Raw genomic sequence first — 56409 nt, 5'->3', positions numbered from 1 at the left:
GATCGCGAGCGTCAGCAGGAACAGCCGCGCCGCCGACGGGATCCGTCGCCCGAGCACGCCGAGCACGCCCACCGCGAATGCGATGTCGGTGGCCATCGGGATGCCCCAGCCGGCGTTGCCGGCGGCGCCGGGCGGGTTGAGCGCGAAGTAGATGCCCGCCGGCACGGCCATCCCGCCGACGGCCGCGAGGATCGGCAGGGCCGCGGTGCGCGGGTCGCGCAGGTCGCCGTTGACCAGCTCGTACTTGATCTCGAGGCCGACGACGAAGAAGAAGATCACCATCAGGGCGTCGTTGACCCAGTGCTGCAGCGTCTCGTCGAGGTGCAGCGGCCCGACGTCGATGGCGAGCCGGGTGTGCCAGAGCGCGTCGTACGACGACGCCCACGCGCTGTTGGCCCAGATCAGCGCCGCGGCCGCGGAGAGCAGCAGCAGGATCGAGCCGGCCGCCTCGACGCGGAGGAACTCGCGCACCGGGCGGGCGACGAGGCGGGCCAGCGGCTTGTCGCTGGCGATGTAGACCGGACCGGACTTCCACAACCTGTCGTGGGTTCCGGGCTCGGCGTGTCTGCGGTGTGAGGCCATGCGTCGGCGCATCCTTCAGGGGTCGGCGGGGCACTGTGACCGCGGATATCCACCACGGGCCGACCAGACTTCCCGGCTCACCTGTGGCCCACTGTAGTCGGGGCGCTGCCGCGCGCGGCCCGTTGGTAGGGTCGCAGCACCCAGCCCCGGCGTACACCGAAGGACAGCTCCCCATGGCAAACGAACCGGTCAAGGACACCGATCCGACGCTCGGAAAGCTCGTCATGGACGCGCAGCGGGACGTCTCGACGCTGATCTCCAAGGAGATCCAGCTCGCCAAGAGCGAGCTCAAGGTGAGCGTCAAGCACGGCGGCGTCGGCATCGGTCTCTTCGCCGGCGCGGCCTTCCTCGCCGTGCTCGCGATCATCATGCTGTCGGTGGCGATCGCCTACTTCATCCACTGGAACGGCGCGGGCCTCGACCTGCACTGGGCGTTCCTGATCGTCTTCGGCTTCTACGTCCTCGTCGCCGCGGTCCTCGCGATGATCGGGCTCAAGCAGGTCAAGCAGGTCAAGGCGCCTGAGCGGGCGATCGAGCAGGGCCGCCAGATCCCCCAGGCGCTCAAGGGACAGCCCTGATCTAGCGCACGCAGGTGCCGGTGTCGACCGGTGCCTCCCGGGTCAGACCGGCCGCCGCTGAGTCGGCGAGCTGGTCGGCCGTCAGGGCGTAGCCCGTGTCGGGGTCGCTGACCGATGCCGCGAACACCATGCCCGCGACGTCGCCCGCCGACGTCACGATCGGCCCGCCGGAGTTGCCCGGCTGGATGAGCGCCCGCAGCGAGAAGACCTGCCGGATCACGGTGCCCTCGCCGTAGATGTCGGGCGAGCGGAGCCGCTGCTCGGCGCGGATGCGGCCCGACTCCACGGCGTACGGACCGTCCTGCGGGTAGCCGAGGACCGCGACCGGGTCGCGGGGCTCGGCCTGGGTGTCGAAGGCGAGCGGCGACGAGCCGGTGTCGGGGAGCGCGAGCACGGCGACGTCGAGGTCGGCGTCGTAGAGCACGACCGAGGCGGTGAGCGTCGAGCCGGCGACCTCGACCTCCGGGCGGGTCACGCCGGCGACGACGTGGGCGTTGGTCATCAGCCGGGTGGGGGCGTAGAAGAAGGCGGTGCCCTCGACGCCGCTGCCGCAGCCGTTGGTGCCGCGGACCTTGACCACGCTCGGCTCGGCGGCCAGCACGTCGGGGTCGGCGAGCATCCGCGGGTCGCCCGCTCGGACCGCGACGATCCGCTCGGGCGCGAACGGCTCGAGGTAGCGCGGGAAGAACGTCGTGCCGACCACGTTGTTGAACGCCTGGAGGACCCGGCCGGAGTCGGTCGGCAGCACGGCGTCGACCTTGGCGAGCACCGTCGAGTCGCGCACCAACGGCGTGATCGCCCCGATGCGGGTGCCGGAGACGGCGACGCCGAGGGCCCAGGCGACCAGCAGCACCGCGACGGCGCTCAGCGCCGACCCGCCGATGGCGTCGACCGCGCGGATGGGTTGCCACGTGATGCGGTCGCGCGCCCGCGCCCCGACGTACTGGAAGAGGGCCTGGCCCAGCGACGCGCAGATGATCACGATGAACAGCGCGCCCAGCGAGACCCACAGCGACGGGGCGGCGTCGCCCAGCGCCAGCGGCGCCACCCAGATGCCGACGAGGCCGCCGAGCAGCAGCCCGGCGGTGGCGCTCGCGCCGGTGATGAAGCCCTGCCAGTAGCCCGAGAGGGCGTAGATCCCCACGAGTGCGAGCAGGCACCAGTCGAGGACATTCATTGGCGCTACTCCTCGAGCCGGGTGTTCTGCGGGGTGTTGGGGGCCAGGTCGGTGCCCCGGGGGACACCCTGCAGCATGTGGTCGGGCAGGTCACGCACCCGCGCCCGGTCCCAGTCGTCGGCCCACCCGAGATGGCTGAAGAGGCGCGCGACGATGCCGGCGGTGAAGCCCCACAGGATGACGTCGCGCTCGGGCCCGATGAGGAACCCCGGGCCGAGCCAGCCGCTGGGGTGGCGCACCGTGATGCGGTTGTCGGCGTCGAGCAGGTCGGCGATCGCGACGTGGTGGATCTCGTGGACCTCGTCGGGGCTCGCGATCCGCACCTCGCCGCGGTCGCGCCAGTAGCCGAGGACCGGCGTGACGGCGAAGTTGCTCGGGGGCAGCCAGAGCTCGGGCAGCTCGCCGAAGACCTCGACCTCCGCCGGCTGCAGGCCGATCTCCTCGTAGGCCTCGCGCAGCGCCCCCTCCACCGGCGTCTCGCCGGCGTCGAGCGACCCGCCCGGGAACGACACCTGCCCGGGGTGGGAGCGCATGTGGTGGTTGCGCTCGGTGAGCAGCAGCTCGCCGCGGTGCGCGAGGTCGTCGGGCGACGAGGGGTCGGCGTCGCGGTCGGCGAAGACCATCAGGACGGCGCCGCGCCGCGGGTCGCTGTCCTCCGGCGGCATGAACCGGGTGAGCTCGTGGACGGTGATCGTCGACGCCGCCTCGACGACCGGCGCCAGCCAGCCCGGGAGCGAGCCGCTCGTGCCGCTGGGCGGGGTCGCGCTCACAGGTCGATCTCGAGGTGCTCGGCGACCAGCTCGCGCACGTCGTCGACCGAGTCGACGCCGCCGGAGTCCTGGCCCACGACGACGCCGTCCTCGTCGACGAAGACGAACGCCGGCAGGCCGCGCCGGGCCACGGCGAAGGTGTCCTCGGTCATCAGCTCGCCACCCGGGTCGGCGACCGAGGGGTAGGTCGCCCCGGTCTCCTCGGCCAGCGTGAGGGCCGCGGCGGGGTGCACGTCGTTGAAGTCGACGCCGAGCACCGGCACCCGGTCGCCGTGCTGCTGGTGGAACGCCTCCAGCGCGGGCATCTCCTCGCGGCACGGACCACAGTTGGCCTGCCACACGTTGATCACGACCGGACCGCGCAGGGTCGAGAGGTCGACGTCGGGCCCGCCGCCCAGGCACGGCAGGGTCAGCTCGGGCAGCCCGCCCTCGACGGGGGCGCCGGTGCCCGGCTCGCACGCCTCCATGCCGATGCGCGCCTTGGTCTCGCGCAGCGCGGGGGTGTCGACCTCGACGTCGGGCGGGCGTACGTCGACGGGTCCGCCGTCGGCCGAGCACGCCGAGAGCACGGCTGCGACCAGCAGCCCCAGGACGACCTTCTTCATGCGGGCCTCATGCGGGTCCCTGGGTCGTGACCAGCTTCTCCGCCTCGACGGGGTCGGTCGGGCCGATGCCGTAGGACGGGCACAGGCCGGCCACCGGGCAGGCGCCGCAGGCGGGCTTCTTGGCGTGGCAGCGACGGCGCCCGTGCCAGATGAGGTGGTGCGACAGCATCGTCCAGTCGCGCTTGGGGAAGAGCGCGCCGACGGCGTGCTCGACCTTGACCGGGTCGGTCTCCTCGGTCCAGCCCAGGCGCCGCGCCAGCCGGCCGAAGTGGGTGTCGACGGTGATGCCGGACTTGCCGAAGGCGTTGCCGAGCACGACGTTGGCGGTCTTGCGCCCCACGCCGGGCAGGGTGACGAGGTCGTCGAGGCGGTCGGGCACCTGGCCGTCGTAGCGCTCGACCAGCGCCTGGCTCAGCTTGAGCAGCGCGTCGGTCTTCTGCCGGAAGAAGCCCAGCGGGCCGAGCAGCTGCTCGAGGTGCTCGCGCGGCGCGGCCGCCATCGCCTGGGGCGTGGGATAGGCCGCGAAGAGGGCCGGACTGGCGGCGTTGACCCGGCGGTCGGTGGTCTGCGCGGAGACCACGGTGACGACGAGGCACTCGAAGGGAGTGGTGAAGTCGAGCTCGGCGCGGGCGTCGGGATAGGTCTGCGCCAGGATCCGGTCGACCTTGCGGGCCCGGCGCACCAACGCGGTGTCGGGCTTGGGGATGACGACCGGGACGGCCTTGCGGGCGGGGGCGGGCACGCGCTCAGCCTACGGTCCGGCCCCGACACCGCCGAAGCCGGCGAAGAGTCCGCCGCACCGACCGGTGTGGCGCCTGTGAGCCGGACCACGGCTAGGATCGGAGGTGATCCCGAGCGTGACCCGTCGGGACACATCCGACCGGGAGGAATGACGTGGACAACGACGTGCTTCGGCAGGCACCGCTGTTCAGCTCGCTCGACGACGAGGCAGCGACTGCACTGGGCGGATCGATGGCCGAGACCCGGCTCCGTCGCGGTGATGTCCTCTTCCACGAGGGCGACTCCGGCGACAAGCTCTACATCGTCACCGAGGGCAAGGTGAAGCTCGGCCGGTCGTCCTCCGACGGCCGGGAGAACCTGCTCGCGATCATGGGCCCCGGACAGATGTTCGGCGAGCTCTCCCTCTTCGACCCGGGCCCGCGGTCGGCGACGGTCACCGCCGTCACCGACGCCTCGTTCGGCTCGCTCTCCCACGACGACCTGCTGCGCTGGCTCGACGGCCGCCCGCAGGTGGCGCGGGGCCTGCTGTCGCAGCTCGCGTCCCGCCTGCGCAAGTCCAACGATGTCGTCGCCGACCTGGTCTTCTCCGACGTGCCGGGCCGCGTGGCCAAGGCGCTGCTCGACCTGGCCGACCGCTTCGGGCGCACCGCCGACGACGGCGTCCACGTGCACCACGACCTCACCCAGGAGGAGCTCGCCCAGCTGGTCGGCGCCTCCCGCGAGACGGTCAACAAGGCGCTCGCCGACTTCGCCTCGCGCGGCTGGCTGCGCCTGGAGCCCCGCTCCGTCGTGATCATGGACATCGAGCGCTTGGGCCGCCGCGCCCGCTGAGCCTCGCCGTCGCCTGACCCCGCAGCCGGGCTACCGCGGGTCGCGGCCGGCGAAGGCGGCCAACCGGTCGTAGGGCGACGCGTCGTCGGGCGCGTCGACCGGCGACCCGAAGGCGTCGCCGCGGTTGTCGGCGGTCAGCGCCTGCTGCACGAACGCCAGTCCGCGCTCGGCCACCTCGTCGTCGAGCGGCGTCAGCAGTGGCCGCCCGAGCGCCCGGACGAGGTCCCAGGTGTGCACGGCGAGCTCGGCGCTCTGCCAGTCGGCCTGGCCGACCTGCTCGTCGGGCTGGGTGTGCCAGTGGTGGAGCAGGTCGTCGGCGTGCGTGCGGAAGTGGGCGGCCAGCTGGGAGGCGTCGACACCGGTGCCGGCACTCCAGTCGACCTCCTCCCCACGCCCCAGCTGCAGGAAGTGCTCCGGCGCGGCGGCCAGGTGGTCGGCGAGCTCCCGCACGGTCCACCCCTCGCACGGCGTCGGCCGGTCGAGGTCGTCGTGGTGGACGGCGGCGAGGGCATCGCCCGCCTGGTCGAGGGCGTGCGAGAGGACGGCGACGGGCTGGCGCGGGTTGTCCATGTGCCCACCTCACTCCTCACGCCCACCGGGCGCAAGGGCTCACGCGTCGTCGAGGTAGGCCAGCTGGGCCCGCACCGACAGCTCGGCCGCGCCCCACAGCACGGGGTCGACGTCGGCGTAGACGATCTCGACGATCGCGCGCGGCAGCGTCTCGTGCGGGAAGGACGCGCCCTCGCGCTCCACCGCGTGGAGGTCGCGCAGCGCGTCGCGCACCTGGTCGAGCCGCTGGCGGCGGTGGGCGAGGTAGTGGTCGAGAGCGCCGAGGGCGTCGTCGATGACCGGGCCGTGCCCGGGCCACACGGTCGTGATGCCCTGCTCGCCGCACAGGGCGTGCAGCCGCTCGAGCGACGACAGGTAGGCCCCGAGCCGGCCGTCGGGGTGCGCCACCACGGTCGTGCCGCGCCCCAGCACGGTGTCGCCGGTGAGCACGGCGCGGTCCTGCGGCACGACGAACGACAGCGAGTCGGACGTGTGCCCGGGCGTCGCCACGACGTGCACCTCCAGCCCGCCGACGGACACCACGTCGCCCTCGCCGAGCCCCTCCGAGCCCAGCCGGTGCGCCGGGTCGAGCGCGCGTACGCCGCACCCGTGCCGCTCGGCGTACTCACGAGCCGCCTCGCTGTGGTCGGCGTGGTGGTGGGTCAGCAGCACCACCGCGACGTCGCCGGCCGCCGCGTCGATGGCGTCGAGGTGCGCGGCGATCGAGGGCCCGGGGTCGACGACGACCGAGCGCGACGAGCCGGGGTCGCGCAGCACCCACGTGTTGGTGCCGTCGAGGGTCATCACGTCGGCGTTGGGCGCCAGCACGCAGGTGCCGGTGTCGCCGAAGCTCCCGCCGGTCCAGACCCCGTCGGTCATCGCGCGGCCATCAGCGCGACGTAGGCCGGCGGCGTCGAGAGGATGAAGTCGTCGCCGTCGGCGACCACCTCGGGGGTGAACATCTCGACCCGGCGCTCGCGCGACTGCGCCAGCACGGCGTCGGGGTCGGCCTGCTGGCCCACCTCGAGGCAGGTCAGCCAGGTCGGGGGAAGCATCGCGATGTCCTCGCGCTCCACCTGGTCGACGGCGTCGAGGGCGGGGAGCCACATCACCGACGACGACTCGCTCGACACGTCGCGGGTCACCTGACCCTCGGGCAGCCGTGCGACGAAGAACCAGGTGCGGTAGCGGCGGGGCTCGAAGACCGGGGTCAGCCACCCCGACCAGGCGCCGAGCAGGTCGGTGCGCAGCACCAGCGAGCGCTCCTCGAGGAACGACGTCATCGAGACCTCGCGCGACTCCAGGGCGACGCGGTCGGCCTCCCAGTCGTCGCCGGTCGTGTCGGCCACCACCGAGTCGGCACCGGCGCCGGCGAGCAGGACGCCCGACTCCTCGAACGTCTCGCGCACCGCGGCGCACACGAGCGCGATGGCCTTCGGCTCGTCGCAGTCGAGCCGGGAGGCCCACTCGGCCGGCGACGGCCCCGCCCAGAGGCCGCGGTCGACCAGCTCGTCGTCGAAGTCGCGAGGGTCGACGCCGCCGCCGGGGAAGACGCACATGCCGCCGGCGAAGGCCATCGAGGTCTGGCGGCGCAGCAGGTAGACGTCCGGCCCCCGGCCGGACGCGGACGGGCGCAGCAGCACCACGGTGGCCGCGTCGCGCGGCTCGGCCGGCGTCGCGTCACCCGCGGCGTACGACCTGGCCTGGGCGACGAGGGCCTCGGGGAGCGGGAGTCGCTCCATGCTCAGACTTCGACGACGATCTCGACCTCGACGGGCACGTCGAGCGGGAGCACCGAGACGCCGACGGCGGAGCGGGCGTGCTTGCCCGCGTCGCCGAAGACCTCGCCGAGCAGCTCGGAGGCACCGTTGGCGACCTTCGGCTGGCCGGTGAAGTCGGGCGTCGAGGCGACGAAGACGACGACCTTGACCACGCGCTTGACCGCGTCGAGCGAGCCGACCTCGGCCTTGACCGCGGCGAGGGCGTTGAGGGCGCACTGGCGCGCGCACTCGTAGCCGACCTCCTCGCTGACGTCGGCACCGAGCTTGCCGACGGCGATCATCTCGCCGTCGCGGGCGGGGAGCTGGCCGGAGGTGAAGACGAGGTCACCGCTGCGGGACGTCGGCTGGTAGGCCGCGACCGGCGGGACGACCTCGGGGACGGTGATCCCCAGCTCGGCCAGGCGTGCCTCGGCTCCCACGTCAGGCCCCCGGCTTGGCGCGCTTGAGGAACGCCACCAGGCCGCCCTGGGCGTTGGTGTGGATGGCCACCAGCTCCCAGCCGTCCTGGCCGAAGTTGTTGAGCATCAGGGCCTCGTTGTGGAGCGGAATCGGCGCCACCTGGTATTCCCACTGGGTCATGGCTCGCACCCTACTCGGGACGGACGAGCGCGGACCCGGGGTCCTCCCGTGGGCTGACGCGACGCCACCGCGGGCTGGTTAGGGTCCGAGTCATGGACCAGCACCCGTGGCGCCTGGGACCGCGCGCACGGCGGTGGCTCGACCTGTCGGTCATCGGCGGCCTGGTCGTGCTCGGGACCTTCGGCCACCTCGCCTCCGGCGAGCCCGTGGCCGCGATCTTCACCGCCGCCGAGCTGGTCCCGCTGCTCTGGCGCCGGAGCCACGCCTGGGGCGTGTTCCTCGCGGTGGCCACGGCGTCCGCGCTGCAGGCCGTGGCCTACCACGAGCCGGTCGTCGGCCAGCTCGCCTTCCCCGTCGCCGTCTACGCCGTGGCTCGCTGGTCGCCGCGCTGGCAAGGAGTGGCGGCGCTGCTCGTCGGCTACGCCGCCTCGCTGGTCGCGGCGATCCGCTGGACCCTGGGCTTCGGCGGCGACATCACCGCCGGCACCATCGTCCCCTACGCCGTGACCATCGGCGCTCTCGTCACGACCGCCTGGGCGCTGGGCTTCGCGGCCCAGGAGCGGGAGAACTACGTCGCCTCGCTGGTCGCGCGCGCCGAGCAGGCCGAGCGGATGGCCGAGCGCGAGGTCGAGCTCGCCGCCCGCGACGAGCGCTCGCGCATCGCCCGCGAGATGCACGACGTCGTCGCCCACGGGCTGTCGGTGATCGTCGTGCAGGCCGACGGCGCGCGCTACGCCGCGGCGAAGGACCCCGCCGTGGCGGTCGGCACCCTGGAGACGATCTCCGCCGCGGGCCGCGAGGCGCTGACCGAGATGCGCCGCCTGCTCGGACTGCTGCGCGAGGGCGACACCGGCGTGGCGCCGCAGCCCGGGCTGGGCGACGTACGCCACCTGGTCGAGGAGGCGCGCACCGCCGGCATGCGGGTCACGGCCGACCTCCCGGACCCCGCGCCCGAGGTGCCCGACGGCGTCGCGCTGGCGGCCTACCGGATCGTGCAGGAGGCGCTCACCAACGTGCGCAAGCACGCCGGACCGGACGCGAGCGTGGACGTGCGGGTCACCGCCGGCCGCGCGATCACCATCGACGTGCGCGACGACGGGCGAGGTGCGGCGGCGGGTGCCGACGGACGCGGGCTGGGCCTGGTCGGCATGCGCGAGCGCGCCGCCGTCCACGGCGGCACCCTCGAGGCCGGCCCGGCGCCCGGTGGCGGCTTCGCGGTGTCTGCGAGGCTGCCGCTGTGAGCGAGCACCCCACGACCGACCGGATCCGGGTCTTCCTCGTCGACGACCAGCAGATGGTGCGCGCCGGCTTCCGGATGCTGGTCGAGAGCCAGGACGACATGGAGGTCGTCGGCGAGGCCGGCGACGGCGCCGAGGCGCTGGAGCGACTCTCGGTCACTGCCGCCGACGTGGTGCTGATGGACGTCCGGATGCCCCGCGTCGACGGGGTCGAGGCCACCCGCCGGCTGCTGGCGACGGCCGAGCCGCCGCGGGTGATCGTGCTGACCACCTTCGACCTCGACGAGTACGCCTTCGCCGCGATCCGCGCCGGGGCCTCCGCCTTCCTGCTCAAGGACGCCGCCCCGCCGGACCTTCTCGGCGCGATCCGGGCCGTGCAGGCCGGCGACGCCGTCGTCGCGCCGAGCACCACCCGCCGGCTGCTCGACCACTTCGCCGCGCTGCCCGACCCCGCCACGACGGGGCACACCGACGAGCGCCTCGCGCAGCTGACCGACCGCGAGCTCGAGGTGCTGACCCTCGTCGCCCGCGGCCTCAGCAACACCGAGATCGCCGCCGACCTCGTCGTCGCCGAGACGACCGTGAAGACCCACGTCGGCCGGGTGCTGGCCAAGACCGGGTCGCGCGACCGCGTCCAGCTCGTGGTGCTCGGCTACGAGTCGGGCCTGGTCACCCCCTAGCCCGCACGGCGCGTACGGGGGTTGACCTTCGAGTTGGTCGAGGCCCGACGATGGTCGGGTGAGTGACCCGGAGCTGATGTCGATCGGCGCGTTCGCCAGGCTCGCCGGGCTGACCGCGAGCGCGTTGCGGTTCTACGACGACGCCGGTCTGCTCGAGCCCGAGCTGGTCGACCCGGCGACGGGCTATCGGCTCTACAGCGAGGCGCAGCTCGTGCGTGCCTCACAGCTGCGGCAGCTGCGCGCGGTCGGGATGCCGCTGCCCGTGATCGGCAGGTTCTTCACCGCAGGCGCCGCGGAACGGGCCCGCCTGATCGGCGACCAGGTCGCCAAGGTCACAGCAGACGCCGCGGGCGCCCGCCACGCCGCCGCCACGCTCGAGGCATCCCTCGACGAGGAGGCTCCCCTCGTCCTCTGCGAGCTCCCCGGTCCGGTGCTCGCTGCTGCCGTCGACCAGGTCCTGGCGACCACGGTCCACGACCCGGAGATCCCGGTCCTGCGTGGTGTGCGACTGGAGGTCGAGCCCGACGCCGTCGCGCTGACTGCGACCGATCGCTACCGCCTCGCCACGCGGACGCTGGTGCCCGACGACCCGGCCGCCAGTCCCTGGGCAGGAACGCTGGCGGGCGAGGATCTCCAGGCGGCAACCTCGCTGATCCGTCGAAGCCCCCGCGTGGTCCTGGAGGCGGGCGAGCGGACCCTGGGCCTCCGCCTGGGCGACGGCACCGTCGCGCACTGCCGCCTCCTGACCCAGGCCTTCCCCGACCACCGACTCCTGGTTGGCTCCCTCGCGCCGGTGACGCACCGGGTCACCGTCGGGACGCAGCAGATCCTCCGGGCGCTGGAGCGGCTGGCTCCGGAGACGGTCGGTCTCCGGGTCGCCGACGGCCGGCCGAGCCTGCTGCTGGCCGACACCGCCCTGGGCCTCGACGGATCGGCGACCGGGCCCGATCTCACCATCTGCTTCGAGCTCACCACCCTCTACCCGGCGTTGAGCCACGCGCTCGGCGGCGACGTGATGCTCGACCTCCGCGGGCCCGACCAGCCAGCCACCATCCGGTCGGCCGACGACGGCGACCTCACCACGCTCGTGATGCCCAGCCGTCGGACCCCTGCCCCGTCCGGCAGCACCACCGCCTGAGAACGACCGCCAGAGAACGACGACGAGGACGGAACCACTCCCATGACCGCACCCGCTGCCACACCCGACCCCACGATGGAGGCCATCGGCGCCGCCGTCGTCCTCGGCCACGAGGGCGACACCGAGTCCGCGCGACGCGACCTGCTGGCCATCTGGTCCCGGGTCGGCGCGGCCGGCGACCCGTACCACCGCTGCACCCTCGCCCACTACCTGGCCGACCTCTACGAGAGCCCGGCCGAGGCACTGGTCTGGGACGTCCGCGCGCTCGACGCGGCCGACGCGCTCACCGACGAGCGCGCCCAGCAACATCACGCACACCTCCAGGTGGCCGGCTTCTACCCCAGCCTGCACCTCAACATCGCCGACAACCTGCGCCGACTGGGCGCGTTCGGCGCGGCCGCCGAGCACGTCGACGACGCTGCCCGGCACGCCCCCGCGCTGGCCGAGGACGCCTACGGCGACATGCTCCGCACGGCCATCAGCGAGGTCCGGCAGGCCATCGAGGACCGCGACACCGAGCGCCGCGCATCGGCCCCCGGTGCAGCGCCCTGACGCACAGCAACGCGCCGTTGTGGCGGCTGCCCGCGACCAGCCCTGGCCTCCTTGCCCCCAGCCCGCACCACTCCCCCGTCCTACCCCGGTCGTACGCCGACCCGCGGGGTGCGACCGCAGGGGGACGGGAGGTCCGTGCCGGGGACCGACGACCCGGGGGCCGCGAACGACGAGCGTTGTCCCCATGACGACGACACCCGACCTGACCACCCGCACGGCGGCGAGCGCCCGCGGGCTGACCCGCACCTACGGCGCCGGCGACAGCGCCGTGCACGCCCTGCGCGGCGTCGACCTCGACCTGCCCGCCGGGCGCTTCACCGCGATCATGGGCCCGAGCGGCTCCGGCAAGTCGACCCTGATGCACTGCCTGGCCGGCCTCGACGCCGCGACGAGCGGCACGGTGAGCGTCGCGGGACGCGACCTCGCCGGGCTCGACGACACGGCCCTGACCCTCTTCCGCCGCGAGCACATCGGCTTCGTCTTCCAGGCGTTCAACCTGCTCCCGATGCTCACCGCCGGGCAGAACATCGTGCTCCCGCTCGAGCTCGCCGGACGCGACGTCGACCGGGAGCGCTACGACCAGGTCGTCGGCGTCCTCGGGCTCGCCGACCGCCTCGGGCACCTGCCCAGCCAGCTCTCCGGCGGCCAGCAGCAGCGCGTCGCGATCGCCCGCGCGCTGGTCACCCAGCCCGACATCGTCTTCGCCGACGAGCCCACCGGCAACCTCGACAGCGAGGCCAGCGCCGAGGTGCTCGGGCACCTGCGCCGATCGGTGCGCGAGCTCGGCATGACCGTCGTCATGGTGACCCACGAGCTCGCCGCGGCGGCGTACGCCGACGACGTGGTGGTCATCCACGACGGCGCGGTCACCGCTCACCTCACCGACCCCGGCCAGGACGAGCTCGTCGCGGCGCTGCGCGGGAAGGGCGCCTGATGCGCACCGTGCTCCTGGCGTCGATGCGCCACCACACCCGTAGGTACGTCGCCGCGTCGATCGCCGTGGTCATCGGCGTCGCCTTCATCGTCGTCATCGGCGTGCTCACCGCCGCCACCCGGTCCGGGCTGACCGAGGACACCGGCGCGCCCGTCGCGGGCGTCGACCGGGTCGTGTCGACCTACGACACCGACGAGATCACCCGGCTCGTGGACGCCGCGGCCGAGGGCGGCTTCGCGGCGCTCACCCTCGGCTACGCCATGGAGCCGGTCTCGCGTGACGGCGTCCAGCTCGCCGAGTCGACCAACGTCGCCGAGGTCGCCCTCGACCCGCGCGTGCAGTGGCAGCCGCTCGAGGAGGGGCGCTACCCCACCGCCGCCGGCGAGGCCCTCGCGGACGTCAACGCGGCCAAGGTCACCGACGTCGGCATCGGCGACGTGCTGCGCGTCGGCAGCGGGGCGGCCGCGACGGACGTCGAGGTGGTCGGGCTGGTGGACAGCCCGGCTTCGTTCAACGCCGCGCTCTACGTGCCGTGGGACGACCTGCGCCGCTTCGAGGACACCCTCTGGGTGGACGCGGTCGCGTGGGGCGGGCCGGAGGCCGTGGCCCGCGAGGCGGCGCCCGAGGCCACGGCCGAGTCCTCGGCCGAGTGGGTGGCCGAGCGTCAGGCGCAGATCACGCGCGGGGTGGACGTCATCGCCATCATGGCCCTGCTGTTCGTCGCGATCGCGCTGTTCGTCGGCGCCCTGGTCATCACCAACACCTTCGCCATCCTCTTCGCCCAGCGCATGCGCGACTTCGCGCTGCTGCGCTGCGTCGGCGTCACCCGCCGGCAGCTGCGACGCGCCATCCGGCTCGAGGCCCTCGTCCTGGGCCTGGCCGCCTCGGCGGCCGGCGTCGCCCTCGGGGCCGCCGCCGGGGCGGGGCTCGTCGTGCTGGTGCGCAACTGGTTCGCCGACATCGGCGCGCCCGCGCTCGACCCCGTGTGGACCGCCGCGGCCTTCGCCGTGGGGACCCTGGTGACGCTGGGCGCCGCCTGGCTGCCGACGCGCGCCGCCACGCGGGTGGCCCCGCTGGCCGCGCTGCGGCCCGACACCGGCGTGGACGTGCGCTCGGCCGCCGGACGCTGGCGCCTGGTGCTCGCAGCGCTCGGCCTCGCGGCGGGCGGAGCGCTGCTCGCCGTGGCCGTCGTGTCCAACTCGGTGGCCGCGATGCTCGCCGGCGGCATGCTCGCCTTCGTCGGCGTGCTGCTCCTCGGCCCGGTGCTGGTGCCGCGGCTGATCCGCCTCACCGGCGCCCTGCCGGGCGGGGGCCCGGTGCGCCGGCTCGCCACCGGCAACGCGGTGCGCAACCCGCGGCGTACGGCGACCACGGCCGCCTCGCTGCTCGTCGGGGTGACCCTGACGACGGCCATCCTCACGGGGCTGGCGTCCTCGCGGACCGCGATCGACCGCGACATGGACGACTCGCACCCCCTCGACGCCGGCATCGTCGCCGTCGACGAGCCCCTGGCCGACTCCCTGGTCGACCGGGTAGCGGCCACCGACGGCATCGCCCGCGCCGCCGGCCTGGACGGCACCACGGCCAGCCTCGGAGGCGCGGCGATCACCCTGCTCGCGGCCGACGACGGCGCCGCGGTCGTGCGCGGGTCCACCGACCTGGTGCCCGACGACGGCGTGCTGCTGCTGCCGCACAACGTCGTCGCGACCCTCCCGGCCCGGGCGGGCGACCTGGCCCGCGACGGGGAGGCGACCGTCACCGTCGCGGGTCGCGAGCACACCCTCGAGGTGCGCACCGACAGCGGCTGGGGGGACGCCGGCCTGGTGTCCGCGACCACGCTCGCGGCGCTCGACCCCGACCCGCAGCCGATGGCGGTGTGGGCCAGGGCCGCCGACGGCGCCGACGCGGAGGACCTCTCCGGCGACATGGCGGCGCTGGCCGGGGCGGCGGGCGCCGACCTGACCGGCGGCTGGACCGAGCGCAGCTGGGTCTACCTCCAGGTCGACATCCTGACCGGTGCGGTCGTCGGCCTGATGGCCGTCGCGATCCTCATCGCGCTGGTCGGCATCGCCAACACCCTGGGGCTCTCGGTGCTCGAGCGCGGCCGCGAGAACGCGCTGCTGCGGGCGATGGGTCTCACCCGCGAGCAGCTGCGCCGGGCGATGGCGGCCGAGGGCCTGCTCCTGTCGTCGGTGGCGACGCTGATGGGCATCGCGATCGGCCTCGCCTTCGCCTGGGTCGGGGTGCAGGTCATGGTGGGCGCGGTGGTCGACGGCGCCGGCTTCACCGTCCCGGTCCTGCAGCTCGCGGCCGTCGCGATCGTGGCCGGCCTCGCCGGGCTGGCCGCCTGCATCGTCCCCGCGCGCCGTGCCGCGCGGGTGACCCCTGCCGCGGGTCTCGCGCTCGACTGAGCGCGAGCCCGCGGGCAGGACGAAGGCCCCGGACCTCCTCGGGGGAGGGGTCCGGGGCCTGCTGCGCGCTGGGGGCGGTCAGCCCACGAGCAGGCGCAGCGTGTCCTCGCGCGCCGGCGAGGTGCGTACGTCGGTGCCGGCCGCGGCGCCCGCCACCGGGTGCACCATCACCTCGTCGACGCCGAACTCCTGCGCGAGCTCCTCGATGCGGGCACGCGCCTGCTCGGGCGCGCCGACGATCCAGCGCCGCTCCATCGCCTCGGCGAGTGCGCGCTGGTCGCGGGTCAGCTCGATCGCCTCGGCCTCCTCGACGAGCCGCTGGGCGTGCAGCGGGGCGCCGGTGCGCAGCGCGATCATCTGGTGCACGTTGGGCAGGGCGCGGCGGCGCGCTTCCTCCTCGGTCTCGGCCACGACGGCGTTGACGGTGAGGAACGTGCGGGGCTCGGGATACTCCGGCGACGGGCGGTAGGACGAGCGGTAGAGCTCGAGCGCGACGCCCGTGCCCTCGCCCGAGAAGTGGTGCGCGAAGACGTAGGGCAGGCCCTTCTCGGCGGCCAGGCGGGCGGAGTAGTCGCTCGAGCCGAGCAGCCACATGTCGGCGAGCGTGCGGGCCGCGGGGGTCGCGCGCAGCGGCTGGCGGCGCGGGCCCACCTGGAGCTCGACGCCCTCGGTCGTCATCAGGGTGCGGATGTCCTCGACGTAGTCGGGGAACTTCGTCACCGCCTCGTCGGCGGACTCCGCGCTGCCGCCGCGCAGGACGTAGCGGGTGAGCGGGTCGGTGCCGGGCGCCCGGCCGATGCCGAGGTCGATGCGGCCGGGGAAGGCGGCCTCGAGCAGGGCGAACTGCTCGGCGACGACCAGCGGCGCGTGGTTGGGCAGCATCACGCCGCCCGAGCCGACCTTGATGCGCTCGGTCGCGGAGGCGAGCATGGCGATCAGGACCGGCGGGTTGGTGGCGGCGACGGCCGGCATGTTGTGGTGCTCGGCGACCCAGTAGCGGCGGTAGCCGAGCTCGTCGGCGACGCGGACGAGGTCACGCGAGGCGGCGATGGCGTCGCCAGTGGTCTGGTCGCTGCGGACGGGCACGAGGTCGAGCACGGAGAGGGCAGTCACTGTCGTCGCAGCGTCTGCGGGGGCACGATTATTCCGGACCATAACCCGGTTGACCTCGGGTGCACGTGAGGCCCTACCGTCGCCGAGTGAGCACCAGCACCACGACGGGCACCCAGGAGCCGCGCGAGCGGATCCTCTCCCCGGCCTACGCCGCCACGACGGTCGGCCTGTTCTCCCTCATCGCGTTCGCCGCCTTCGAGGCGATGGCGGTGACCGCCGTGATGCCGACCGTGGCGCGCAGCCTCGACGGCTTCGACTACTACGCCCTGGCGTTCGCCGCCCCCTTCGCCAGCGGCGTCGTGGGCATGGTGGCCGCGGGCATGTGGGCCGACCGCCGCGGTCCGCTCCACCCGCTGCTGGCCTCGCTGGCGACCTTCTCGCTCGGCCTCGCCGTGTGCGGGACGGCGCCGGCGATGGAGCTCTTCGTGGTGGGCCGCATCGTGCAGGGGCTGGGCAGCGGCGCGATGATCGTCGCGGCCTACGTGCTGGTCGGGCTCGTCTACCCCGCGCAGCTCCGCGGCGCCATCTTCGCGGCCTTCGCCGCCGCGTGGGTGCTGCCGGCGTTGTTCGGCCCGGGCGTCGCGGCGTTCGTCGCCTCCACCGTCGGCTGGCGCTGGGTCTTCCTCGGCATCGTGGCCCTGGTCGTGGTCGCCGCCGTCCTGGTCACCCCGACCGCCCGACGCCAGCCCGCCCCCGCGGAGCCGGGGGCGACATCGTGGTCCCGGCTCGGCTGGGCGGTGCTCGCCGCGGTCGCGGTGCTCGCGCTCGAGCTCCTCGGGTCCGGGACCGGCGTCACCCTGGTCGCCGCGGCGGTCGCCTTCGTGCTGGTCGTCGTCGGCGTCCGCCCCCTGCTGCCGGCCGGCACGCTCACCGGCGGTCGCGGCCTGCCAGCGGTGATCGCCACCCGCGGCCTGCTCGCCGCGTCGTTCTTCTGCGCCGAGGCCTACATCGTCTACGTCCTGCAGGAGCGGTGGGACCTGACGCCCGGGCAGGCGGGCATCGCGCTGACCCTCGTCGGCCTGGTGTGGGCGGCGTCCAGCCAGGTCTCCTCGCGCCTGGGTGAGCGCGTCTCGCACGGCACCGCGTTCCGGTTCGGCACGAGCGTCGTGCTGCTCGGCGTCGCGGGCATCGCGGCCGTCGTCTGGCTCCGCTCCCAGGGCACGGACATCCCGGCGACCGCACCGATCGCGGCCTACGTCTTCGCCAGCATCGGCATGGGCTTCGCCTATCCCCGCACGGGCGTGGCGATGCTCGCCTCGGCCACCGACGAGGACCGCGGCTTCAACTCCTCCGCCCTCACCGTCGCCGACTCCCTCGGTGCCGCGCTGGCCCTGTCGGTGAGCGGCATCGCCTACGCAGCGGCGGTGCGCGCCGACCTCGACCCCTTCCCGGTCGTCTACGCGCTCGCGGTCGTCATCGGCGTGCTCGGCGTGGTCGTCGGCTCCCGGGCGGCCGCCCGCCCTGCGGCTCAGCCCTAGCTGGCCCGCCCGCCGGGCACCCGGGCAGTAGGTCGCGCCGCCCGGCCCTCCCCCGGGGCCGGGCGGCGCGACCCGGTCAGCGGCGCCGGAGCGCCGCCTCGACGAGGGCCGGCGGTGCGTAACCCCGGTCAGCCTCGTTGAGCGTCGTGCCCGGCGGAACGATCTCGTCGATCCGGTCGAGCACGTCGGACGGCAGCACGACCTTCTCCACGCCGAGCTGCGACTCGAGCTGCTCGAGGGTCCGCGGGCCGATGATGGCCGAGGACACCCCCGGGTGCGCGAGCACGAAGCCGAGGGCGAGGTGGATCAGCGACAGCCCCGCCTCGTCGGCGAGCTCCTGCAGCGCGAAGGCCGCCTCGAGCTTGACCTTGTTCTCCGGCGAGGACGGGTCGTGGCGCGCGGGCTGGCGGCGCAGCCGGCTCGACGTCACCGCCGGGTCCTCGCCGCGGCGGTAGCGACCCGAGAGCCAGCCGCCCGCGAGCGGGCTCCAGGGGAGCACGCCGAGGCCGTACTTCTGTGCGGTCGGCAGGATGTCGCGCTCGACCTCGCGGGCGAGGATCGAGTAGGGCGGCTGCTCGGTGACCGGGCGCTCGCGGTTGCGCTTCTCCGCCACCCACTGCGCCTCCACGACCTGGGAGGGGAGGAAGGTCGAGGTGCCGATGTAGCGCACCTTGCCCTGGCGGACGAGGTCGGTCAGGGCGCCGAGGGTCTCGTCGATGTCGACCTCCGGCCGCGGCCGGTGCACCTGGTAGAGGTCGATGTGGTCGACCTGGAGGCGTCGCAGCGAGTGCTCGACCTCGCGGATGATCCAGCGACGCGAGTTGCCGGCCTGGTTGGGGTCCTCGTCGTGCATGGTGCCGTGGAACTTGGTGGCGAGGAAGACGTCGTCGCGGCTGCCCTTGCGGGCCTTCAGCGCCTTGCCGACGATCTCCTCCGACTCACCGCGGGCATAGACGTCGGCGGTGTCGATGACGTTGATGCCGGCGTCGAGTGCCCGGTGGATGATCGCGATCGACTCGTCGTGGTCGGGGTTGCCCCACGCGCCGAACATCATCGCGCCGAGGGTCAGTGGACTGACCTGGACGCCGGTCCGCCCCAGGGGGCGGTAGTGGTCGAAGCTCATGCGGTCCTCTCGTTGAAGGTGGGTGCGTACTGGCTGGCGGGTCGTTCGAGGCCGAGGTGCTCGCGGAGGGTGCTTCCTGTGTACTCCTCGCGGAACAGCCCGCGTGCACGCAGGATCGGCACGACCTCGTCGATGAAGACCTCGATGCCTCCGGGCAGCCACGGCGGCATCACGTTGAAGCCGTCGGCGGCTCCCGACTCCGCCCAGTCCTGGATGGTGTCGGCGACCTGGTCGGGGGTGCCGGTGACGACCCGGTGGCCGCGGGCACCGGCGAGGCGGTGGCAGAGCTGGCGCAGCGTCGGGTGCTCGCGCTCGACGATGTCGAGCACCAGCTGGAACCTGCTGCCCTCGCTGCGCTCCTCGCTCGCGTCGATCACCTCGCGCGGGAAGGGACCGTCGAGGTCGTACGCCGAGAGGTCGACGCCGGTCAGCCGGTTGAGCTGCGCGAGCGAGTACTCCGGCTGGGTGAGGTCGTTGAGCTGCTGGTGCAGGTCCTCGGCCTCCCGCGCCGTGGACCCGATGAACGGGCTGATGCCCGGCAGCACCTTGAGCCCGCGTGGGTCGCGACCCTGCGCCTGCGCCCGCCGCTTGATGTCGGCGTAGAACTCCTGGGCCGACCCGATCGTCTGGTGGGCGGTGAAGATCGCCTCGGCCCAGCGGGCTGCGAAGGCGCGCCCGTCCTCCGAGGAGCCTGCCTGCACGTAGACCGGCCGTCCCTGCGGCGAGCGGGGCGCGTTGAGCGGGCCCGCCACCCGGAAGTGCGTGCCGACGTGGTCGATGCGGTGGATCTTGTCGGGGTCGGCGAAGATCCCGCTCTCCCGGTCGGCGACGACCGCGTCGTCCTCCCAGCTGTCCCAGAGCTTGGTCACGACCTCGAGGTACTCCTCGGCCCGCTCGTAGCGGTCGCGGTGCAGCGGGTGGGCGTCGAGGCCGAAGTTGAGCGCCGCGTCGGCCGCGCCCGTCGTGACGATGTTCCAGCCGGCGCGGCCGCCGCTGAGGTGGTCGAGCCCGCAGAACTGCCGGGCCAGGTTGTAGGGCTCGGTGTAGGTGGTCGACGCGGTGCCGATCACGCCGATCCGCTCGGTCGCCGCGACGATCGCCGTCATCACGGTGATCGGCTCGAGGCGGAAGCGGGCGGCGTACTGGATGTTCTCGGCCAGCGACGGGCCGTCGGCGAAGAAGACGGCGTCGAACTTCGCCGCCTCCGCGCGCTGGGCGAGCTCCTGGTAGTAGGTGATGTCGAGGATCCGGTCGGTCTGGCTGTCCGGGTGCCGCCAGGCCGCCTCGTGGTGTCCGTCGGGATAGATGAAGAGGTTGAGGTGGAGCTCCCGGCCGCTCATGACGCCGCCCGGTCCACCGAACGGTCCACGGCTCGGTCGAGGTGCGCCGGCGCGGCGTCGTGGTCGTCCTCGACACCGAGCTCGGCCAGCAGCCGGGCCCGGAGGCGGGCGAAGGCCGGGTCGGCCTGCGAGCGCCGGCCCTCGAGCTCGACGCGCGCGTCGTGGCGTACGACGCCGCCGTCCAGCACGATGACGCGGTCGGCCAGCACGATCGCCTCGTCGACGTCGTGGGTCACGAGCAGCACGGCCGGGCGGTGCACCTCGCACAGCTTGCGCAGCAGCGTGTGCATCCGGATCCGGGTCAGCGCGTCGAGGGCGCCGAAGGGCTCGTCGGCCAGCAGCAGCTGCGGGTCGCGGACGAGCGAGCGGGCCAGGGAGGCGCGCTGCTGCTCGCCGCCGGACAGCTCGTGCGGCCACGCCCGCTCGCGGCCGGCGAGGCCGACCTCGGCGAGCGCCTGGGTGCCCCGACCGGCGGCGTCGCCGTCGCGGAGGCCGAGGGTGACGTTGTCGAGCACCCGCTTCCACGGCAGCAGCCGGGAGTCCTGGAACACCACGGAGACCTTCTCCGGCACCTCGATGACGCCGGTGCCGGCGACCCCGCGGTCGAGGCCGGCCAGGGCGCGGAGCAGGGTGCTCTTGCCCGAGCCGCTGCGGCCCAGCAGAGCCACGAACTCGCCGGGGGCGATGTCGAGGTCGAGGCCGTTGAGCACGCCTCCCGCCTCGTTGAAGCTGCGGTGCAGGGACGTGACCCGCACCGCCTGCTCCTGGTGGGTGCTCAGCTCGCCAGCGTACGACGCCATGACAGTGCCTTCCTCTCGATCAGTCGGACGAACGCGTCGGCGGTGACGCCGAGCATCGCGTAGACGACCAGGCCGACGACGATGATGTCGGTCTGCCCGTAGTTGGACGCGAGCGTGATCATGTGGCCGATGCCGCTCGTGGCGTTGATGACCTCGACGACGACCAGCGCGAGCAGCGAGGAGGTCACCGCGAAGCGCAGGCCGAGCAGGAAGCCGGGCATCGCGCCGGGGAGCACCACGTGGCGGATGAACTCGCCGCGGGTGACGCCGAGCGTCTCGGCGAGCTCGGCATACCTGCCCTCGATGGTGCGCAGGCCGTTGTGGGTGTGGATGTAGATGGGCACGAACACCGCCAGGGCGATGGTGATGACCTTCATCGGCTCGCCGATCCCGAGCCACAGGATCAGCAGCGGGATGAGGGCGAGCGTCGGGATGGAGCGCTTGACCTGGATCGGCCCGTCGATGAGGGACTCGCCGATCCGGGACAGGCCCGACAGCACGGCGAGGACGGTGCCGACGAGGACACCGAGGCCCAGGCCCAGGGCCGCCCGGATGCCGGAGGTGACCAGGCCCTCCTGGAGGCGGCCGTTCTCGATGAGCGTGCCGGCCGTCTGGACCACCGTCCACGGCTCGGTGAGGGTGCGCGGGTCGAGGAGGCCGGTGGCCGACCCCACCACCCAGGCGGCCAGCAGCGCGACGATGCCGATGAGGCCACCGAAGCGGATCGGCTTGCCCGGGCCGAGGCGCCGCCGGGTCGGGCGTACGTCCTGCGCCTCGGCGAGCGGCCGGGCAGGTGCGGCGAGGGTCGTCATGAGCCCTCCAGCGCGGTCGCGATGGCCTTCTCGTAGCGACGGTCGTAGAGGGTCTCGACCTTCAGCGGCTCCTGGTCCTGGGCCTCGACAAGGGTGTCGACGGTCTCCTGGTGGCGGGCGATGACGTCGTCCCAGTCGGTGGGCACCGTGTACTCGCCGAGCGCGTCGACGACGTGCTTGGCGTCCTCGGGCGCGAGGCCCTCGTGGTCGACGTAGTAGGCCTGGGCGAACTCGTCGGGGTGCTCGGAGATCCACTGCTGGGCCTTGGCCCAGGCCACGACGTACTCCTTGATCGCGGCGGCCTTGTCGGCGTCCTCGAGCACGGTGGTCGGCGCGTAGAGCGTCCACGCGTCGTCCCGCACCCCGGGCAGGATCGTGGTGGCGCCGTCCCGCTCGTACTTGGCGAGGTAGGTCTTGACCAGGGTCTGGCCGAGCGGCGCGACGTCGACCTGCTTGCCGGCGAGCGCGACGGAGAACGCGTCGTCGACACTCTGCATCTCGACGAACTCGACGTCGTCCGGGGTCAGGCCGGCCGCGCGGAGCACGTTGAGCACCAGCGCCCCCTGCGCCTGGCCGGGGCTGTAGGCGATCTTCTTGCCCTTCAGGTCCTCGATCGAGGTCACGTCGACACCGGGGGCCACCCCGAGCTCGTACGTCGGGTGCTCCATCGGGTCGACGGTCTCGCGGGCGGCGACGATCCGGACGTCGGTGCCGGTCCAGTGGGCGAAGAGCGGCGGGATGTCGGCCACCGAGCCGATGTCGATGGCGTCGGCGCGGAACGCCTCCAGGGTCTTGGGGCCGCCGGTGATGTTGGCCCACTCGATCTCGACGTCCAGGTCGTCGATCAGTCCGGACGTCTCGAGGGCCACCTGCGTGGCGGGGTCGCCCACGCGCAGCACGGTGTCCTCGGCCGGGCCGTCGGGGAGGGCGGCGGTCAGCTCGAGCCGCGGGCCCGCCTGGTCGCCGCCGCACGCGGAGAGGGCCAGGAGGCCGGCGGTGGCCAGCACGGCCGCTCGGATCAGGGGGCGGGTGAGCCCTCGTCGTGGCATCAGGGATTCTCCTTCTCGGGGACTGCGGATCTTTAAAGTACTGTAACTAACTCGACTTTATTGGTTTTGGAGTGGCAGGAGTTCCCGTGCACTCCCCGACGGCGACGCCGAGGGGGGGTGCGACGTCAGCGCAGGAGCGGCAGCAGCGCGTCACCGACGCGCGCGATCTCCTGCTCGTACGGCGTGTCGCTGAGGACGAAGTGGGTGACGCCGAGGTCGGCGTAGCGCCGCAGCGCCTTGGCCACGTCGTCGGCCGAGCCGACCAGCCAGGTGGTGCCCGCGCCGCCACCGCCCACCCGGCCGGGAGCCGTGTAGAGGCAGTCGTCGAGCACGTCGCCCTTCTCGGCGAGGTCAAGGAGGCGCTGCTGCCCGACGGCGACCCGGCGGCCCGGGTCGGCGACCCACTCGTGCTGGCCCTGCGCCATGGCGGCGACCTTGGCCTCCGCGTCGGCCCAGGCCTGGTCGGTGGTCTCGCGCACGAGGGTGGTGATGCGCAGCCCGTACTCCAGCGGCGGCAGGTCGCGGTCGAGCTCGGCGCTCAGCGTGCGGAGGTGCTCGATCCGTGCGGCGACACCGTCGAGGGGCTCGCCCCAGAAGAGCTGCACGTCGGCCTCGGCGGCGGCCGTGCGCTGGGCGGCCTCGGACGCGCCGCCCAAGTAGAGCTGGGGGTGCGGCCGGCCCTCGCGTGCCACCGGCCTGTGCTCGAGCGTGGCACCCGTGGCGCGGTAGTGGGCGCCGTCGAAGCTCACGTCGTCCTCGGTCCAGTAGCGCCGGACCAGGCGCATGAACTCGCGCGTGCGGGCGTAGCGCTGCGCCTGGTCGCCCTCGTCGTCGCCGTACTGCGCCTGGTGGTCGGGGCCGGAGACCACGTTGACCTTGACCCGGCCACCGCTGAGCTGGTCGAGGGTGGCGGCGGACGCGGCGAAGTGGGCGGGCGTCCAGTAGCCGGGGCGGATCGCGATGAGCGGGTTGAAGGTCGTGGTCGCCGCGGCCAGGGCGGTGGCGACGGTGAAGGTGTCGGGTCGCTTCCACCCGGTCCCGATCAGGGCGCCGCCCCACCCGTGGTCCTCGGCGAGCCGGGCGAGGTGGGCGAGCCGCTGCAGGCCGTTGTGGCCATCGACCGTGTCGTCGAGCCGGTGCCCCGGCGACGCCTGGTTGGGGATGTACCAGAGGAACTCCATCACGCACGACCTTTCACGCTTATCTGTAGTGAATTACTAGAGATATCACGTGGTCGGACTCCGCGGGGTGATCGTCCGCCTGGTGTCGGCGGCGTGATCCGGACGTCTTGAGGTCAGCAGGTGACCTCAATGCGTCCTAGCCTCGGGCGATGGACATGAAGCTGGAGCTGGTGATGGTGCCCGTGACGGACGTCGACCGGGCCAAGGAGTTCTACGTGAAGGTCGGCTTCGTCGCCGATCACGACCGCACGGTCAGCGAGGAGGTGCGCTTCGTGCAGCTGACGCCACCGGGGTCGGCCTGCTCGATCGCCATCGGCAAGGGCCTGACGCAGCTCGAGCCCGGCTCGCTCGACAACCTGCAGATGGTGATCGCGGACGCCGACGCCACCCGCGCCGAGCTGCTCGGGCGCGGCATCGAGGTCAGCGAGGTGGACGAGCTCGAGTGGGGCCGCTTCGTCTTCTTCGCCGACCCCGACGGCAACGGGTGGGCACTGCAGCAGCTGCCGGACTACGCGGCGAGGGCGTAGACCACCTGTTCGAAAATAGTTGCCCGGCATGTGGATCTGAGCGTGGATCCGGGGGTTGAGTGTCGGTGGCGACGGCTAGCGTCGTCCCCATGAGCAGCACCCTTCTCGACCTCGACGCGGACGCCCTCCTGGCCGCCGCGGGCGAGGCCGAGCGCGCGGTGCGGCTCGCGGAGGTGCACCGCCTCGAGCTGCTCTCGGCCTGGGCCGCGATCCACTCCACCGACCCCACCGAGGGCCCCGACGGGCACATCGCCCGCCGGGTCGGCAACGTCCTGCGGCGCGTGGGTGGTGACGGCACCCCGCGTGCAGGACTTCAGCCTCGGCGAGATCGCGCTGGCCCGCGGCGCCGGGGTCACCGCCACGTCCCACGCGCTGGCCGACGTGCTCGACCTCGAGCACCGGCTGCCGTTGACGTGGGCGGTGTGTCGTCGTGGTGACTGCGAGGTCTGGGTCGCGAGGCGGGTCGCGAAGCTCTCGCGCCACCTGCCCCGCGAGCGCGTCGGGGTGGTCGACAGCGCCGTCTCGCGGATGATCGCCACCGAGGCCCCCGGCCGGGTCCTCACCGTCGCCGAGGCCAAGATCATCGAGGCCGACACCGAGCTGCACGAGCAGCGATGTGAGGCCGAACGCCGCCGCCGCTACGTCGGCCTGGGCCGCACCGACGAGCACGGCCTCCGCACCCTCATCGCCCGCCTCGAGGCCGGCGACGCCGCTGCCCTCGACGCGATCGTGCACCGCGTCGGCGAGATCCTCGCCCCTCGCCACCTCGACGCGCACCCCGACGAGCTCCTCGCCGAAGCACTCGGCTGGCTCGCCCGACCCACCGAGCTCCTCACCCTCCTCCTCGAGCACACCGCGACCACCGAGGTGGAGCCCGCTCTCGACGTGGACCTGCCGGAGCCTGTGGTGGAGCCGGTCCTGGCGCGGGGGCTGGCGTTTCCCGCCGATCTGCTCGACGCGCTGCGCGAGGTCGACCTCACCCCGCTCGCGCCGCGGGGTGTGCTGCACGTGCACCTGCACGAAGCTGCCCTCCACGCCGGCGACGGCATCGCCCGCGTCGAAGGCCTCGGACCCCTCACCCTCACCCGGTTGCGCGAGCTGCTGCACCGCGTCGAGCTGAAGGTCCAGCCCGTCAAGGACCTCTCCGACCGGGTCCGCCACACCGCCTACGAGCACCCCGAGTCACTCCGCGACCAGGTCCACCTCGTCACCGGCGGCGACTACTGGCCCTACGCCACCTCCACCAGCCGCCATGTCGACCTCGACCACCCCACCGCGTTCCTGCATGGCGATGAGGGGCGAGACCCGCCACCCGGCCAGACCGGCTCGCACAACTCCGGCCCCCTCGGCCGACGACACCATCGCTGGAAGACCCACGCCGGCTACCGCTCCCGACAGTGCGGCGAGGGCCGCTACGTCTGGCTCACCCCCCACGGCCTCGGCTTCCTCGTCGACCACACCGGCACCCACCCCATCCACCCCGAGAAGGCCAGGACGATCCTCGACGCCCCACCCGGCGTCGACCTCTACCTCGCCTAGTCCGCAATCGGACTGCCGCGTCAGCGGCGCACCTCGCACTGCCGTCGCTGCTCGCCGCCGATGCACCGGTCCCGCCCGGGACCACCGACGAGCTGGTCGCGACCGGGACCACCGACGAGGAGGTCGTCGCGTGCACCGCCGACGAGGATGTCGGCACCACGACGCCCGTACGCCGTCACCTGCATGCCGCCGCTCACCGACAGGCGGTCGCGCCCGGGGCCGCCTCGGTAGGTCAGGCTGCCGGGACGCCCGGAGAACCTGACGTCCTCGACACCCTCGTAGCGCGCACGCCTGGTGCCGCCGACCGTCACGCGCTTGCGCGGCACGTCGATGACGTACGTCGAGCCCCGCGCGAACTCCGACTTCGGTGCCCGCAGCAGGACCACGTCGCGCCGCCCGGGGCCGCCGTCCACATCGATCCGGGTCCTGCGGATGAGGTCGGCCCCGATCTCGTCGTCGCCTGATCCGCCGTGGACCGTGGCGCCGAGGTGGGCGAGGAGGTAGTCGTCGCCGTCGCCACCGCCGATGGCGCTCCCGCGCCCGCGGGCCTCCACGAAGTCGTCGCCGTCGTCGCCGTAGAACCGGTCACGTCCGCTGTCCGGCGAGACGATGCTGTCGTCGCCCTCACCTCCGTGTGCGACGTCGTCACCCTGATCGGGCTCGATGTGGTCGTCACCGCCCAGCCCGCGGATGCGGTCGTCGCCGCGGCCGCCCTCGATCCGGTCGGGTGTGTCCGAGCCGGTCAGCACGTCGTCGTAGGCCGAGCCCACGATCCCGCCGGAGTAGGCCGGCACCACGATCGTGTCCCTGCCCTCGCCGGTCGCCGTGCCGGCCGCGAGGTCCACCACGACCGGACCGGGTGCGTCCTCGAACACCACCTTGTCGTAGCGGGCCGGCTGGTCCACGTCGTCGACCGTCGCCGACGCCGGGTCGTCGCCCAGGTCGATGAAGTCGTTCCCAGGACCCGGCACAAGGATGTCGCCGGCGTAGCCGTCGTCGGGGACGTAGTAGTCGTCGAGGCCACCGAACAGCCGGTCGTCACCCGGCCCGCCGACCAGCGTGTCGGCGTTGCCGAGCCCGCAGATCGTGTCGTCGCCCGCACCCCCGTCGATCCGGTCCTGGGCGTACGTGCCGAGGATGACGTCGTCCCCCGGCGTGCCGGTGCCCGGCTCCCCCGGGACGACGACGATCGTGGGCACCTTCCCGTCACAGGTCGTCTCGGCCGTCGCGGGACCGGCGACCAGGCCGACGACGCCGAGCGGCGCCACGGCGATCAACGAGACAGTGATGAACATGCGTCGCATGGCTCTCCTCCGACTGGTCGGCCTCCGTCTGCCGGCTCCTCGAGTGTGACGCACGCGCGAGGCCGGGAGTTGTTGGCCGACCCGTCCCAGGATCCGCTTGCGGGCGGCTCGATGCACGCCGCCCGCAAGAGTGACGTGTCGAGGTACGCCGGCACGCGGCGGAAGGAGGCCGTCCGATCCGCAATCGTGCTGAAGGCAGACTTAAGGTCGTGGCGTGAGCGAACTCCCCGTCCTCGATGCGACTGACCAGCGCATCCTCGGCAGCCTGCTGGAGAAGCAGACGACCGTGCCCGCCACCTATCCCCTCTCCGCGAACGCGCTGGTGTCGGCGTGCAACCAGAGGAGCAGCCGCGACCCCGTGACCGACCTCGACCAGCAGACCGTCGAGCGGACCGCGAAGTCGCTCAAGGAGCGTGGGCTGCTGCGGATCGTGTGGTCCGACACCGGGCGCCGGACCCTGAAGTACCACCAGATCCTCGACGAGCGCCTCGCCCTCGAGCCCGATGAGCGCGCGCTGCTCACGGTGCTGCTGCTCCGCGGGGCGCAGGCGCCGGGTGAGCTGCGCACCCGCACCGAGCGGCTGCACGCATTCGCCGACCGGGGCGAGGTCGAGGAGTGCCTGCGCCGGATGGCGAGCCGCCCGCAACCGCTGGTGCGTGAGCTCGAGCGCCGGTCGGGCCAGCAGGATCCGCGCTGGATCCACCTCCTGGGCGCCGCGCCGGAGCAGACCCCAGGCGAAACCGGCCCGACTGGGAGTGCCGACACGTCGCGCATCCGCGTCACGCAGATCATCGCCGACCTCCACGTGCCCGACCTCCCCGCATCCAGGAGCTTCTACAGCGACTACCTCGGGTTGGCCGAGGAGGAGTTCAACCTGGGCTGGCTGGCCCGCCACACCTCGCCGGCATCCCGGGCGACGCTCCAGGTGATGACCAGCGATGCCACCGCGCCCGTGGACCCCGTGGTCTCGGTCATGGTCGACGACGTCGAAGCCGCCTACCGCCAAGCACAGGAGCGCGGGTACGACATCGTGCATCCCCTGACAACCGAGGCATGGGGCGTGACTCGCTTCTTCGTCCGCGCTCCCGATGGCAACGTGCTCAACGTCGTTCAGCAACACGCAAGCTGAGGGTCTTGGTCATCCGCTGCGGATGAAGCACCGGAGGCGTGCGCTCAGGATCGGCGTCTGTCCCAGCGCGCACGGGAGGCGGTGTGCGCGATGGTGAGCAACTCGCGCAGTTCCGGTTCGGTGGCAAAGCCGGGCGCCACCACGCACACCCAGCCCAGGTGTCCGTAGACCGGGTGCGGCATGACGTGGTCGCGCATCGTGGGGTCCTCGCACGGCGGCTGGTCGCGGCGGCCGGCGTCTATGTTGACCCGGAACGCCCCGCCGGAGAGGTCGGAGGACGGTTCGCCCGGGTAGTCCTTGGTCACGATGGTGGCGAAGGGTTGAGTGTTGGGGACCTGTCCGTCCGGGGAGTAGTAGAAGAAGAGGTCGCCCCAGGCGAGCTCGGGCGTTCCGTCGCCCGGCGCCGGCGCGAGCGTCAGTACCGCTGGCAGGGTCTCGACGTAGTCGCGGATGTCGTCAATGCTCATGGTTCAAGCGAATCATTCAAGTGCTTGTGGAGGATTCGGTGCGGACGGGAGAAATCGCGCGGCTCGTCGGTTGTTCGGTCAACCAGGTGCGCAAGCTCGAGGCTCTCGGGGTACTCCCGCCCGCGGTGCGGTCACCGAGCGGTCGCAGATCGTACGACCAGGTGCACGTCCTCAGCGCGCAGGCGTACAGCGCACTGGTCGAGGCAGTGGGGCCGGTGGAGGCGAGGCACCTGCTCGTGACGGCGCATCGTGCGATCGATGAGCTCGCGGCCCGGCTCGATGCAGTTCATGCGGGGCTCCACGCGGAGCGTCAGGAGCTGGCGCTTGCACGGCAGGCTGTGGCCTCGATCGCCTCCGAGCCGATGGAGGACGTGCGTGCTGCCGATGCCATGGGCGTAGGAGAACTGGCGGAGGCCCTGGGTGTCCGCGCGTCGGCACTGCGGCATTGGGAGGCAGAGGGGTTGCTGGCCCCCGGGCGTGACGTGCACGGTGCCCGCAGGTACAGCCCGACGGATGTTCGGGACGCCCGGCTGATCCACCAACTGCGTCGAGCCGGCTACCGGATCGAGCCGTTGAGGGCACTGTTGCCGCAGCTGCGCGAGAGGGGGCGGGACGAACGGCTGGCCCAACGCGACGCCAGCATCACCGCGCGATCCGTAGCCCTGTTCCGTGCCTCCGCCCTCTTGGAGGAGTTGTACACGTGAGCCCCATTGCGCAGCTCATAGGCGGCGGTTCGACGCACTCAGTGCCGCAACGCTTGAGGCAGTCAACGGCGTCAGCAGCTTTCGACGCAAAGGCCGAACACACGAGCATTTCGTACCTACGCTTGGTGCATGCTTCGCGCCCCTGCCTTGCTGCTCAGCAGCGTCCTACTGTCCGCTCTGGCTGCCTGCAGTTCGGCTGGCGGCTCCGAGGCGGAGGCATCCTCGACCACCGACGATGCCCTCGAGCTTGCAGCTCGGGCGTGTAATCAAGCCATGGCGGAGGTGAGCGACCTCACGAAGGAACTCGACGAGCGTCAGCAGGCCGCAGATGCTGCAGCCGAGGCTGCGGTTAAAGACGAAACATGGGACGACTTGGCAGCGGCAGTCAATGAGTGGGCGTTCACGCTGAAGACCTTCAACGAGTCGAACGGCGGTGAAGACATGTCACTGACCTCGCTGCAGAAGATGAGTGACGACCTGACGGAGAACAAGGCCGACCTTTCCGCACAGTGTCGGAAGGTCAACTCCGCCGGCGGGGCGGTCGATCAAGACGTGCTCAACAGCTTCTGACGCGAGCTCGCGATGGTTCGCGCGTGTCGCTGCGCATCGACCCTGAATGGCACGCGGCGCAATGACGCGCGTCGCTGAGGACGGGGCAGACAAGGGGCAGCCAACGCCTTGGCGAGCTCATGCCTGTCGTAGCGCGGCTCTAGGGTGCGAACATGACTCAAGCTCTCTTCGCGTTGGCCGGTGTAATAGTCGGTATCGCAGGGCAGTTGGTCGCGGCATCGTTGACCTCCCGCCGCGAAGACGTTCGGGCCGAACTCGATCGCCAGGAGACGCGCGACGCTCGGCTTTTTGAGCACCGCCGGAAGGCTTACGTCGAGTTCATCGCGGCGGTCGAGGGCATGGTCGACGAGATTGGCTTGGCTCGGCGTGAGGGGCAATCGCTCGTGCCAGAGGAGTACGACGCTGTCCACAAGCACTTGGCTGGGATCTGGTTGTACGGCACCGCAGATGCGTCTGCTGCAGCGGCGCGCGTGCTAGCAGCGTTGGTGCAGCACGACCGGTCGAGTACTGGGTACGAAGGGGCCCACCGTCTAGCCTTCGAATTCGCGAAGCACGTTCGTGGTGATCTCGGGGTGAGATAGCCGCATCTCGCCGTCCAGTGCAGATGATTGTTGCCCTCGAAGTGATGGGCGGTGAGTGCGGGTGGGGACGACGCGAAGGCGGCGGTATGACTGTAAGGATCGCCAACGCAGCCTGATGGTGCTGGGCTGTGGTTGGTGACCGCCTGCGTGACCCCCGGAATGACCGGCCTCGTGCTGCGGTCCGACCCAAGGTGGGTCATGCGCTGAGCAGGTCATCAACCGGCGCAGCTGAATCTGCCGACGAAAGTCGGCCACGCGTGGGCTACGTGACACCCTGTGCACATGGCGGAACTTGACTCCCAACCGAAGTCCATTCAGTCGCTTTACGCGTGGTTCGCGGAGAAGCAGCTGTGGGTCAACCGGCGCTATCAACGCAAGCTGGTCTGGACGCTCGAGGAGAAGCAGCGCCTCATCGAATCGGTTCTGAAGCGCTACCCGATCCCGGCCGTGCTACTTGCCGAGCGTGCTGAGGGAGGCTACGAAGTCATTGACGGTCTTCAGCGCATCCACACCCTCATGTCGTTCATCGAAACCCAGTTCGGAGCGCTAGACGGTAAGTACTTCAATGTGCCCGAGTTTCCGTCCGCGAACACGCGCGCGACCGAAGGCGCATTCGACGTGGCTCCAGACGTGGACCTCTTGAGCGCGCGCGACGTGGGCGCGTTCCTAGATTACAGCCTGTCCATCTCCATCATGCGGGGCGCGTCCACGGCCGATATCGATGACGTCTTCCGGCGAATCAACACTTACGGTCACCGCCTGAGTGATCAGGAGCGACGCCAGGCCGGCATCCAGAACGAGTTCTCGGGACTGGTTCGCGTCCTCGCGTCCGAGGTTCGCGGCGACGTATCGATGCCTGAAGTCGAATTGGCAGACATGCCTTCGATCAGCATCGACCTCCCCAAGACCATGCACGGATACCAGGTCCTAGCCAACGAGGTCTTTTGGGTCACGAGTGGCGCACTCCGCTCGACTGACCTTCGAGACTCAATGGACGAGCAGTGCATCGCGGACATCCTTGCTTCGATTGTTGGCGGCAAGGTGCTCGACCGGTCCAAGGACGCGCTGGACGCTGTCTACGCGCAAGGCACGGAGGCGGAGCGCATTGAGACCGCGCTTAGTGCATACGGCAAGGACAAGATCTCCGCGGAATTCAAGTTCGTCTTGGAGGAGATCCAGAAGATCATCGGGGCAGGATCCGGAACCCTTCGCGATTTGCTGTTCGTTGCCAGGACGACGAACCCATTTCCAGCACTGTTCGCCGTACTCTTCCTGTCTCTCCATCAGTCGTTGATTGGGGAGAACAAGAAGCTTTCGAATTACGCCGATGCCCGAGGCGCCCTTGCGAACTTGAACAGGCATGTGGATACCAGCCGCGGGTCGACTTCAGATGCCGATCGCGAGAGGAACATCAATATCATCAAGGGGCTCCTCGGACCCCACCTGGTCGACGGTAGCCACGCAGACATCTACGGAGACTTCGGCGCGTATGACATCGACGAGGCACTGCGTCGCTGCGAGATCGAAGCGCCTCACTACGAGGTCAAGCAGGGCGTGCTCCGCCTGACCGACGACAAGCCACTCGACGGGACCGTGCTCGCTAGGGTCGTGGAGACGATCTGCGCAATCGCGAATAACGGGCCTGAGCGGTCCGGAACGGTTCTTGTTGGGGTAGCCGACAAGGAAGCGGACGCCCAACGAGTGGAAGACCTTTATGGCGTCGCGCCGCGAAGGGTTGGGCGGCGCAGTGTCGTCGGAGTTCGTCGCGAGGCCGACGCGCTCGGAGAGTCGGTCGAGACCTACGTTCAGCGCATCCGGGATCAGATTCTCAACTCAGACTTGTCAGAGCCGCTGAAGGGTCATGTTCTCGCGAGCACCAGCTTTAGCGACTACTTCGGGCTGGGTGTAGTCGTGATTCGCGTACCCGCACAGACCGACGTGGCGAACGTCGGAGGTCGCGTTTTCGTTAGGCAGGTCGACCAAACTGTCGAGGCAACGGGCCTCGAACTTCTTGACGTACAAAAGCGCTTTTCACGTTAGCCGCAGACAATCGCCTGCGTTTCCGGCAGGACATGTCGCTCAAGTACTCGTATGGGTTGTCGCTGTAGCCGGTCTCGATAATGCAGGTCAGTTCCCTGCCCGAGGGCGCCGAGGGCGCCGAGGGCGCTCCACGTTTCTGCCAGGGACGGCGGTCACGTGCGGGCAGCGCGGGAGGGCTGCCGACCTGCACCGACGTATGGTCCGCAGCGACCACGGACGCCCGGCTCCGGGAGCTTCAAGTCGTTCGAGTGGTGGCCGACAACAGCGTGCGTCTCGGTGGGCGGGTTGACGATTCTCTGAGTGGCGGCTTGGCGTCCTTCGGCGCACCCAGACCCGCAAGCTTCGCCAACTCGTGACGGCGTTTGAGGTGCTGCCCAGGCCCGCGAGCGTGCCGCTCATACTTTCCACATAGCGGTCAGAATCCCCTCCCTTAGCAACGTGGAGCAGAGTCGGCTCGCCGCGGGTGTCTGCACCAGATCAGCGCCTTCTGGGCGTTGTTGATGGACGTGTGCTGTCCCCCGATCACCTGCCTGCGGGGACTCGGGCCGAGCACAGGTCAGAACCCCAAGAGGTCATTGCGTTCCCGTTCGATGCAGGCGCCTTCACATCTGAGCTGCTTGAAAAAGTTGTCTGGATTGGCAATCCAGCAGTCGAAGACGCATTGCTTGTGTTCGTCTTCTGTGAGCACGGGGTCGTCCTTCCGCTGTGCGGCGACGAGCGTGGATGAAGCAGAGTTTTCGGGACGGAAAGCCCGGCGAAGTTCCTTAGCTTGTACAATGCGAGTGTGTGTGAGGGCAACAGTCACGTCGGTCGCGGCATCAACGAGAACCCGAACCATTCCGCCCGAGTCGGGCACTTCATCGACGTGAACAATCCCCGCGTCAGGGATCTCGACGAACCTGTCTAGGTTCAGGAACGGATAAATGCGGACTCCGTTGCCACCTCGCGAACCTACGTAACCCCGGACGACGATGAACGAATCAGTCGACTGTCGCGCCTCCATAGCAGCGATAACAGGGTGTGCAGCAATCCGCTTCGCCATGGCAATCACTCCATGCGGCTACGAGAGGGGCTCACCACGTTACCGAGGCCGCCGCTGCTCGACAACCCCGCGCTGGACACATCTATTCGCCCGCCTGCGTGTACGGCGCCAGGCACAGATTGGCTCGATCAGCTGGATCGAGATGCCAAGCGCTCGATGACGCCCGCGTGCCTGCCCGTCGGCACACGGGCGCCCAGGGGCTCCTGCATGTCCAATCAGTGCTGGTGCACCTGCCACTCGCAGGGTCATTCTGGGCGGTTGGCAGCGACACGAAGCTGCGACGTAGCGTTCCCGCGCACCGTGTGGTGGCTTAAGGAGTGGGGGCAGGGGGTGCTTCCACCGCAGCGGCAGGCTTGCACTCTCCCTATCGCGTGTTGGCGGGCGACCGCTATAGGGGCGCTTTGAGCGGGGGAGCGCACCCACCCGATGTTGGCGTCGCGGTCCCCAGACGGCTGGCACTCAGGCTCCTTCGTCGAACTGACAGCATTTCGTACAGCAGACCCGCCTACTCACGGGCGCTTGCGCGGAGTTGGGTCAGCGTCCAGAGCAGTGGGCTGTCCACGTCGGTGCTCGGGTCGAGCATCTGTCGGATCATCAGGCCCTCGTGGAGGGTGAGCAGGCCGCGGGCGGCCTCGACGCAGTCGACGTCGGCTGCGATGACACCGGTGCTCTGAGCCCGACTCAGCACTTCGGCCAGTTCCTGATCCCATGCCGCGACGCGCTGACGGACGAAGTCGGCAGCAACGTGGTCGGGTTGCGCAGCGACGTTCAGCTTGAGGCTGATCCATAGCCGGGTCCAGGCAGGGGTGGAGCGGCGGCGGTCCGCGACGCGTGCGTACGCACTGATGAGGTCGTCAATGTCTAGCAGGGCGCCCTCGTCGAAGAACTGGCGGTCGGCGTCCTCCTGAGCGATGAGCACGCCCAGCAGAAGGTCGTCCTTGGACGCGAAGTGGTGCTGCAGGCCGGCGTGGGTGATCCCGACCCGAGCGGCGATGGCCCGCAGTGAAGCGACCTCGAAACCCGCTCGCGAGAACTCCTCCAGCGCCGCGTCGAGGATCGCGGCTCGTTTCGCCAATCCGACCTTGTACGGCCCGCGCGCCACCCTCGTCACGGCTCCACTATCTCTCACGGCCACGCACTCGCGGGATGTAGGGCGGGTTCGGCGCCACGAAAACCTGCCATGTGGTTAGATTTTGGGAAACAAGGGAGTGTGAGATGGACAACAAGTCGTTCGACATCGTGGTCGTTGGGACGGGAACAGGGATGCTCGCCGCGCTGGCGGCGGCCGAGGCAGGCATGTCGGTGCTGCTCGTGGAGAAGTCGGAGTATGTGGGCGGGTCGACTGCCCTGTCGGGGGGTGGCTTCTGGGTGCCGTGCAACTCGATGCTGGCCGAGGCCGGAGCGCCGGACTCGATGTCTCAGTCGACTGAGTACCTCACTGCGGTCACGGGCGGGGAAGCACCCGAGGCGCGCTGGAAGTCGTTCCTGTCTCATGGGGCCGAGGCGGTGGATGCGTTGCGCCGCTTGACGCCGCTGAAGTTCGGCCACATGGCCAACTACGCCGACTACTTCCCGGAGCTCCCGGGAGGGTCGGCCGTCGGGCGGGCCATGGAGCCAAAACCCTTCAACGCCCGCAAGCTGGGTACCGACCGTGACAAGTTGCGTCCGCCCGCGCTGGAAGCGCCGTTCCCGATGCCGGTGACCGGCAGCAGTTACAAGTGGCTCAACCTGGTCGCCCGGACCCCGCGCGGCATCGCCGTCGCGGCGCGCCTGCTGGGCATGGGCGTCGGCGGCCTGGCCATTCGCCGGGAGTACATCGCTGGTGGCGGTGCTTTGGCCGCAGGGCTGTACGCCGGGGTCCGGGACCGGAACATCCCGGTGTGGCTTGACTCGCCCCTGAAGGAACTGCTCGTCGAGGACGACCGCGTCGTCGGCGTGGTGGTGCATCGTGACGGCAAGGACATCAGTGTCCGGGCGAAGCGCGGCGTGATCCTGTCGGCGGGCGGTTTCGACCGCAATGAGGCGATGCGGCACGCCTACCAGTCCGAGAAGCTCGACACCGACTGGGCGTTGGGCAACCCGGCCAACACCGGCGACGCGATCACCATCGCCGCCCAGGAGGTGGGTGCGGACCTGGCCTTCATGGAGGAGGCCTGGTGGTTCCCGGCGGTGCCGATTCCCGGCCCCATGCCCGGCACGCTGCTGGCCGAGCGTTCACTGCCGGGCCAGATCATCGTCAACCAGGCTGGCGAGCGCTTCATGAATGAGGCAGTCAACTACATGTCGGCCGGCAAGGAACTGCTCCGACAGGACCTGCCGGTGTGGATGGTCTTCGACCAGCGCTACCGCAACCGGTACGTCTTCGGCGGCTCGATCTTCCCGCGCCAGTCCTTCCCGCAGGAGTGGTACGACGCCGGCGTTGTCAAGAAGGCCGACTCATTGGAGAAATTGGCCGCAGAGATGGGCATGCCGGCGCTGCCCCAGAGCGTCCAACGCTTCAACACCCTGTGCGCCACGGGGCACGATGATGACTTCGGCCGTGGCGACAGCGCCTATGACCGCTACTACGGCGACCCCGCCGTCAAGCCGAACCCGTGCCTGGGTCCGATCGACAAGGGCCCGTTCTACGCGGTCAAGGTCGTCCCTGGCGACCTGGGCACCTGCGGCGGCGTGAAGGCCGACGAGTTCGCCCGCGCCCTGCGCCCAGACGGATCGGTCATCGAGGGCCTGTACGCCGCCGGCAACGCGGCCGGCAACGCCTTCGGCCGGGTCTACCCCGGACCGGGTGCGACGATCGCCCAAGGTCTGGTGTTTGGCTACATCGCTGCCAACCACGCCGCCGGGCGGCTCTCGGACTGACGCCGGGATGCTGTTGTGCGCCGAAGTCGCCGCCGCTGTTCAGATCGCGAGCTGAGCAGCGGCGGCGAATCGGGGTGCCGTTCGGATAAGAGGCGCTGGGATGATGTAGGTCGTATCGAGGTTCATGGCCGAGCGAGCCGGAGCGAACGACACCGTGGAGCTCGCCGGAGTTTCCCACGCATTCACCGCGTCCGAGCCGGCAGGCCATTGCCGACTCCATCCGCTCGCGGGCGAAAGAAGGTGAACAGGTCCATGGCCGAGCTCAAGGTCATGGTCAAGGCCCGCGGGTCACGGCCGAGGGACCTGCCTGGTGTCAGGCCGGTAGTGGCGGACCGGGCCCTTGGCAGATGTCGGCGACGTTGTCCGTTCGTCGATCGGAACCGGTTCGCGCGTCCTGGACTGGAGCCGCACCCTCGGGACTGTCGCTCTCTCGCATCGGCTGCGCATCCGTGGGTGTGGCTCTCTCATGGCGATGAGTGGACGTGCGTGGAGTGCGGACAGGTCGGGGGCCCACTAGCACCGAGGCGCGCGTGTCCTTACCGGGCGATGGTCTGCATCACCTCGAGGTAGTCCTCGAACTTCACCGGAGCGAGCACGTGACCGCAATATTCGGGGGTGTGAGGGCGAACATGTCGGCCAGCAGCTCGTGGGACCGCATGCGGTCGGCGGGATCGGCGATGAGGTTTTGGATCATCAGCTCGTCAGCGCCACTCTCCTCGACCATCTGCTCCAGGGTCACACGTACGTCGTCGGGGGCACCGGCGACGAACCGCGGCCACTGACCGTCGTTGATGCTCGTCGGCTCCGCCTGTTGGGTGGGGGTGAGCTCGCTGGCAGCCTCGTCGGCCGACGGGATCGTGGCCCCGCCGCCCGTCCTGCCCAACCGGGCGTAGAAACCCTTGGCCGAGCCCACCAAGCGCTCAGCGTCGGCCGCGGTCTCTCCCACGGTGACGTTGACTGCGAGGATCGCGCGCGGCGACTCCAGGCCGAAGCCCTGGGAGCGGAACGACTCGCGGTAGTGGCGCAGGGACGGAGCAGCCCCCGGCGGGTTGATGAATCCGGCGAACGTGTACCCGATCCCCAGTCCGGCCGCCAGGTTGGAGCCGTTGGGGCTCGATCCCAACAACCACGTCTGCGGGACGTGCGGCACCGTCGGCATGAGGGGGTGCGCGGCGAACGCGTGGTCCTCGGGGAATGTCCCGTACAGCCAAGAGAGTGTCTCCAGCACCTGCTGCTGGTGGTCCGGCTGCAGCCGGCTGCGTCGGTCCTGCTGAAGCGCGAGGTCGATCACCGGGCCGGCTGTCGCGCGTCCCATGCCCAGGTCCACGCGGCCCGGAGCCATCGCCTCGAGCTGCTGGAACAGCTCGGCGACCTTGAACGGGCTGTAGTGGTTCATCAGCACCGCCCCCGAGCCCAACCTGATGCTCGACGTCTGCATGGCTGCTGCGGCGATCAGCAGCTCGGGGTGGTGCGAGGCACCGGAGCGACTCAGGTGGTGCTCGGCGAACCAGACCCGGTGGAATCCGAACCGCTCCGCGTGGCGAGTGATCTCCAGCGAGTCGGCCAAGGCGTCGCTCTCGGTGGTACCGGGAGCGACGCTCCCGAGGTCGACGATCGACAGCTTCATGGGCAGTACTCCTCGTGGCTGGGTGGACCACACACCCGTCCGGGGGGGTGGGCGGATCCTTGACCGTAACAGGTACTTGGTTTGGGCCAACTTGTTTGTGCTGTGGGCAGTCACTAGGGTCGAGGTCATGACCAGCGCCGCGACTTTGGAAGAGTTCGAGCGCTCGCTCGCGGCCCTCGTGCGTCTCTTGGCCGATCGCGGCACCGTCGGCGACGTTGCCCAACGATCCGGGTACGACCTTCCGCCTGCGTCCTGGTCGCTGTTGGAGCATCTTGACGCACGCGGACCACTGCGGGTCTCCGACATCGCGGCGTGCCACGGGGTTGACATCTCCTCGGTGACGCCCCGCCTGAAGCGTCTCGAGGCAGCCGGGCTGGTGACCCGGGGACGGGTCGCGACGGATGCCCGCGCCTTCCTGATCAGGATCACCGAGGAAGGCATCCGAGCGCTCGAGAGCGTGCACGCGGCTCGACGCGAAATTCTCGAGCAGGCCGTCGAGGGGATCGACGCCACCCGCCTATCCGTCGCCGCCGACGTACTTTCCGTGCTGACCCAGCGCCTTGCGGCCGAGCCCGCCGCGACCGGGCGACGGTCCTGACGTCCAAGCGCACCGATGCATCAAGCCTGCGTCCTTCTGGGCGGTTCGTGCGTCCTTGACCAAGGATGGGCAACACCCACCCCAACGCAGGACCCCATCAACAAACCCGCGCCCGTAGTGTGACCACGTGCCCGACAACGTCCTGTGGATCATCACGGACGACCAGCCGCGCTCGACGCTGAGGTCGATGGCCAAGACCTGGCGCCGGCTGGCGCAGAAGGGCGTGCGGTTCAGCCAGGGCTACAGCGCGATGCCGCTGTGTGGGCCCGCGCGGGCGTCGATGCTGACGAGTCTCTACCCGCACAACCACGGGTGCGACACCAACATGACGCACCAGCCGTTCGTGGCGCAGGGGCGCGACCGCGACACGGTGGCGACCCGGCTCAAGGGCGCCGGCTACGACACCGGCTACTTCGGCAAGTACATGAACGGCCTCGCCCAGGACCCGTCGTACGTCGCCCCGGGCTGGGACCGCTGGGTCGCGCTGCTCGACGGCATGATCGACGACCCCCGCGTCAGCGTCGACGGCACGATCCTCACGGTCGAGGGACAGCGCGAGTTCGACCGGTTCGCCGCGCGCCGGCTCCGGCGGTTCATCCGGCGACACGAGGACGCACCGTGGTTCGCCGTCTTCGCGCCGACGGCGCCGCACGGGCCGTACACGCCGAGCCGGCAGCACGCCGACGACTTCGACGGCGTCGAGTGGGACCCGCCCGCGCTCAACGAGGCCGACATGGGCGACAAGCCCACGTGGCTGCGCGAGCTCCCGCCCCAGGACCGCCGCCGCATGCAACGCATCTACGAGGGCAAGCTCGAGGAGCTGCAGGACGTCGACGACCAGGTCGCCAAGGTCCTCGACACCCTGAAGGAGACCGGGCAGCTCCGTCACACGTGGATCTTCTTCGTCTCCGACAACGGCTACCTGCTCGGCGAGCACCGGCTCTTCCACAAGTCGCAGCCCTACGAGGAGTCCGCCGGCATCCCGTTCCTCGTCCGCGGGCCCGGCGTCGATCCGCGCGTCACCGGCGCGCTGGTCTCTCAGGTCGACCTGATGCCCACCACCCTCGGCGTCGCCGGGCTCGACCCCGACGCCGGCCGCGACCTCGACGGCCGCTCGATGCTCGGCCCCCTCAGGTCCGGCGACTGGTCGGCCTGGCGGCGTCGCCTCGCCGTCGAGAACACCAACCTCGACTGGGTGCTGGTCCGCGAGGGCACCCGTGTCTACGTCGAGCACCAGGGCTCCGACGAGTGGGAGCTCTACGACCTCGCGCAGGACCCCCACCAGCTCACCAGCCTGCAGGACGCCGACGTGTCCGAGTGGTCGCGGAAGGCCCGCCAGCTCTTCGGCGCGCGCGGCCTCGCCATGCGCGCCCTCGAGCAGTGACGTCGAGCCGCCGCCATCAGCGCGGCTGATCAGCGCTCGAGCTGCTCCAGCATGTCGCGGAAGTGCCGTCGCAGCCGGTCCTCGTGGTCCGCGGCCACCTGCTCGAGGCGGGCGACCTCGGCCTCTGCCCCGGCGCGCTGCCGCTCGGACTCGGCACGTACGCCCTCCGCCTCCGCCCGGGCACTCTCGACCATGCCTGTGGCCTCGCGCTCGGCCGTGCGCAGCAACGTCTCGGCCTCCTGCCGCGCCGACGCGACGATCTCCGCCGCCTCCGCGCGGGCCTCGGAGCGCCACCGGTCGGTCTCGCGGGCGGTCATGTCCAGGAGCCGGGCCGCCGAGGGCGCCCGGGGCCCGGGCACCACGAGACCGGAGGCGTCGTCTCGGAGGTCGTTGCCTGCGCGGACGTCCGCGTCGTGATCCTGGCTCAGCATGTCTGGCAGCGTACGAGGAGGAGGCCGTCGCGTCGACCGGGGGCGGTCAGACGAGGTCGGGCTGGGTCTTCTCCCGCACCTCGTCCTCGGTGACACCGGGCGCGAGCTCGACGAGCCTGAGCGCCCGCTCCCCCAGCGTGCCGGAGGGGGCGACCTCGCCGGTGGTCGGGTCGATCACGTCGATGACGGCGAGGTCGGTGATGATCCGCTGCACCACGCGCTTGCCGGTGTAGGGCAGGTCGCACTCGTCGAGGATCTTCAGCGAGCCGTCCTTGGCGGTGTGCTCCATCAGCACGATCACCCGCTTGGCGCCGTGGACCAGGTCCATCGCGCCGCCCATGCCCTTGACCATCTTGCCCGGGATCATCCAGTTGGCGATGTCGCCGTTGGCCGAGACCTGCATCGCGCCCAGGATCGCGGCGTCGATCTTGCCGCCACGGATCATCCCGAACGACTGCGCGGAGTCGAAGAACGACGCCCCCTTGCGCAGCGTCACCGTCTCCTTGCCCGCGTTGATCAGGTCAGGGTCCTCCTCGCCCTCGTAGGGGTACGCCCCCACCCCGAGGATGCCGTTCTCGGACTGCAGCACCAGCTCCACGTCATCGCCGACGTAGTTGGGCACCAGCGTCGGCAGCCCGATCCCGAGGTTGACGTACGACCCGTCCTGCAGCTCCGAGGCCGCCCGAGCGGCCATCTGCTCACGGGTCCAGCCCTTCTTCTCCGACATGTCAGCCATCTGGATCAGCCTCCCAGTCCGAAGCTCGCCGCGTCGTCCGAGCCCTGCACGGGATCCGGCTCGGGCCGCGGGCGCGTGGTGACCTTCTCGATCTGCTTGTCCGCCGCCTGCTCGGGCGTCAGCGCGACCACGCGCTGCACGTAGACCCCCGGGGTGTGGACGTCGTTGGGGTCGAGCTCACCGGGCTCGACGAGCTCCTCGACCTCCGCGATCGTCACCCGCCCGCACATCGCGGCCAGCGGGTTGAAGTTGCGCGCCGACTGGCGGTAGATCAGGTTGCCGTGCCGGTCGCCCTTCCAGGCCCGCACCAGCCCGAAGTCGGCCACGATCGCCTCCTCCAGCACGTACTCCTTGTCCCCCTCGGGGGTGGCGAAGACCTTCGTCTCCTTCGGCGGCGAGGCCACGATCACGTTGCCGGAGTCGTCGTACCTCCACGGCAGCCCGCCCTCGGCGACCTGGGTGCCGACGCCGGTCGCGGTGTAGAACGCCGGGATCCCCGAGCCGCCCGCACGCATCCGCTCGGCCAGCGTGCCCTGCGGGGTCAGCTCGACCTCGAGCTCACCGGAGAGGTACTGCCGGGCGAACTCCTTGTTCTCCCCCACGTAGGACGAGATCATCCGCCGGATCCGCTTCGCGAACAGCAGCCGGCCCAGCCCCCACTCGTCCACGCCACAGTTGTTGGAGACCGCCTCGAGGTCGCTCGTGCCCGCCTCGAGGATCGCGTCGATCAGCACCGCCGGGATGCCCGAGAGCCCGAAGCCCCCCACCGCCAGCGTCGCCCCGTCGGGGATGTCAGCGACCGCCTCGGCCGCGGAAGAGACCACTTTGTCCATGGCCCAGACCCTAGCCTCAGACGACGGCCGGGTCGGGGAAGGAGTCACCGTCCTTCCCCGACCCGGCCGTCTCACTGCCGGTGCTGCGAGCTCACCGCCTGGCCAGGCGCTCCTTGACCTGGGCGAGCAGGGCGGCACGAAGGTCCCCGTCCACCTTCGTGCGGACCAGCTTCCGCAGCGCCTTCAGCTGCTTCCTCGCCGCGCGGCGGTCACCCGATCGCTCCGCCTTCCGGGCGGCCTTGTCGGCCTTGAGCAGCTTGGCGGCGAGCTTGGGGCCGAGGTCGCCGTCGGCGGCCGCGGCCTTGACGACCTTCTTCAGCGACGCCCCGGTGGCCCGGACGGTGAACACCACCGTGCGCGAGCCGGTGTTGCCCGCGCGGTCCGTGGCCGTGACCACCAGGGTGTGGCGGCCCGTGGACAGCGTCCACATCTGCCACGCACCGGCCGCGACAGCCTCACCGTCCAGCGTGGCGCGCACGCTGCGCACTCCCGACACCGCGTCGGTCGCCGTCCACGCCACGTCCGTCGCCTGGTGGCTCGGGTAGGTGCGTGCCCGGATCCCGGAGATCGCGACGTCCGGCGTGCCGGTGTCGACGGCGACGACCTTGGACTGCGCCGTCTCGACGTTGCCGGCCTTGTCGGTGGAGCGGTAGCCCACCGTGTGCTCGCCGTCGGCGACCTTGACCGGCCCGGCGTACGCCGTCCAGGTGCCACCGTCGATGCGGTACTCGGTCGACGCGACGCCCGAGTCGTCGTCCGTCGCGGCGAGGGTGAAGCTCGGCGCGGTGACGAACCAACCGGCCTCGCCGTCCGCCGTGGCGGGCTGCCAGGTGAGGGTGGTGGCCGGGGCCTTCTCGTCGGTCGGCTCCTCCGTCGGCGGCTCCTGGTCCCCCTCGGCGTCGAGGTGGAAGTAGTCGAAGCCGACCGTGACCGGCTCCTCCTGCTCGGGACCGATCGCCATCAGGCCCAGCGAGTTGAGCGGCCCGTCGTAGGTGATGCCGTCGCCGATGGGCGTCCACGACGCACCCGCGGTCGACTTCACGGCCGCGGTGTAGCGGGTGCCGACCTTGGTCACCTGCACCCACCAGTAGCCGCTCTCGGTGGTGTCGGGGAGGTCGACCTGGTCACCCCCGCCGACTCCGTTGCCGCCCTTCTCCGCGGCGAGCTCGGCCCGCAGGTCGAGAGCGCTGCCCGGGGCGTTGAAGGCGACGATGTCGGCCTTGGCGTAGTTGTCGTCGTCGCCGTACATCAGCAGCCCGGCCAGTTGGTAGCGGTGCTCGAGCGGGGCCTTGACCTTGGTCTCGGCCACCCAGTCACCGTCGGGCGCGTCCTGCAGGATGAAGTTGCGCGGCTGGACCGGGTTGGCGCCGTTGATGTCGCCCGGCTCCGTCTCGATCTCCAGGTGGCCGCCGGTCACCGACGCCGTGCCCGAGCCGTAGCGCACCGACTCCGCCCAGCGGCAGCCGTCGAGCGCGGTGCCGTCGAACTCGTCGTCGGCCTCGACGCTCGCCGCCTCCCGGTCGGGGGTCACCCGGAACCAGTCGACCTGTGCGACCCGCGGGGTGGTGCCGAGGTCGCCCGCGGCCATCAGACCGATCCGCGCACCCGCCCCGGTCTTGAGGGAGAGCGTGCCGGCGAGCTCGGTCCACGCCGAGCCGTCCGCGGAGTACGCCCCGCGGAGCGTGCCGCCCGTGTTGGTCAGGCGCAGGTGGATGGTGCTCGGGAAGTCGTCCGCCACGACCGGCGCGGCGGGCGTCGTGCGGGTCCCGCCCGTCTCGGACTGGAACTCCACCAGCCGCGAGCCGTTCTGGTGGCGCACGAAGCCGAGCTTGTTGTACTCGTCGTCCGACTGGTGCACGACCAGGCCGGCCCACTGCCAGTGCGAGCTGTGCTCCAGCGTGAGCTTGGTGGTCGCGGTCCAGTCGCCGGCGGGCACGGGCTGGCCCGCGAAGCTCACCGGTCCGGCACTGTCCTCGTTGATGTCGCCGCTGGTCACGGGCAGGCGCAGCGAGCCGCCAGCCTGGGTGATCGGCGCGCCGGGCGCGTGGCGCATCGCCCACTTGGGCAGCAGCGCCGGCGAGTCGAACTCGTCGCTCACCGGGCCGGTGGCGCAGGTCAGCGGGTCGCCGGGGGTCTCGGGCTCCGGCTCCGGCTCCTGCGGGTCGCTGTCGATCGCGAACTGCGAGAAGTCGGCCGTGCGCACCGCGGACTCGTGGGCCATGACGAACATGCCGACGTCCTGGGTGGACCCGATGCCGGCCAGCGTCGCGGCGGTGCCGACCTGCGTCCAGGCGGTGCCGTTGTTGGACCAGTACGCCGACACCCGGTCGCCGCGGCGGCTCAGCTTGAGCCACTTCGGGACCGTGCTGGTGCCGCCGGCGACGGACGCGTCGAGCTGGCCGTTGCCGTCGGGGTCGGTGAGGAACTCCACGCCGTTGGCGCGGCGCCACGCCAGCATGGCGTAGCCGGGCGAGGTGCCGGGCTGCGTCATGTCGTTGCGGATGATGAGCCCGGCCTTGCCGGAGTTGTTGACGAGCGTGCTCGCGTCGACGCGCACGATGGCGTCGTAGTCCTCGTCGCCGCCGGCCGGCTGGTAGAGCGTCGTGTACTGGTCGGTGCCCTGCCAGGCGTTGGCGCCCGCGCCGGAGATGCGGAACGCACCGGCGCCGAGCCGCTCGACCTCGCCGTCGACGTTGCTGAACGGCACCAGGTCGCCGAAGAGCTCACCCACCTGCACCTGCACCAGGCGCGAGGTCGTGGTGTTGCCCTCGTCGTCGGTCGCCCTGGCGGTGAGCTCGTAGAGCCCCTCCTCGGCCGGGGTCGTCCACACGGCGGTGTAGGGCGCGGTGGCGTCCTCGCCGATCACGGTGTCGCCCGCGAGGAACTCGACCTTCTCGATCGACCCGTCGGCGTCGGCCGCCTCGGCAGTGACGGTGACCTCAGTGCCAGGGTCGAGCTGGTCGCCGTCGACCGGCTCGGTGATCGACACGACCGGCTTGGCGGTCGGCGAGACCCCCTGGCCGATGGCCTCGAAGAAGTTGAGCTTGATGTCGGTGGAGCCGGTGAAGACCAGGTAGAGGTCCATCGTCTCGTTGCCGAGCTCGCTCACGTCGACCGCGACGTCGCGGTACTGCAGACCGGTGGCGGGGACGTCGGCGGTGCCGACGACCTCACCGGTCGGGCCGTCCTTGCGCAGCTCGATGGCGCCGCCGGCGGCGTTGGCCTGGACGCGCAGGTTGAACGTGTCGATGCGGTGGAAGTTGACCGGCTCGAACTGCAGCCACGCGCCGTCCTTGCCGACCACGACCTGGCCGCCGCCGGCCGCGTCGCGGCCCGGGGCGAGGGTGGCGGTGTCGGACTTGGCGTCGAACCACTCGGCCTGGCGCAGCTTGGGGAAGATCACCGACGTGTCGGAGCCCAGCAGCGGGTCGTCACCGTCGGCGCCACCGGTGTCGGTGTAGCGCGCGTCGATGGCGTAGAAGATGTTCTCGTCGGCGGCGTGGCCGCCGATGCTGGTCACGGTGCTGCCGGTGAGGCCGCGCGAGGCGACCAGCGGGTGCGCGTGGTCGTCGTGGCCCAGCGCCGGCTGCACCTCGACGGCCTGCGGGTCGATCGACTCCTCCTCGGGGTCGGTGACCTCGACCTTCCAGCTGATCTCGTCGCCGAAGTCGAAGAACGAGCCGTCCGGCGGGGTCTCCAGCTCCACGACGGGACGGGTGTTGCCGACCGTGATCGGCACGGTCGTCGTGCCGGCCTTGTCGGCCGGGTCGGTGACCGTCAGGCGAGCGTCGAAGACGCCCTCCTGCGTGTAGGTGTGGGTGGCGGTGACGCCGGTGGCGTCGGTGGTGCCGTCGCCGTCGAAGTCCCAGGCGTAGTCGAGGTCCTCGCCCTCGGGGTCGGTCGAGTCGCTGCCGTCGAAGGTGACCTCGAGCGGAGCCTGGCCGGAGTCGGGCTCCGCGTCGATCCGGGCGACCGGCGAGCGCGAGCCGCTGACGTAGTCGATGCGGTAGAGGCCGGACGTCGGGTTGTCACGGCCGTAGCCGCCGCCCCAGTCCAGGACGTACATCGAGCCGTCGGGGCCGAACTTGGAGTCGATCGGCGCGAGGAACGGCACGTCGGGCAGGAACGGGTTGACCTTCTCGACCTCCGTGCCGGGGGTGCCGGACGCGGGGTCCTTGACCTGGATCGAGAACATCTTGTTGCGCGCCCAGTCGTAGAAGAAGGGCTTGCCGTCGTAGTACTCGGGGAACTTGGTGTCGGACTCGAGCTCCTCGTCGAAGCGGTAGACCGGTCCACCCATGGGCGCGAGGCCGCCGCCCTGCGGGATGGCACCGACCGACGAGCGGCGGTAGCCGTAGTACATGTCCGCCGCGCGAGCCGGCGGCAGGTTGGTCAGGCCCGTGTTGCGCACCGAGTCGTTGACCGGGTTGGCGCAGTCGAAGTAGTCGCCGACGACCGGCGGGTTGAGCGGCGTGGTGCTGCCGTAGTCGACGTCGCGGAAGGGCTCGCCGTTCGGGTTCTGGCCCTGGTGGTTGCCGCCCATGCACAGCGGCCAGCCGTAGTTGCCGGGGCTCTTGATGAGGTTCCACTCCGCGATGCCCGCCGGGCCACGCGTCGCCGGTGCGTCGGTGCCGTTGTCGGGCGAGTAGTCGGCCATGCTCAGCCAGCCGGTCTCGCTGTCGACGGAGAACCGGAACGGGTTGCGGAAGCCCATCGCGTAGATCTCGGGCAGCGTCTTGTCGCGACCGGCGTCCTCGGCCTCGGGGAACAGGTTGCCGTCGGGGATGGTGTAGCTGGAGCCGGCACCGGGCTCGCCCGGGTCGTCGACCGGGGTGATGCGCAGGATCTTGCCGCGCAGGTCGTTGGTGTTGGCCGAGGTCTCGCGGGCGTCGTGGAAGGTGCCGGCGCGCTCGGAGAGCGGGGCGTAGCCGCCCGAGGGCTCGGAGTGCGGGTTGACGTCGTCGCCGACGCCGATGAAGAGGTTGCCGTCGTCGTCGATGTCGAGGCCGCCGCCGGTGTGGCCGGGCTCGTCGGGCAGGCGACGGGCGGGGATCTTGATGATCACCTTCTCCGAGGCGGGGTCGACCGACCCGTTCTCGAAGGTGAAGCGGGAGACGGTGGACCAGAAGTTGTCGGGGTCGGCGTTGTCGGGCGACTCGGCCGAGCGGTAGAGGAAGACGTGGCCGTTGGTCGTGAAGTCGGGGTCGAGCGCGACGCCGAGCAGGCCGTCCTCGCCGCCGGAGTAGACCGGGAGCGACAGCACGGTGGTCACCGCCTGGGTCTCCGGGTCGTACATGCGCAGCTGGCCGCGGACGAGCTCGGTGTAGAAGACCTTGCCGTCGTCGGCGACGTCGATGGCGTAGGGCGCGGAGGTGTTCTGGTCGAGCGGGATGCGCTCGAAGTTGCTCCACACGGTGCCGCCGCAGTCGCCCTCCTCGAGGCCGGCGACGTACTTCACGCCGCCCACGAGCTCGGCCATGAACTCCGGCTCGTCGTAGTGGGAGGGGAAGTGGCCCAGGGCGGTGCCCCAGAAGCGACCGCCCTCGTAGGGCTTGCACCAGGTGATCGGGTGGTCGTAGCCCATGGTGCCGCCGGAGTAGGTCGACTCGTCCATGGTCTGCAGCACGTGGGCGGTGCCGCGCACGTTGTTGCTGAAGTTGTACCACTCGTCGTTGCGGGTCCAGCGGGTCACGTCGTCGGTGCCCGTGAAGTGCTCCGTGGAGGGGTGGGTGGTGTCCTCGTTGCGCACCACGCCCGACGGGCCCGGGTCGTTCCCGGTGGGGGCGTGGCCCGGCATCATCGAGCCGACCATCTCGTCCCACCAGGGGTAGTTGCCGCGCATGTCCAGCGCGTTGTGCACCGCCGCGATGCCGTTGCCCTGCGCCATCCAGCGCTCCATGGCCGCCTTCTCCGAGGCGTTCCACGGGTCGCCGTTGGCCTGGAAGACGAGGATCGCGTCGTAGGGCGCGAGACCCTCGTCGGTGAAGACGGCCTCCGAGCCGCCGGCGGTCTCCTTGTGCACCACCGTGACGGTCATGCCCTCGGCCTCCAGCGTCGCCTTCACCTTCGGCGTCGCCTGCGCGATGGCGGCGTCGTGCCAGTCGCCCGCCGCATCCTCGGTGAAGATCAGCACGTGGCCGTGGCCGTCGTGGGCCTGCGCGGGCAGCGCCGCGACGACGCCGAGCAGGACGCTGCCGACGAGCGCGAGCACGGCGATCAGTGCGGTGCCGACGGTGGACCGGCGTGCGGTCCGTCGTCGTGAGGTGGTGGTGGACATCCCAGGGCCTCCGAGAGTGCGGCGTGCGGACGTGACGGGCCGGACGCGCCTGTGACGTGGGTCACTGGTGGTCCAGACCAGACGCTCGCAGACTTTTGTCTGTCCGTCAAGCAAAAGACGATGGCGTTCATGGGAAAGACGAAGGCGCAGACGTAGAAGCGGGCCCGCGAGGTCGCGGCGCGGGCTGGCTATCCTCGGCAGCGTGAGCGTCCGTGCCGATCACCCCGCCGACTGGCCGAAGGTGCGCCTGCACGTCGTGACGGGCAAGGGCGGCACCGGCAAGTCCACGGTGGCCGCGGCGCTGGCGCTCGCGCTGGCCACGTCGGGACGCAACGTCCTGCTCTGCGAGGTCGAGGGCCGCCAGGGCATCGCCCGGATGTTCGACATCGACCCGCTGCCCTACGAGGAGCGCCGCATCGCCAAGGGCGCCCCCGGCGACGACGGCCGCTCCGGCCAGGTCCACGCCCTGCACATCGACCCGGAGTCGGCGCTGCTGGAGTACCTCTCGATGTACTACAAGCTCGGCCGCGCCGGGAAGGCGCTGGACCGCTTCGGCGTCATCGACTTCGCCACCACCATCGCCCCGGGCGTGCGCGACGTGCTCCTGACCGGCAAGGTGTACGAGGCGGTGCAGCGTCCGCGCGGCACGCGCACCAAGGAGCAGGTCACCTACGACGCCGTGGTGCTCGACGCGCCCCCCACGGGCCGCATCTCCCAGTTCCTCGGCGTCAACTCCGAGCTCGCCGGACTCGCCAAGGTCGGACCGATCAAGTCGCAGGCCGACAAGGTGATGGAGCTGCTCCGCTCGCCGCGCACGGCCGTGCACCTCGTCACGATCCTCGAGGAGATGCCCGTGCAGGAGACCGCCGACGGCATCGCTCAGCTGCGCGAGGCGGGGCTGCCGGTGGGCGGGGTCGTGGTCAACCACGTGCGCCCGCAGGAGCTGAGCGCGAGCGCGCTCGCGCAGGTGCGCGCGGACGCGGTCGACCCGGCGGAGGTCGCCTCCGACCTGGCCCGCGCCCGCGTCGACGTCGACGCCGGGCTGGTCGAGTCGCTCGTCGCCGAGGCCCACGACCACGCCGTGCGCCGGCGCCTGGAGGACGAGCAGCGCGCGCTGGTCGCGGCCGAGGGCGTGCCGACCTATGAGCTGCCGCGCCTCGCCGGCGGCATCGACCCGGGCGGGCTCGTCGAGCTGGCCCAGCTCCTGCGGCGCCAGGGGATGGCATGAGGCCCGCCGCCGACGGGGACCGGCCGGTGCCGGTGCTCGACGTCGACGCGCTGCTGGACGACCCGACCACGCAGATCATCGTGTGCTGCGGCGCCGGCGGCGTCGGCAAGACCACGACCTCCGCGGCGCTCGCGCTGCGGGCGGCCGAGCGGGGTCGCAAGGTCGTCGTGCTGACCATCGACCCCGCCCGCCGCCTCGCGCAGTCGATGGGCATCGAGCAGCTCGACAACACCCCCCGCCCGGTCGCCGCGGTCGACGCCGCCGCCGGCGGCTCGCTCGACGCGATGATGCTCGACATGAAGCGCACCTTCGACGAGGTGGTCGAGTCGCAGGCCAGCCCGGAGAAGGCCAGGCAGATCCTGGAGAACCCGTTCTACGTCGCGCTGTCGAGCTCGTTCGCCGGCACCCAGGAGTACATGGCGATGGAGAAGCTCGGGCAGCTGCACCGGCAGGCCATGGCCGACGGCAGCCACGACCTGATCGTCGTCGACACGCCTCCCTCGCGCTCGGCGCTCGACTTCCTCGACGCGCCCGAGCGCCTGTCGAGCTTCCTCGACGGCCGCTTCATCCGGCTGCTGCTCGCCCCCGCCCGCGGCCCGGCCAGGTTGATGACGGCCGGCCTGTCGGTGGTGACCAACGCGCTGACCAAGGTGCTCGGCGCGCAGGTGCTGCGCGACATGCAGACCTTCGTCGCGGCCTTCGACACCCTCTTCGGCGGCTTCCGCCAGCGGGCCGAGCAGACCTTCGCGCTGCTGCAGGCCGACGGCACGGCGTTCGTCGTGGTCGCCGCGCCGGAGCCCGACGCGCTGCGGGAGGCCGCCTACTTCGTCGACCGGCTCACCGACGACGACATGCCGCTCGCCGGCCTGGTCGTCAACCGCGCGAGTCCCTCGGCGCGCACCGAGCTGTCGGCCGCGGAGGCGATCACCGCCGCCGACCGGCTGCAGGAGGGCGACGCGGCGTCGCTGACGGCCGGCCTGCTGCGGCTGCACGCCGACCGGGTACGCCTCATCGAGCGCGAGCGCCACCTGCGCGATCGCTTCGCCGCCGCCCACCCGCAGGTGGCGACGGCGGTCGTGCCGGCGATGGCCGGCGACGTGCACGACCTCGACGGACTGCGCGAGATCGGCGAGAGCCTGGCGCGCGGCGCCTGACCCGGGGTCAGACGCTGACGGAGGGAGCCTCGACCTTGGTGCGGGCGTTCTCGAGGATGGTGCGCCACGACGAGCCGGGACGACGGCGGAGCAGCGCACGGCGCTCACGCTCGGTCATGCCGCCCCAGACACCCCACTCGATCTGGTTGTCCAGCGCCTCGGCCAGGCACTCGGTGCGCACGGGGCAACCCGCGCAGACCTGCTTCGCCTTGTTCTGCTCGGCGCCGCGCACGAAGAGTGCGTCCGGCGTGTCGCCCTTGCATGCGGCGCGTGCTGCCCAGTCCTCGACCCACATAAGTCAAACCCCACGGTGATTGTCGAGCCGGTCGGCCGCCCCCATAGCGGCCATCCTCGACTCAGAATGAAAAGTAAACGAACGACACGGGTCTAGGCAGGGGCCGACCGGCCCAAATCGTATAGTCCAATCTGACTACTCCGCTGCGCCGCTCGAATTCCGGGTGGTAGGGGCGCGCCGCGTAGTCTGGTCGCCATGGTCTCACGCTCGTCCTCGCCCTCCGGGCGCCGCCAGGGCCGCCCCGACGCCGGACGCGTCGCGTCCCACCTCGCGGTGATGGCGGCCGTCGCCGTCGTCATGGGCGTCCTCGTCGCCTGCCTCGCCATCCCGTTCGCCGGCATCGTGGGGGTCGCGGCCAAGGACGTCAGCAAGGGAATGGTCAACCTTCCCGAGTCGCTCGAGGCCAAGGACCTGTCGCAGAAGACGCGCATCTACGACGTCAACGGCAACCTGATCGCCTCGCTCTACGACCAGAACCGCATCAACGTGCCGCTGAGCTCGATCTCGCGGCCGATGGTGAAGGCCATCGTGGCGATCGAGGACTACCGCTTCTACGACCACGGCGCGCTCGACCTCAAGGGCACGCTCCGCGCGTTCGTCACCAACCAGGCCAGCGGCGGCTCGGTGCAGGGTGGCTCCTCGATCACCCAGCAGATGGTCAAGCAGACGCTGCTCTACCAGGCCGAGACCGACGAGGAGCGCAAGGCCGCCACCGAGGAGACGTACGCCCGCAAGATCCGCGAGCTGCGCTACGCGATCGCGTTCGAGCAGAACCACAGCAAGGACTGGATCCTCGAGCGCTACCTCAACATCGCCTACTTCGGCGACGGCGCCTTCGGCGTCCAGTCGGCCGCGCGCCACTTCTTCTCCAAGAACGCCAAGGACCTCAACATGCTCGAGGCGGCGACGCTGGCGGGCCTGGTGAAGAACCCGGTCGGCTACGACCCCGTCGACAACCCCGAGCGCGCCGAGAGCCGGCGCAACGTCGTCATCGACCGGATGGCGCAGCTCGGCATCCTGACCGACAAGAAGGCCGAGCGCCTCAAGAGCAAGCCGCTGGAGAAGACGCTCGACATCGAGACCTCCCCCAACGGCTGCCAGCAGTCGCGGGCGCCGTTCTTCTGCGACTACGTCGTCAACTGGCTGCTCAAGGACCCCGTGCTCGGTGACACGCCGAAGGAGCGTCGCCGCACGCTCAACAACGGCGGCCTGACGATCAACACCACGATCGACCTCGACATGCAGAAGGCCGCCGACGACTCGGTGTCCTCCCACGTCTTCCAGACCGACCAGGCCATCGGCGGCCTGGCGATGGTCGAGCCGGGCACCGGCGACGTCCGCGCGCTCGCCCAGTCGCGCCCGATGGGCAAGGACAAACAGGGCGGCGAGACCTACCTCAACTACACCGTCCCGAAGAAGTACGGCGACGCCAACGGCTTCCAGGCCGGCTCCACCTTCAAGCTCTTCGTCCTCGCCGCGGCCATCAACCAGGGCATCCCGCTGAGCACGAGCATCAGCTCCCCGCAGCAGATGGACATCCCCGACTACGAGTTCGAGACCTGCGACGGCCCCTACGCCGGCGACGGCAGCTGGCCGGTGGCCAACTCGACCGGCGCGGGATCGTTCAACCTCTACACGGGCACCCAGGTGTCGGTGAACACCTTCTTCGCCCAGCTGGAGATGCGCACGGGCATGTGCGAGCCGCTGGAGCTCGCCAAGCAGATGGGCGTCACCGTGCCTCCGGAGCAGCAGGTGCCGTCGTGGATCCTGGGCGTCTCCGACGCCGACCCGCTCACCATGGCGCAGGCCTACGCGACCTTCGCGGCCCGCGGCCTGCACTGCGACCCCCGCCCGGTCACCGAGGTGCTCGACTCCTCCAGCCAGTCGCTCAAGGAGTTCCCCAGCCAGTGCGAGCAGGTGATGCCCAGCGCCACGGCCGACGCCGTCAACGACATCCTGCGCGGCGTCATGGAGCCCGGCGGCTTCGGCCAGAGCATCGCCATCGACAAGCCCTCGGCGGGCAAGACCGGCACCAACAACAGCAACATGGCGGTGTGGTTCGTCGGCTACACCCCCAAGCTCGCCACCGCGGCGATGGTCGCCGGCGCCAACGAGTTCGGTGAGTGGCTCACCCTCAACGGCCAGGTGGTCGGCGGCACCTACATCAGCAGCGCCTTCGGCTCCACCGTCGCCGGCCCGATCTGGGGCGACGCGATGTCCGCGATCTCGGCCAAGCTCCCCTACGAGGACTTCCAGGCCCCGCCCAGCGACGAGATCGCCGGCGTCCTGACGGCCGTTCCCGACGTGACCGGCCAGAGCGTCGAGGCCGCGACCGCGACGCTCCAGGGCGCCGGCTTCACCGTCGCCGACGGCGGGCAGGTCAACTCCGAGATGGAGGAGGGCCTCGTGGCCTCCATCTCCCCCGAGGCGGGCACCCGGCTCAGCAGCGGTGACCCGGTCACGCTCTACACCTCCACCGGCTACGTCCCGCCCCCGCCCAAGGGCAACGGCGGCGGCAAGGGGCGCGGCGGCGGTCGCGGCGGCGGTCGCGGCAACGGCTGACCCGGCGTTCGAGTGTCGAGTCGGCGCGTTGTAACGGCGTTGAAGCGTCGAGTCGGCGCGTTGTGACGGCGTTGGAGCGTCGAGTCGGCGCGTTGTGACGCTGCACGTGTCAGGACGGGCCGACTCGAGGGGTATCGACGGTCAGGACGGGCCGACTCGAGGGCTCAACCCAGCTGCCGGCGCACCTCGGCCGCGACGGCACCGCCGTCGGCGCGGCCCTTGACCTGAGGCGTCACGACGCCCATCACCTTGCCCATGGCCCGCATGCCCTCGCCGGCCGCGCCGGTCTGGGCGATGGCGGCGGTGACGAGCTCGGCGATCTCGGCCTCGCTGAGCGGGGCCGGGAGGTAGTCGGCGATGACCTCGCCCTCCGCCGCCTCCTTGGCCGCCATCTCGGTGCGGCCGCCCTCCTCGAAGGCCGCAGCCGCCTCGCGGCGTCGCTTGGCCTCGGTCGAGAGCACGCCGATGATGTCGTCGTCGGAGAGCTCGCGGGCCTGCTTGCCGGCGACCTCGGCGTTGGTGATGGCGGTCAGCACCATCCGCAGCGTCGAGGAGCGCAGCTCGTCACGCGCCTTGATCGCGGTGATGAGGTCGGCGCGGAGACGGTCCTTCAGAGCACTCATGGGGCCATTGTGGCAGCCTTGGCGAATGCCTCTGCTCCCCGTCGTACGCCGCACGCTCGGCCTCGGCGCGCTCGCCGGCGCCGGACTGGCGGCGTACGCCGCGTGGGAGGCCCGGCAGTACACCCTCCGTCACGTCACCGTGCCCCTCCTGCCCGCCGGCCACGCTCCGCTGAGGGTGCTGCACCTCAGCGACATCCACATGGCGCCCGACCAGCGGGCCAAGCAGGAGTGGCTGCGCGGGCTGGCCGCCCTTGAGCCCGACCTGGTGATCGACACCGGCGACAACCTGTCCCACATGCGCGCCGTGCCCGTCGTCGCCGACGCCCTGGCCGGGCTGCTCGAGGTACCGGGCGTCTACGTCCTCGGCTCCAACGACTACTACGCGCCCGGCTTCCGCAACCCGCTGCGCTACCTGCTCCCCGACACCGGCGAGCGCAACACCTCCACCCCGCAGCTGCCGTGGCCCGAGCTCAAGGAGCGCTTCGACAAGGCCGGCTGGCTCGACCTCACCAACGGCTTCGGGACGCTGACGGTGCGCGGCACCACGATCGCGTTCGCCGGCGTCGACGACCCGCACCTGGACTACGACGACCTGGAGCGGGTGGCCGGTCCGGCCGACCCGACGGCCGACCTGCGCCTGGCGGTCGCCCACGCGCCCTACCTGCGGGTGCTCGACCAGTTCGCCGCCGACGGCTACGACGCGATCATCGCCGGGCACACCCACGGCGGCCAGGTGTGCCTGCCGGGCGGCCGGGCGCTCACGACCAACTGCGACCTCGAGCCCGCGCGAGCCCGCGGGCTGCACCGCCACCCCGCCGACTCCGCGCCCGGCGACCCGGGATCGGCCTGGCTGCACGTCTCGGCCGGCCTCGGCACCAACCCCTACGTCCGCTTCCGGGTGGCGTGCCGCCCGGAGGCCACGCTGCTGACGCTGGTCCCCACCACCTGACCCGCCGCCCTCGACCGAAGGAGTCACCGTGCCGCTCGTCCGGGTCCACAACTTCTCGATCTCCCTCGACGGCTTCGGCTCAGGCGAGCCGCAGTCCCTGGAGTCCCCCTTCGGCCACGCCGGGGAGCGGCTCCACCAGTGGATGTTCGACACCAGCTTCTGGGACCGGGAGTCCGGCGCGCGCGGCGTGGACGCCGTCTTCGCCGCCCGCCACGAGGTCGGCTTCGGCGTGGAGATCATGGGCGCCAACAAGTTCGGCCCGCCCGGGTGGCAGGACGACCCCGACTGGCGTGGGTGGTGGGGCGACGACCCGCCGTTCCACACCCCCACCTACGTCCTCACGCACCGGCCCAGGCCGCCGCTGGAGATGGACGGCGGCACCACCTTCCACTTCCTCGACGCCTCCCCCGCCGACGCGCTCGCCGTCGCCCGGGAGGCGGCCGGCGACCTCGACGTACGCCTCGGCGGCGGCGCTACGGTGGTGCGCGACTTCGTCGCCGCCGACCTCGTCGACCACCTGCACCTCGTCGTCGTACCGATCGTGCTCGGTCGCGGCACCCGGCTCTGGGACGGGCTCGCTGGTCTCGAGGACCGCTTCGACACCGAGTCCGTGTCCTCGCCCAGCGGCGTGGTCCACCTGACGCTCACCCGCCGCCGCTGACGGTGCCCACGGGCCGGGGGCGATTTCGGACGGCCCTCCCTGCTCCGGTATGCTCGCCCGCGTTGCCCGGACAGACTTTCGTGGTCCGGGCGGCGGGCTGTGGCGCAGCTTGGTAGCGCGCCTCGTTCGGGACGAGGAGGCCGCAGGTTCAAATCCTGTCAGCCCGACACATGTGATGTCGCAGGACATCGCGGACACCCGGACCTACGGAAACGTAGGTTCGGGTGTTCTTCATTTGTGGGTTCGT

Annotated in this window: 52 protein-coding genes and 1 tRNA gene (1 of these 53 only partly in view); 25 read left to right on the top strand and 28 right to left on the bottom strand. The window is 71.2% G+C overall.

The features are described from left to right. On the bottom strand, window positions 1-582 hold the start of the coding sequence (gene nhaA / locus AC4H2S_RS17605; RefSeq protein WP_491498279.1) for a Na+/H+ antiporter NhaA. It extends 819 nt beyond the left edge of the window; the window shows 582 of its 1401 coding nt (coding positions 1-582); its start codon is at window positions 580-582; its stop codon lies beyond the left edge, outside the window. Between the two features lie 173 nt (window positions 583-755). Here nhaA and AC4H2S_RS17600 point away from each other — a divergent pair, with 173 nt between their 5' ends. Continuing rightward, the gene (locus AC4H2S_RS17600; RefSeq protein WP_491498278.1) at window positions 756-1160 is read left to right on the top strand and encodes a phage holin family protein; all 405 of its coding nucleotides are present in this window, start codon (window positions 756-758) and stop codon (window positions 1158-1160) included. 1 nt (window position 1161) lies between these two features. On the opposite strand, the gene AC4H2S_RS17595 is transcribed toward AC4H2S_RS17600, so the two are convergent. Genes AC4H2S_RS17595 through nth form a run of 4 tightly spaced genes read right to left on the bottom strand, consistent with a single transcriptional unit; the run spans window position 1162 to window position 4454 of the window. Further along, window positions 1162-2337, bottom strand: coding sequence for a MarP family serine protease (locus AC4H2S_RS17595; RefSeq protein WP_491498277.1), 1176 nt, complete (start codon window positions 2335-2337; stop codon window positions 1162-1164). Between the two features lie 5 nt (window positions 2338-2342). Further along, the gene (locus AC4H2S_RS17590) at window positions 2343-3107 is read right to left on the bottom strand and encodes an NUDIX hydrolase (protein ID WP_491498276.1); all 765 of its coding nucleotides are present in this window, start codon (window positions 3105-3107) and stop codon (window positions 2343-2345) included. Then, entirely contained in the window at window positions 3104-3712 is a 609-nt protein-coding gene (locus AC4H2S_RS17585; protein WP_491498275.1) for a TlpA family protein disulfide reductase, read from the bottom strand. The genes AC4H2S_RS17590 and AC4H2S_RS17585 overlap by 4 nt, the downstream gene beginning before the upstream one ends. A 7-nt stretch (window positions 3713-3719) precedes the next feature. After that, window positions 3720-4454 (bottom strand): endonuclease III, encoded by a 735-nt coding sequence (nth, locus tag AC4H2S_RS17580; RefSeq protein WP_491498274.1) that lies wholly within the window; start codon window positions 4452-4454, stop codon window positions 3720-3722. Between the two features lie 152 nt (window positions 4455-4606). Between nth and AC4H2S_RS17575 the strand changes: the two genes are divergently transcribed. After that, window positions 4607-5284 carry a Crp/Fnr family transcriptional regulator gene (locus AC4H2S_RS17575; RefSeq protein ID WP_491498273.1) on the top strand — a complete coding sequence of 226 codons (678 nt, stop codon included), beginning with the start codon at window positions 4607-4609 and terminating at the stop codon, window positions 5282-5284. A 30-nt stretch (window positions 5285-5314) separates the two neighbouring features. Here AC4H2S_RS17575 and AC4H2S_RS17570 read toward each other — a convergent pair whose 3' ends face one another. From AC4H2S_RS17570 to sp36, 5 genes are read right to left on the bottom strand one after another with little or no spacing between them, the layout of a single operon-like run. Further along, window positions 5315-5854 carry a TIGR03086 family metal-binding protein gene (locus tag AC4H2S_RS17570; RefSeq protein ID WP_491498272.1) on the bottom strand — a complete coding sequence of 180 codons (540 nt, stop codon included), beginning with the start codon at window positions 5852-5854 and terminating at the stop codon, window positions 5315-5317. A gap of 39 nt (window positions 5855-5893) precedes the next feature. Continuing rightward, on the bottom strand, window positions 5894-6712 hold the full coding sequence (locus AC4H2S_RS17565) for an MBL fold metallo-hydrolase (protein WP_491498271.1): 819 nt from the start codon (window positions 6710-6712) through the stop codon (window positions 5894-5896). Then, window positions 6709-7575 carry an NUDIX hydrolase gene (locus tag AC4H2S_RS17560; protein WP_491498270.1) on the bottom strand — a complete coding sequence of 289 codons (867 nt, stop codon included), beginning with the start codon at window positions 7573-7575 and terminating at the stop codon, window positions 6709-6711. The genes AC4H2S_RS17565 and AC4H2S_RS17560 overlap by 4 nt, the downstream gene beginning before the upstream one ends. Window positions 7576-7577: 2 nt before the next feature. Next, entirely contained in the window at window positions 7578-8033 is a 456-nt protein-coding gene (locus tag AC4H2S_RS17555) for a RidA family protein (RefSeq protein WP_491498269.1), read from the bottom strand. A gap of 1 nt (window position 8034) precedes the next feature. Then, window positions 8035-8193 (bottom strand): Sp36 family protein, encoded by a 159-nt coding sequence (gene sp36 / locus AC4H2S_RS17550; RefSeq protein ID WP_186339941.1) that lies wholly within the window; start codon window positions 8191-8193, stop codon window positions 8035-8037. Window positions 8194-8285: 92 nt separating this feature from the next. Between sp36 and AC4H2S_RS17545 the strand changes: the two genes are divergently transcribed. From AC4H2S_RS17545 to AC4H2S_RS17520, 6 genes are all read left to right on the top strand, one after another. After that, complete coding sequence (locus AC4H2S_RS17545; protein WP_491498268.1) at window positions 8286-9434, top strand: sensor histidine kinase; 1149 nt, start codon at window positions 8286-8288, stop codon at window positions 9432-9434. Continuing rightward, complete coding sequence (locus AC4H2S_RS17540) at window positions 9431-10111, top strand: response regulator (RefSeq protein WP_491498267.1); 681 nt, start codon at window positions 9431-9433, stop codon at window positions 10109-10111. The genes AC4H2S_RS17545 and AC4H2S_RS17540 overlap by 4 nt, the downstream gene beginning before the upstream one ends. 58 nt (window positions 10112-10169) lie before the next feature. Continuing rightward, window positions 10170-11249 (top strand): DNA polymerase III subunit beta family protein, encoded by a 1080-nt coding sequence (locus AC4H2S_RS17535; RefSeq protein WP_491498266.1) that lies wholly within the window; start codon window positions 10170-10172, stop codon window positions 11247-11249. 42 nt (window positions 11250-11291) lie between these two features. Beyond that, window positions 11292-11801, top strand: a complete 510-nt coding sequence (locus AC4H2S_RS17530; RefSeq protein WP_491498265.1) for a hypothetical protein — start codon at window positions 11292-11294, stop codon at window positions 11799-11801. Between the two features lie 184 nt (window positions 11802-11985). After that, window positions 11986-12735, top strand: a complete 750-nt coding sequence (locus tag AC4H2S_RS17525; RefSeq protein WP_491498264.1) for an ABC transporter ATP-binding protein — start codon at window positions 11986-11988, stop codon at window positions 12733-12735. After that, window positions 12735-15146: an ABC transporter permease gene (locus AC4H2S_RS17520; RefSeq protein ID WP_491498263.1), complete on the top strand. Its 2412-nt coding sequence runs from the start codon at window positions 12735-12737 to the stop codon at window positions 15144-15146. The genes AC4H2S_RS17525 and AC4H2S_RS17520 overlap by 1 nt, the downstream gene beginning before the upstream one ends. Before the next feature lie 78 nt (window positions 15147-15224). Here AC4H2S_RS17520 and AC4H2S_RS17515 read toward each other — a convergent pair whose 3' ends face one another. Next, window positions 15225-16259: an LLM class flavin-dependent oxidoreductase gene (locus tag AC4H2S_RS17515; protein WP_491498262.1), complete on the bottom strand. Its 1035-nt coding sequence runs from the start codon at window positions 16257-16259 to the stop codon at window positions 15225-15227. Window positions 16260-16345: 86 nt separating this feature from the next. Here AC4H2S_RS17515 and AC4H2S_RS17510 point away from each other — a divergent pair, with 86 nt between their 5' ends. Further along, window positions 16346-17737: an MFS transporter gene (locus tag AC4H2S_RS17510; protein ID WP_491498261.1), complete on the top strand. Its 1392-nt coding sequence runs from the start codon at window positions 16346-16348 to the stop codon at window positions 17735-17737. A gap of 76 nt (window positions 17738-17813) precedes the next feature. Here the strand turns inward: AC4H2S_RS17510 and AC4H2S_RS17505 are convergent, their stop codons facing one another. The 6 genes from AC4H2S_RS17505 to AC4H2S_RS17480 all read right to left on the bottom strand — a co-directional run bounded on the left by AC4H2S_RS17505 (window position 17814) and on the right by AC4H2S_RS17480 (window position 24042). Then, entirely contained in the window at window positions 17814-18860 is a 1047-nt protein-coding gene (locus AC4H2S_RS17505) for an aldo/keto reductase (protein WP_491498260.1), read from the bottom strand. Then, a complete protein-coding gene (locus AC4H2S_RS17500; RefSeq protein ID WP_491498259.1) occupies window positions 18857-20200 on the bottom strand; it encodes an LLM class flavin-dependent oxidoreductase in 1344 nt (447 codons plus the stop codon). The genes AC4H2S_RS17505 and AC4H2S_RS17500 overlap by 4 nt, the downstream gene beginning before the upstream one ends. Next, window positions 20197-21000: an ABC transporter ATP-binding protein gene (locus tag AC4H2S_RS17495; protein WP_491498258.1), complete on the bottom strand. Its 804-nt coding sequence runs from the start codon at window positions 20998-21000 to the stop codon at window positions 20197-20199. Before AC4H2S_RS17495 ends, AC4H2S_RS17500 begins: the two co-directional genes overlap by 4 nt. Beyond that, window positions 20976-21812, bottom strand: a complete 837-nt coding sequence (locus AC4H2S_RS17490; RefSeq protein ID WP_491498257.1) for an ABC transporter permease — start codon at window positions 21810-21812, stop codon at window positions 20976-20978. Before AC4H2S_RS17490 ends, AC4H2S_RS17495 begins: the two co-directional genes overlap by 25 nt. Further along, the gene (locus AC4H2S_RS17485; RefSeq protein WP_491498256.1) at window positions 21809-22861 is read right to left on the bottom strand and encodes an ABC transporter substrate-binding protein; all 1053 of its coding nucleotides are present in this window, start codon (window positions 22859-22861) and stop codon (window positions 21809-21811) included. Before AC4H2S_RS17485 ends, AC4H2S_RS17490 begins: the two co-directional genes overlap by 4 nt. Before the next feature lie 125 nt (window positions 22862-22986). After that, window positions 22987-24042: an LLM class flavin-dependent oxidoreductase gene (locus AC4H2S_RS17480; protein ID WP_491498255.1), complete on the bottom strand. Its 1056-nt coding sequence runs from the start codon at window positions 24040-24042 to the stop codon at window positions 22987-22989. 149 nt (window positions 24043-24191) lie between these two features. On the opposite strand from AC4H2S_RS17480, the gene AC4H2S_RS17475 reads away from it, so the two are divergent. Together AC4H2S_RS17475 and AC4H2S_RS17470 are read left to right on the top strand one after the other, a co-directional pair. Continuing rightward, window positions 24192-24569, top strand: a complete 378-nt coding sequence (locus AC4H2S_RS17475; RefSeq protein ID WP_491498254.1) for a VOC family protein — start codon at window positions 24192-24194, stop codon at window positions 24567-24569. A 288-nt stretch (window positions 24570-24857) separates the two neighbouring features. Then, a complete protein-coding gene (locus AC4H2S_RS17470; protein WP_491498253.1) occupies window positions 24858-26108 on the top strand; it encodes a hypothetical protein in 1251 nt (416 codons plus the stop codon). Between the two features lie 20 nt (window positions 26109-26128). Here the strand turns inward: AC4H2S_RS17470 and AC4H2S_RS17465 are convergent, their stop codons facing one another. Continuing rightward, on the bottom strand, window positions 26129-27412 hold the full coding sequence (locus AC4H2S_RS17465; RefSeq protein WP_491498252.1) for a calcium-binding protein: 1284 nt from the start codon (window positions 27410-27412) through the stop codon (window positions 26129-26131). Between the two features lie 214 nt (window positions 27413-27626). Here AC4H2S_RS17465 and AC4H2S_RS17460 point away from each other — a divergent pair, with 214 nt between their 5' ends. Continuing rightward, a complete protein-coding gene (locus AC4H2S_RS17460; protein ID WP_491498251.1) occupies window positions 27627-28541 on the top strand; it encodes a DUF480 domain-containing protein in 915 nt (304 codons plus the stop codon). 44 nt (window positions 28542-28585) lie between these two features. Here AC4H2S_RS17460 and AC4H2S_RS17455 read toward each other — a convergent pair whose 3' ends face one another. Beyond that, window positions 28586-29008, bottom strand: coding sequence for a DUF6194 family protein (locus AC4H2S_RS17455; protein ID WP_491498250.1), 423 nt, complete (start codon window positions 29006-29008; stop codon window positions 28586-28588). Window positions 29009-29028: 20 nt separating this feature from the next. Between AC4H2S_RS17455 and AC4H2S_RS17450 the strand changes: the two genes are divergently transcribed. The 4 genes from AC4H2S_RS17450 to AC4H2S_RS17435 all read left to right on the top strand — a co-directional run bounded on the left by AC4H2S_RS17450 (window position 29029) and on the right by AC4H2S_RS17435 (window position 32903). Then, window positions 29029-29712, top strand: coding sequence for a MerR family transcriptional regulator (locus AC4H2S_RS17450; RefSeq protein WP_491498249.1), 684 nt, complete (start codon window positions 29029-29031; stop codon window positions 29710-29712). Window positions 29713-29841: 129 nt separating this feature from the next. Further along, window positions 29842-30282 (top strand): hypothetical protein, encoded by a 441-nt coding sequence (locus tag AC4H2S_RS17445; RefSeq protein WP_491498248.1) that lies wholly within the window; start codon window positions 29842-29844, stop codon window positions 30280-30282. A 152-nt stretch (window positions 30283-30434) separates the two neighbouring features. Beyond that, complete coding sequence (locus tag AC4H2S_RS17440; RefSeq protein WP_491498247.1) at window positions 30435-30863, top strand: hypothetical protein; 429 nt, start codon at window positions 30435-30437, stop codon at window positions 30861-30863. Between the two features lie 282 nt (window positions 30864-31145). Next, window positions 31146-32903, top strand: a complete 1758-nt coding sequence (locus AC4H2S_RS17435) for a GmrSD restriction endonuclease domain-containing protein (protein ID WP_491498246.1) — start codon at window positions 31146-31148, stop codon at window positions 32901-32903. A 556-nt stretch (window positions 32904-33459) separates the two neighbouring features. On the opposite strand, the gene AC4H2S_RS17430 is transcribed toward AC4H2S_RS17435, so the two are convergent. Next, window positions 33460-33945 (bottom strand): hypothetical protein, encoded by a 486-nt coding sequence (locus AC4H2S_RS17430; protein ID WP_491498245.1) that lies wholly within the window; start codon window positions 33943-33945, stop codon window positions 33460-33462. A gap of 505 nt (window positions 33946-34450) precedes the next feature. Beyond that, window positions 34451-35056: a TetR/AcrR family transcriptional regulator gene (locus AC4H2S_RS17425; RefSeq protein WP_491498244.1), complete on the bottom strand. Its 606-nt coding sequence runs from the start codon at window positions 35054-35056 to the stop codon at window positions 34451-34453. Between the two features lie 104 nt (window positions 35057-35160). Between AC4H2S_RS17425 and AC4H2S_RS17420 the strand changes: the two genes are divergently transcribed. Continuing rightward, window positions 35161-36804 (top strand): FAD-binding protein, encoded by a 1644-nt coding sequence (locus AC4H2S_RS17420; protein ID WP_491498243.1) that lies wholly within the window; start codon window positions 35161-35163, stop codon window positions 36802-36804. 580 nt (window positions 36805-37384) lie between these two features. Here AC4H2S_RS17420 and AC4H2S_RS17415 read toward each other — a convergent pair. Continuing rightward, window positions 37385-38431: an MsnO8 family LLM class oxidoreductase gene (locus tag AC4H2S_RS17415; RefSeq protein WP_491498242.1), complete on the bottom strand. Its 1047-nt coding sequence runs from the start codon at window positions 38429-38431 to the stop codon at window positions 37385-37387. Between the two features lie 127 nt (window positions 38432-38558). On the opposite strand from AC4H2S_RS17415, the gene AC4H2S_RS17410 reads away from it, so the two are divergent. Beyond that, window positions 38559-39029: a MarR family winged helix-turn-helix transcriptional regulator gene (locus AC4H2S_RS17410; protein ID WP_491498241.1), complete on the top strand. Its 471-nt coding sequence runs from the start codon at window positions 38559-38561 to the stop codon at window positions 39027-39029. A 127-nt stretch (window positions 39030-39156) separates the two neighbouring features. Beyond that, entirely contained in the window at window positions 39157-40413 is a 1257-nt protein-coding gene (locus tag AC4H2S_RS17405; RefSeq protein WP_491498240.1) for a sulfatase family protein, read from the top strand. A gap of 29 nt (window positions 40414-40442) precedes the next feature. On the opposite strand, the gene AC4H2S_RS17400 is transcribed toward AC4H2S_RS17405, so the two are convergent. The 4 genes from AC4H2S_RS17400 to AC4H2S_RS17385 form a co-directional block, all read right to left on the bottom strand. Beyond that, complete coding sequence (locus tag AC4H2S_RS17400; protein WP_491498239.1) at window positions 40443-40844, bottom strand: hypothetical protein; 402 nt, start codon at window positions 40842-40844, stop codon at window positions 40443-40445. A 46-nt stretch (window positions 40845-40890) separates the two neighbouring features. Continuing rightward, complete coding sequence (locus AC4H2S_RS17395; RefSeq protein ID WP_491498238.1) at window positions 40891-41580, bottom strand: CoA transferase subunit B; 690 nt, start codon at window positions 41578-41580, stop codon at window positions 40891-40893. 5 nt (window positions 41581-41585) lie between these two features. Further along, window positions 41586-42413 (bottom strand): CoA transferase subunit A, encoded by an 828-nt coding sequence (locus AC4H2S_RS17390; RefSeq protein ID WP_491498237.1) that lies wholly within the window; start codon window positions 42411-42413, stop codon window positions 41586-41588. A 91-nt stretch (window positions 42414-42504) separates the two neighbouring features. Beyond that, window positions 42505-48690 (bottom strand): ThuA domain-containing protein, encoded by a 6186-nt coding sequence (locus AC4H2S_RS17385; RefSeq protein WP_491498236.1) that lies wholly within the window; start codon window positions 48688-48690, stop codon window positions 42505-42507. A gap of 202 nt (window positions 48691-48892) precedes the next feature. On the opposite strand from AC4H2S_RS17385, the gene bagA reads away from it, so the two are divergent. Together bagA and bagB are read left to right on the top strand one after the other, a co-directional pair. After that, window positions 48893-49918 (top strand): ATPase BagA, encoded by a 1026-nt coding sequence (gene bagA, locus AC4H2S_RS17380; protein ID WP_491498235.1) that lies wholly within the window; start codon window positions 48893-48895, stop codon window positions 49916-49918. Then, window positions 49915-51072 (top strand): ATPase BagB, encoded by a 1158-nt coding sequence (gene bagB, locus AC4H2S_RS17375; RefSeq protein WP_491498234.1) that lies wholly within the window; start codon window positions 49915-49917, stop codon window positions 51070-51072. The genes bagA and bagB overlap by 4 nt, the downstream gene beginning before the upstream one ends. A 7-nt stretch (window positions 51073-51079) precedes the next feature. On the opposite strand, the gene AC4H2S_RS17370 is transcribed toward bagB, so the two are convergent. Further along, window positions 51080-51367 (bottom strand): WhiB family transcriptional regulator, encoded by a 288-nt coding sequence (locus AC4H2S_RS17370; protein WP_491498233.1) that lies wholly within the window; start codon window positions 51365-51367, stop codon window positions 51080-51082. Between the two features lie 195 nt (window positions 51368-51562). Between AC4H2S_RS17370 and AC4H2S_RS17365 the strand changes: the two genes are divergently transcribed. Further along, a complete protein-coding gene (locus tag AC4H2S_RS17365; RefSeq protein ID WP_491498232.1) occupies window positions 51563-53929 on the top strand; it encodes a penicillin-binding protein in 2367 nt (788 codons plus the stop codon). Window positions 53930-54093: 164 nt separating this feature from the next. Here the strand turns inward: AC4H2S_RS17365 and AC4H2S_RS17360 are convergent, their stop codons facing one another. Then, entirely contained in the window at window positions 54094-54552 is a 459-nt protein-coding gene (locus tag AC4H2S_RS17360) for a GatB/YqeY domain-containing protein (RefSeq protein WP_491498231.1), read from the bottom strand. A 25-nt stretch (window positions 54553-54577) separates the two neighbouring features. On the opposite strand from AC4H2S_RS17360, the gene AC4H2S_RS17355 reads away from it, so the two are divergent. The 3 genes from AC4H2S_RS17355 (at window position 54578) to AC4H2S_RS17345 (ending at window position 56329) form a co-directional block, all read left to right on the top strand. Continuing rightward, complete coding sequence (locus AC4H2S_RS17355; RefSeq protein ID WP_491498230.1) at window positions 54578-55501, top strand: metallophosphoesterase; 924 nt, start codon at window positions 54578-54580, stop codon at window positions 55499-55501. 28 nt (window positions 55502-55529) lie between these two features. After that, on the top strand, window positions 55530-56162 hold the full coding sequence (locus tag AC4H2S_RS17350; protein ID WP_491498229.1) for a dihydrofolate reductase family protein: 633 nt from the start codon (window positions 55530-55532) through the stop codon (window positions 56160-56162). A gap of 93 nt (window positions 56163-56255) precedes the next feature. Then, a tRNA-Pro gene (locus tag AC4H2S_RS17345) sits at window positions 56256-56329 on the top strand. The last annotated feature ends 80 nt before the right edge of the window (window positions 56330-56409 follow it).

The sequence above is a fragment of the Nocardioides sp. Z13_37 genome (assembly GCF_058355585.1).
The sequence above is the reverse complement of the archived record's forward strand: the minus strand, read 5'-3'. Positions and strand labels throughout refer to the sequence as shown.

Coding starts and splice junctions, on each gene's coding strand:
- AC4H2S_RS17565 (WP_491498271.1), bottom strand. CDS start 6,712: ATGACCGACGGGGTCTGGACCGGCGGGAGCTTCGGCGACACCGGCACC.
- AC4H2S_RS17455 (WP_491498250.1), bottom strand. CDS start 29,008: ATGAGCATTGACGACATCCGCGACTACGTCGAGACCCTGCCAGCGGTA.
- AC4H2S_RS17445 (WP_491498248.1), top strand. CDS start 29,842: ATGCTTCGCGCCCCTGCCTTGCTGCTCAGCAGCGTCCTACTGTCCGCT.
- AC4H2S_RS17395 (WP_491498238.1), bottom strand. CDS start 41,580: ATGGCTGACATGTCGGAGAAGAAGGGCTGGACCCGTGAGCAGATGGCC.
- AC4H2S_RS17560 (WP_491498270.1), bottom strand. CDS start 7,575: ATGGAGCGACTCCCGCTCCCCGAGGCCCTCGTCGCCCAGGCCAGGTCG.
- bagB (WP_491498234.1), top strand. CDS start 49,915: ATGAGGCCCGCCGCCGACGGGGACCGGCCGGTGCCGGTGCTCGACGTC.
- AC4H2S_RS17595 (WP_491498277.1), bottom strand. CDS start 2,337: ATGAATGTCCTCGACTGGTGCCTGCTCGCACTCGTGGGGATCTACGCC.
- AC4H2S_RS17600 (WP_491498278.1), top strand. CDS start 756: ATGGCAAACGAACCGGTCAAGGACACCGATCCGACGCTCGGAAAGCTC.
- AC4H2S_RS17490 (WP_491498257.1), bottom strand. CDS start 21,812: ATGACGACCCTCGCCGCACCTGCCCGGCCGCTCGCCGAGGCGCAGGAC.
- AC4H2S_RS17365 (WP_491498232.1), top strand. CDS start 51,563: ATGGTCTCACGCTCGTCCTCGCCCTCCGGGCGCCGCCAGGGCCGCCCC.
- AC4H2S_RS17485 (WP_491498256.1), bottom strand. CDS start 22,861: ATGCCACGACGAGGGCTCACCCGCCCCCTGATCCGAGCGGCCGTGCTG.
- AC4H2S_RS17370 (WP_491498233.1), bottom strand. CDS start 51,367: ATGTGGGTCGAGGACTGGGCAGCACGCGCCGCATGCAAGGGCGACACG.
- AC4H2S_RS17480 (WP_491498255.1), bottom strand. CDS start 24,042: ATGGAGTTCCTCTGGTACATCCCCAACCAGGCGTCGCCGGGGCACCGG.
- AC4H2S_RS17475 (WP_491498254.1), top strand. CDS start 24,192: ATGGACATGAAGCTGGAGCTGGTGATGGTGCCCGTGACGGACGTCGAC.
- AC4H2S_RS17500 (WP_491498259.1), bottom strand. CDS start 20,200: ATGAGCGGCCGGGAGCTCCACCTCAACCTCTTCATCTATCCCGACGGA.
- AC4H2S_RS17415 (WP_491498242.1), bottom strand. CDS start 38,431: ATGAAGCTGTCGATCGTCGACCTCGGGAGCGTCGCTCCCGGTACCACC.
- AC4H2S_RS17530 (WP_491498265.1), top strand. CDS start 11,292: ATGACCGCACCCGCTGCCACACCCGACCCCACGATGGAGGCCATCGGC.
- AC4H2S_RS17525 (WP_491498264.1), top strand. CDS start 11,986: ATGACGACGACACCCGACCTGACCACCCGCACGGCGGCGAGCGCCCGC.
- sp36 (WP_186339941.1), bottom strand. CDS start 8,193: ATGACCCAGTGGGAATACCAGGTGGCGCCGATTCCGCTCCACAACGAG.
- AC4H2S_RS17440 (WP_491498247.1), top strand. CDS start 30,435: ATGACTCAAGCTCTCTTCGCGTTGGCCGGTGTAATAGTCGGTATCGCA.
- AC4H2S_RS17420 (WP_491498243.1), top strand. CDS start 35,161: ATGGACAACAAGTCGTTCGACATCGTGGTCGTTGGGACGGGAACAGGG.
- AC4H2S_RS17390 (WP_491498237.1), bottom strand. CDS start 42,413: ATGGACAAAGTGGTCTCTTCCGCGGCCGAGGCGGTCGCTGACATCCCC.
- AC4H2S_RS17430 (WP_491498245.1), bottom strand. CDS start 33,945: ATGGCGAAGCGGATTGCTGCACACCCTGTTATCGCTGCTATGGAGGCG.
- AC4H2S_RS17435 (WP_491498246.1), top strand. CDS start 31,146: ATGGCGGAACTTGACTCCCAACCGAAGTCCATTCAGTCGCTTTACGCG.
- AC4H2S_RS17545 (WP_491498268.1), top strand. CDS start 8,286: ATGGACCAGCACCCGTGGCGCCTGGGACCGCGCGCACGGCGGTGGCTC.
- AC4H2S_RS17495 (WP_491498258.1), bottom strand. CDS start 21,000: ATGGCGTCGTACGCTGGCGAGCTGAGCACCCACCAGGAGCAGGCGGTG.
- AC4H2S_RS17570 (WP_491498272.1), bottom strand. CDS start 5,854: ATGGACAACCCGCGCCAGCCCGTCGCCGTCCTCTCGCACGCCCTCGAC.
- AC4H2S_RS17355 (WP_491498230.1), top strand. CDS start 54,578: ATGCCTCTGCTCCCCGTCGTACGCCGCACGCTCGGCCTCGGCGCGCTC.
- AC4H2S_RS17465 (WP_491498252.1), bottom strand. CDS start 27,412: ATGCGACGCATGTTCATCACTGTCTCGTTGATCGCCGTGGCGCCGCTC.
- AC4H2S_RS17520 (WP_491498263.1), top strand. CDS start 12,735: ATGCGCACCGTGCTCCTGGCGTCGATGCGCCACCACACCCGTAGGTAC.
- AC4H2S_RS17505 (WP_491498260.1), bottom strand. CDS start 18,860: ATGAGCTTCGACCACTACCGCCCCCTGGGGCGGACCGGCGTCCAGGTC.
- AC4H2S_RS17385 (WP_491498236.1), bottom strand. CDS start 48,690: ATGTCCACCACCACCTCACGACGACGGACCGCACGCCGGTCCACCGTC.
- AC4H2S_RS17400 (WP_491498239.1), bottom strand. CDS start 40,844: ATGCTGAGCCAGGATCACGACGCGGACGTCCGCGCAGGCAACGACCTC.
- AC4H2S_RS17410 (WP_491498241.1), top strand. CDS start 38,559: ATGACCAGCGCCGCGACTTTGGAAGAGTTCGAGCGCTCGCTCGCGGCC.
- AC4H2S_RS17360 (WP_491498231.1), bottom strand. CDS start 54,552: ATGAGTGCTCTGAAGGACCGTCTCCGCGCCGACCTCATCACCGCGATC.
- AC4H2S_RS17585 (WP_491498275.1), bottom strand. CDS start 3,712: ATGAAGAAGGTCGTCCTGGGGCTGCTGGTCGCAGCCGTGCTCTCGGCG.